Below are 57,118 nucleotides of genomic sequence, written 5' to 3' on the forward strand. Positions count from 1 at the left end.
CGAGGTCGGGAGGACGGCCTGTCAATGCCTCGCGCCGCCTCGTTACCACGCGGCAGGCATCGTAGCTATGCCCTGAAGCGAATACCCGTACAAAAACCGTCGAACACTACGATAAGACTGGCCGTCCGCCGAGGACAGAAAACGCGTTTTTGGTTACTTTTGTCGCTCGGACAAAAGTGACTCGCCCGGCAGGGCGAAACGGGTCCGTCGACCCACGACAGCGGCCAACCCACAGCCCCCAACCTCAGACGCCCCAAGACGCCATCCCCACAATCCCGCGAACGCCCATTAAGAGCCGCTGGGTTCCCGCCTTCACCAGAACGAAGAATCGGCTCCCAGAAGCAATGCCAAGTGCATAGATCTCCCGCCAGCCCGAGCGGGGCGCAGCCAACTGATGCGCAAATGCCGGAAATCGCAAATTCTATTGAAGCCTGTTCCCAGGGGGTTCCCGACCCGACCGCGTTTGAACGAATATGTAGCCCACACCCAGACAACGCCGCTGCGACGGATCGCCAAACCATGCCCCCCAACTTCCTCCGCGTCCGCGACGGGCACGAAGCCCGCGTCACCGAAGGCGAGCTGTTCTTCGACCTGATCTACGCCTTCGCCATCACCCAGCTGTCGCACCTGCTGCTGCACCATGCCACCCTGCATGGCGCGCTGGAAACGCTGGTGCTGTGGTTTGCGGTCTGGCTCGGGTGGCAGTACACCTGCTGGGTCACCAACTGGTTCGATCCCGACGCCCTGCCCATCCGCCTGCTGCTGTTTGCCGCGATGGCGCTGGGCCTGCTGATGGCGGCCAGCCTGCCGGAAGCGTTCGGCACGCGCGGGCTGGTATTCGCCATCTGCTACGTTGCGCTGCAGGTCGGCCGCACGCTGGTGGTGGTGCTGTTGCTCGACCGCGATCATGCGCTGTCCGCCAACTTCCGCCGCATGGCCTGCTGGCTGGTCATCTCCGGCGCGTTCTGGATGGCCGGCGGCCTCGCCCACGGGCAGCTGCGGCTGCTGCTGTGGATCCTGGCGGTGCTGTGCGAGTACGGTGCGCCAATGACCGGCTTCTTCATTCCCGGCCTTGGTCGCTCACATGTCAGCGACTGGCGCAGCGCCGAAGGCGGGCATATCGCCGAACGGTGCCAGCTGTTCGTGATCCTGGCGCTCGGAGAGTCCGTGCTGGTCACAGGCAGCACGCTGGCAGGCGCCGGGCATTGGGATATCCCGGTGGTGATCGCGGTGCTGGTCTGCTTCCTGGGCAGCGTGGCAATGTGGTGGGTCTACTTCGATACCAGCGCCGGCGCCGCGTTGCATGCGCTGACGCATGCGCGCGAGCCGGGGCAGATGGCGGCGTGGATGCACTATGTGCACGTCTTGCTGATCGCCGGCATCATCGTCAGCGCCGCGGCCGATGACCTGGTGATTGCGGAGCCGGACCAGCGCATCGGCGCCGCATCCGGAACACTGCTGCTGGCCGGGCCGGCCATCTATCTGCTGGGCAATGCGCTCTACAAGTGGATCATCTACGGCTGGCTGCCGCTGTCGCACCTTGGCGGGCTGGCGATGCTCGCCGTGCTGGCGCCGATTGCACCGCACACGGATCTGCTGATGGTGGGTGGCCTGACCAGTGCGGTGATGTGCGTGGTGGCGGCATGGGAAAGCATTTCACGCCGGCGCAGCAGGCGCGGGGCGGCACCCGCGTGAAGTGGTGCCGCCCACGGCCGGGCTTCAGCGCTCGAACAGGATCACCGAGCGCGCCAGCTCGCCGCGCCGCAGTTCGTCGAACGCATCATTGATCTGCCCGAGCTGCAGGCGCTGGGAAATCAGCTCGTCCAGCTTCAGCTTGCCCGCCATATAGAAATCCACCATGCGCGGCATATCCACCGGGAAGCGGTTCGAGCCCATCATCGAGCCCTGGATGCGCTTCTCGCCGAGGAAGTCGCTGCCCTTCAGCTCGATCTTCACGCCCGGCGCAATCATGCCGATGACGGTAGCAGTGCCGCCACGGCGCAGCATGGCAAAGGCCTGCTCGGCGGTCTGCTTGAGGCCGATGGCCTCGAAAGCGTGATGGACGCCGCCACCGGTGAGTGCGCGCACAGCGTCCACTGCGTCAGTGCTGCCGGCGTCGACCACATCCGTCGCGCCGAACTGCCGCGCCAGTTCCAGCTTGCCCGGCATGCGGTCAATGGCGATGATGCGCCCTGCTCCCGCGATCGCTGCACCATTGATGGTGGCGAGGCCGATGCCGCCGCAGCCGATCACCGCCACGGTCTCGCCGGGGCGCACGTTGGCGGTATGCATCACGGCGCCCATGCCGGTGGTCACTGCGCAGCCGATCAGCGCGGCGCGGTCGAGCGGCATGTCGCGGCGAATCGCCACCAGCGCATGCTCGTGAATCAGCATCTGTTCGGCAAAGGCGGACAGGTTGACGAACTGGTTCATTGGCCCGCCCTGCCGGCCCATCAGGCGTGGCTCCTCGCCTTCGCGGCGGCGCGTGTCCGGCTCGACGCACAACGAAAGATGCCCCGTCAGGCAGTGCTCGCAATGGCCGCAGTAGGCTGACAGGCAGGTAATCACGTGGTCGCCGGGCTTGACCGTGCGCACGTCCGAGCCGACTTGCTCGACCACGCCCGCGGCCTCGTGGCCCAGCACGACCGGCATGGGGTACGGATAGGCGCCATCGAGGAAATGCAGGTCGGAATGGCAGACCCCGACCGCCGCCGTGCGTACCAGCACTTCACGCGGGCCGGGCTTGCCGATGGCAATGTCTTCGATGACGAGCGGGGTCTTCGGTTGGTGCAGGACGGCGGCTTTCATGGGTCTCCTTGGATGCCGGTGCCATGCGCGTGTCACGAAGGCTGCGCGACTGCCGGCCATGTGCTTCAGTGGATGCAGGTGCTTAACTTACCGTTCAAACGGTTGTTCAGTGAAGGGGCCCCGGGCCCGTTACTCCCCTGGTGGGAGGGAAGTCGATCTTCTAGCATAGATACGCTGGCCAGGCGACCGACAAGGCAGGGAGCGCCTGATATGACGGTTACGAGTCAAGTGACGGTTACGCGGCTTCAGGAGGTAATGGATATGTCTGCCACAAGGATTGAGATGTGCGACCAGGATGGCGACGGGGTATTGACCATTCGAGATGACGGCGCCGCATTTTCAGGGGTCGCGCTTGAGCTTTCGAATCTTTTCGGTGAAGACGTGGTCGCGGATCTTGACAAGCACCAGTTGCTCAATTGGTGCGAGATGGTCGCGGCCCACCTTCGCAACCAAGGCGTTATGCCAAGCGAGTGCGCTCCGGAGGGCTGCGTCAAGAAAACCAGTCAAAGCCGGACGAAAGAGCAGCCTGGCGTCGAGGAGCTCTTGCAGTCGGCGGCATCTTGACGCTGACGAACGCGAGACGCTCTACTGGCAACAGAGCGTCTTTTCGTTGGCGCATTGATTAACAATCCCCACCAGCCAGCGCTTCCCGTCTATCTCCAGGCCGAACCCGAGAGCCCCCCACTCTGTGGCGCCAGTGGCTGGATTGATTGTGGGCGGGCTGACCGCCAGGTGATTGACATATCCACCGCTATCAGTGCGCTGCATGATGGCCAGTCGGCCGACGCATGACCTGAATTTCCGGCCCAGTACGGGATTCGCGGGAACTTGCTACATTGCTGACTGCTGGCGAAAACAGCCCCACGCTGCTGCCCCGCTCACCGCAAACCGACAGACCAAGGAGACATCGAATGCGCACCGCACTTCAACTTCGTTCGCAAATCAAGAGCAGCGGTGAACTCGAGCTGTCGCTAGACAGCATCGACACGCCGCGCCCTGGCTCGGATGAAGTGCTCATCCGCATTGAAGCCTCTCCCCTCAACCCGTCCGATCTCGGCCTGCTGTTCGGTGCGGCCGACATGCGCACGGCCAAGGCCAGCGGCACGGCCGAGCGCCCCATAGTCACCGCGCGCGTTCCGGAAGGCGCGCTGCGCAGCATGGCGGGCCGCCTGGATGCGTCCATGCCGGTTGGCAATGAGGGCGCGGGCGTGGTCGTCGAGGCAGGGTCGTCCCCTGCGGCGCAAGCCTTGATGGGCAAGACCGTGGCTGCCATCGGCGGCGCGATGTACTCGCAGTACCGCTGCATTTCGGCGGACCAGTGCCTGGTCCTGCCCGAAGGCGCCACGCCTGCTGACGGCGCGTCGTCATTCGTCAACCCGCTCACCGCACTGGGCATGGTCGAGACCATGCGGCTCGAAGGACATAGCGCCCTGGTGCATACCGCCGCGGCCTCCAACCTGGGCCAGATGCTCAATCAGATCTGTCTCAAGGATGGCATCAAGCTGGTGAACATCGTGCGCAAGCAAGAGCAGGCGGACCTGCTCAAGGCACAAGGTGCGGTCCACGTCTGCAACGCCGCGTCGCCCACGTTCATGCAGGACCTCACCGAGGCACTCGTCGCCACTGGCGCAACGATCGCGTTCGACGCCACGGGCGGCGGCAAGCTCGCCGGCCAGATCCTCACCTGCATGGAAGCGGCCTTGAACAAGACGGCCCGCGAATACAGCCGCTATGGCTCGACCACCCACAAGCAGGTCTACCTCTACGGCGGCCTGGACACAAGCCCGACCGAGTTCAACCGCAACTTCGGCATGGCGTGGGGCATGGGCGGCTGGCTGGTGTTCCCGTTCCTGCAGAAGATCGGGCGCGAGCGGGCCAACGCGCTGAAGCAACGCGTGGTGGCGGAGCTGAAGACCACCTTTGCCAGCCACTACTCGAAAGAGATCTCGCTGGCCGAGGTGCTGGACCTGGACGTGATCGCCGTCTACAACAAGCGCGCGACGGGGGAGAAGTACCTGATCAACCCGAACAAGGGCCTGGCCGGATAAATCACCCCGGGGCGCCTTGCGCGCCCACCGTGTCAGGAATCAGCCGCTGGGCCACAGCCAGCGGCGCGGCACTGCCGGCCGGCAATGGGTGAGCGCTTTCCAGTTCCGCGGCGTGGAAGCTCACCCGGGCGCAGCCCTGGCAGTCATCGCGCACGAGCACGCGCAACGGCAAGTCCAGCACAGCGCTGGTTGCCGCGAGCATCAACGGCGTTCCCCGCTTGACGTTGCCATAGATCAGCAGCTGCATCGGCGGCATTGCCAGCCCGGCGTTGCGTGCAGCCTCGGCATGGTCGATCCTCGCGAAGAACGTCATGCCCTTGTCCAATTGGCCGGTCACGGCCGGCTGCTGCCGGTGATGCCGCGGCCGTCTCTGACCACAGGGCAGAACAGTCGCTCGAGCGGCCGCCTGACCGCGATGGGAAAGGTCGGCTCATGGCCCAGAGCGGCCAAATAGCGCTCTCGTGCCACGCAGTTGGGGGACTCCAGGTTTCTCAATGAAAAAAATAGGGATGATGGCCAAATGATGGATTGATCACAGATCGACAGGCGCGTAAATCAGAAGACGTCAGATTGGAAGCCGCGATCAATCCGAGTGAGGCAGCCATGACCTTGTCCGATCCCGAAAGGCTTGCTCAGTATGTCCGGGCCCTTCCCGACTTCGTTGTCTATAAGACCGTCGATGGCAACTACAACCATGTCGGTGCGACCGTTGCCGATGCGGTTCTCCAAGCCAATTTGCGATATGCAACGCATGTGAAGCCGCGTGTGAACCGAATTCTGGCGGTTTATCCAGCGGCGCGGACGACCCGTGCTGTTCTTGCCCTGTTGGGGACAATCAGCGCCACGGACTTCCTTCATTGGCGAGGCCAAGATCGCGCCTAACGCTTTTGTCACATTCTTGGCCTGTTCGCCTCGGAAGGCATAGATACCGAGGTGCACCTGCGCGACTGGCTATCCGACAGTGCGAGTCCGCAAAAGCTGCGGTCCATCAAGGGCATTGGCCCGAAGACAGTGGACTACTTCCGAATCCTGGTAGGAGTATCCACCAGTGCAATTGACCGACATCTCCGCAACTTTCTCTGGTTGGCCGGGCTAATCCCGAGTGGTTATGCTGATGACCAAGCCGTGATCAATGTCGCAGCCGACATCCTTGGCATCGACCGCGCCCACTTCGATCACAGCATCTGGCAGTATATGAGCAAGCGTGGGACGACATCTGGCATCGCCGGTTCGAGTCGCGGCAGGGCCTGTGACTTTGGGGCATCGTTGCAATGAAGGCCAATCAGGCGAACAGCGTGCCGAGGGGGGGAAGGGTTGCAGCACGCCTGAGCTACGGCGAGGTAGAGCCGGTCCGCTGAAGGCCCGGGCAAGAGCACGCCTGCCGGCTCTTGGGAGATGCGCTATGGATACTCCATTTGCCCACGGTACCTTCGTCAAGGTGCTAAACGCACGTACACCGCGTACCGAATTTCTCGTCGGCCAGATAGTGCAAATCGTCGCCTACGGCAAGCGGACCGGTGTTTATGCCGTATTCTTCGATGGCGAAATGTTTGCACCATTCCGGCATGAGGACTTTGATGTGGTGCGACATAGCGAGTGAAATTGCCTTGCGCCAACGTATAGACGGTGCCTGAACCGGTCTCCAATCAGCCAGAATGAGACCGTCCCGACTTTGCTACGGGCGACCGTCTCAACGTCAATATTGGACGACAATTCTTACCGTTGCGACTGCTCCAGATCTCGGAGTGCATTCTCGCGATGTCCGAGCTGACGTTAGCGACGGAAACTCTGCCGTTCCGGCCATCCGCTCGCATATAGATCGGTGGCCGAGACACCGGTCGGACCGTGCGTGCAACGCTGAACAGTGTCATGAAAAGTTCTGGGGCAAGCGTCATGCGCGACCAAGTACTATCGGCGCTGAACGCGGTCGCACCGCTGTCTGTTCACTCGGCATCGAGCTGCATCAGAGCGCTGACATGAGCTATTGCACTCGTGGCCAATGCGTCAAGGCTATAGCCCCCTTCCAGGATCGATACGATGCGGCCGTCGCACGTCTCGTCGGCAATTTGCATCAGTTCCTTGGTAATCCAATGGAAGTCACTGTCCTCCAGGTTCATGCCAGCGAGGGGATCCAGGCGGTGCGCGTCGAATCCCGCGGAGACAATGAGGATTTCGGGGGCGAACGCCCTTAGCGAGGGAAGCACGAGGGCGGAAATCGCGGCACGGAACTGCGCCGGCTCACAGCCGCGAGGCAACGGAACGTTGACAATATTGTGGTTCACTCCTGTCTCGGACCGGGCTCCGGTACCGGGATAGAAAGGCGACTGGTGGCTGGATGCATAGAACAGCTCCGGGCGGTCGAAGAATGCTGCCTGGGTTCCATTGCCGTGATGCACATCGAAATCGACCACAGCGACGCGCTCGAGTTTGTGGACCTCATAGGCGTAGGCCGCCGCGATCGCCGCCTGGTTGAAAATGCAAAAGCCCATCGCCTTCGCCGGTTCAGCGTGATGGCCGCACGGCCGCGTTGCGCAGAACACGTTACGCGCCTGGCCGTCCATCACCGCATCGACACCCGCGCAAGCAGCGCCGACGCAGCGCATGACGGCTTCCCGCGAGCCAGGCGACATGACCGTATCGCCCGCGTCCAGCGGCACGTATCCCTGGGTGGGGGCGCTTTGCGCGATCTCGTCGATGTAGTACGAATCGTGGATCAATTGCAACTGCTCGACGGTGCCCATCGGCGCATCGCGCCGTTCCAGCGAAGCGAACTCCGGCGTTCGCAACGCCTGCACGACGGCTCTCAGGCGTTCGGGCGACTCCGGATGGTGCGGCCCGGGGCGGTGTTCGAGACACGCGGAGTGGGTATAAATAATCGTAGTTGTCATGTTCGGCTGTACTCGGTTTCAACCGGCGACGTTGGTGGTCTACGTCAATCGTCACGGCAATCCCATCAGATATGTAATATATCAGGAGAGCGCGAACACCAACTGTCCAGCCGGTTTTGAAGAGTCGCAGCGCCAGCCCGGCACGGTCGTGCGTTTTTTGTGGGGTAGTGATCTTTTTGATGGGTGGCCCCGTTGGGCGGTGGCGCTAGCCGAAAGCGGCAGAGTCCGGCTCAGGGGGGCGGTTGAATCCGCGATGGCCCGCTCCAGGTCCAGCCGCCGAGCCGCCGCCGTTTGTGCCCGGCGCCTTGGCCGGGGCTTGATCTTGTCGCATTCGGTCTTCGGTGGGCTCTTTCCGCCGAACGTTCATGAACCGCCGTTCATCCGCGAAGAGAAGGTCTCTAGCCGACCCATCCCGGTCATCCACCAGATCTGAAATGAATGTCCGATGCGCACCGAGAAGCCGCCAGTCAGCCCTGTTTCAGCGTAACGACGCGGCTCTTTTTTTTGAACAGCACGAAAGACGCCAGTACATGCCGTTTATACGACTTGGCGAATGAGTATGATTATCACGTAGGCTGCGGCAACCACCAGCATGGCCCCAGCAAAGGCCAGGTAGTATCTAGCCCCGTGGTGTGGCGGATGGGAATGAAAGTGATGAACAACAGGCTTCATTTGCTTCCCCTTGACCACGTTGCCCACAATTGGAGCTTAGCCCTGCCATGGCAACGGACCAAGCAAGCCTGCTCGCCCGGCTCAACCGCCGGAGAAGACATGCACTTAGCGCTGGCGTACCAGCCAGAAGCTTTCAATAATCTGGCGCGTCGCGGGGCTGATGACAATCTCCCCCAGCTCCGCTTGCGAGAACCACTGGCAGCGTGCGATTTCCTTGCTAGGCTTTGGCGCGGCAGATTTCCCAATATTGGCGACGAAGACATGGTGCACGGTCGTTGCACCTATGACCTGGAACAGAAAGCCGAGCCCTCGAGCCAGCAAGGTGGTTTCCTCTAGAAGCTCCCGTCCTGCGGCGTCAGCAAATGTCTCGTCCTTGCTCGGACGCCCACCCGGCAGCGCCCACCGGCTGCCGTCCTTGGAAACCAGCAGCACGCGGTCGCCGCGCGCGCAAACCACGGTGGCCCTTATCTTCGTCTTCATCAGTCGAGTGGGGTAAATTCAAAATTTGGCGCCGATCTTACACGCGAGGCCGAGGCGGCGCAGACAGGGCAGAATTCTTCCTTGCTCCACACGGGAACCTCATGCAGGCCTGCCCACGTCAGCCGTTCTATAAGGCGGTTCCTCGACTGGTTTCAGCCGTCAAATCGGCGATGCTCTAGCGGCCGTTTCTGGCCGACAAGCGCCGGTCGTCAGTCCAAGCCCCCGGCGCATGCGCATTTCGGATGGCTGAAAGTCGCATTCCGGTTCGTAGCCCGCCCGACACGTTCGTAGACTCCATGCATTCCAACAAGCGGAGTGCACATGTCCATCCTGTCCATTTCAACGCGCAAGGCCCGCTGCGTCGCGCTGGCGGCCGCGGCCGCAGCAAGTTGCGTCGCCGCCTATGCGGAAACCTGGCCATCAAAGCCGATCACCGTGGTCGTGCCATTTCCGGCTGGCGGCGGTACCGATCTGGTGGTTCGCTCCATCCAGCCGCTGTTGCAGCGTGAGCTCGGCCGCCCCGTCGTGATCGACAATCGCAGCGGCGCGGGCGGCACGCTTGGGTCTGCCTATGTCGCGCGGGCTGCGGCCGATGGATATACGGCCGGCGTGGTCACGACGAGCACGCACGCGGTAAGCGTTGCCCTATATCCAAAGCTGACGTACAACCCGGCGAAGGACTTCGCCTATGCCGGATTCATTGGCACGTCGCCTTATGTGCTGGCCGTCAACAACACCTTGCAGGTGGCGGATGCCAAGGCGCTTGTCAGCAGACTGAAGGCCGACAAGGCGCAGCACAGCTTCGGTTCGGTTGGTGTCGGCACCGTGTCGCACCTGATGGGCGAGCAGTTTCAGAAGCTCGTCGCCGTGCCGATGGTTCACGTCCCGTATCGCGGTGCGGCGCCGGCGTACACTGATCTGATTGGTGGACAGGTGCAAATCATGTTCGACAATCCGGTAGGACTGGCGCCATACATCAAGGCACACAAGATTGCCGCCATTGCCGTGACCGCTCCGACACCGCTGCTCCCCGATGTACCGACGTTCGCCAGCCAGGGCGTGCCAGGCTTCGAGCAGCAACTGTGGTATGGCATCGCCTTTCCCAAGGGAACGCCCGCTGCGATCGTCGATCGCTTCAATGCAGCACTGAACAAGGTGCTCTCTGACAATGCGGTCGTGGCCGATCTCTCGAGCAAAGGTGTGACGGCGCGCCCCGGTACACCCGCCGCACTGCAGGCCGCGGTTCAAGCAGACATCCCGTACTGGGGCAAGATTGCCAGTTCCGTGGGAGCTACAGGTGAGTAATGTCAGTCTGATCCGGGTTTTTGTACGCGATGGGCGAGGCGGCAATCCGGTGCCGCTGGTCTCCGATGCCCGTGGCATGAGCGCGGTGGAAATGCGAAGGGTTGCTGCAGCATATGGGCACGAGTCCGCCTTTGTATTGCCGAGTGATATCGGTTGCGACTGGCGTTTCCGATTCTTCGTTCCGCAGCACGAGATGGAGATGTGCGGCCACGCCACCGTGGGCACGCTGTGGGCGTTGCGCCAATGGGGCCGCTGGACGACCCCGGCGGTGCGCATCGAGACGCTGAGTGGCATCGTGCTGGCGTATTGGGACGATGCGCTGCAATCCGTTTGGATCTCGCAGCCGGCGGTGCGTACCCAGACGCTGGACGCCGGGGCATCGGGCCGAGTGGCGGCGCAACTTGGTTTTTCAGCCGGTACGTATGCGGCCACCAATGCCGCGACGAGTCGCGTCAAGACGCTCATCGCCTTGCCTTCCGTGGCGGTGCTGGACAGCTTGCAACCGGACTTCTCGACCATGGAGTCGCTCTGCGCATCGATCGGCTCAACCGGGCTCTATCCCTATGCATTTGGCGTATCGAAAGCGGACGGCCGACCCGTGATCCATGCGCGGCAATTTCCAAAGTCGTCCGGCTATCCCGAGGATGCCGCCACCGGCATAGCGGCGGCTGCCTTATGGGGCTTTCTGAACCAGGCGGGTGAACTGGCTGGCCCTGATGGAAAGGTGTCTTCCATCGCGGTCTGGCAAGGTGATGCCATGGGCAGCCCCTCGGAAATTCTCGTGGCGCCGCGCCATACGGATGCGGGCGAGCCTGACGGATGCTGGCTCAGCGGCAGCGTGACTTGGAGCGATGCGTGACGGACAGCTCCCCCGAGGCGCGGCTTGCCGCAGCGGGATTCACGTTGCCCGAAGTGTCAAGTCCACGTGGCAGCTATGCGCCGTATTGCGCGATCCAGGTCGGCACATCGCAATGGGTGTCGATTGCCGGTCAGGTATGCCGGCGGAACGGCGTGGCCATGGCGGGCCAATGCCGGAGCGACGATGATCTGGAATTCGCCCGCCATGCCGCCGAAGTATCGGTGCTGAATGCGCTGGCCATACTGCGGCTGGCTTGCGACGGCCAGTTGTCGCGCGTGATCCAGATCGTTCGCCTTCGCGGCTTCATCCGCGCGGCACCGGACTTTACACGACATGCGGCAGTGCTCGATGCGGCCTCGGCGGTTATGCGCTCAGCATTCCCCGGTCAGCCGCTGCCGGCACGCAGCGCGCTTGGCGTGGCCAGCTTACCGGACCGGGCTTGGACGGAGATTGAGGTCGACGCCATTGTGATGACGGCCTGAAGGCGTCGGCCGCTAGGCTACGACGGCGCCGGCACTTCGCGCAGCAACCGGTGCAGATGCCCGCTGGAGGCAAAGCCGAGATCCATGCTGACGCAGGCGGCGGACCGGCCTCCTGCAATCAGCTTGCGTGCGTGCTCGGCCAGGATACGACGCCGTACGGTCACGGGCGTCGTGCCCAACTCGATCTGACAGGCGCGCTGCAAATGTCGGATCGAGATGCCCAGTTCGCCGGCCACGGTATCGATCGATGGCAAGGGCATGTCGCGTTCGAGCGCCGCATGGAAGCGCTGGACCATGCGCAGTGCGACGGACGCCGGCTCTTCGGGCATCGCCAGCGGCCGGCTCGTCATGATCTGCGCCACGATGGCGCGCACGAGCCAGGACGCGCTGGTGAATGAGATCGTAGGCGCGAGCAGCGCCTCAAGCATCGCGATCGTCGCGGCGTCCAGGTGCATGGCGCCGAACCGTAGGCACACGGGCAGGCGATCGGGCGGCAGATAGAGTTCCCCGTGCTGCTGAAGGCCGTGCTCGGATGCCGTCAGGTGCGACGTCGACGCATGCAGCAGTACAGCGGTACCGCGCACCAGCGAAGCGGCATGCAGTGCGTCTGGCTCGCCGGACGAATCGTTCCAAACCGTCCTGAGCCTGCCCATGCGCGGCCACAACAGCATGCCGCAGTCGTGGATGTGCCATGCTCGGCGAAAAGCAGGCTGTCGGCTGTCATGTAGGGCGAATCCATGCTCCGCGGTCAGGTGAAGCTTGGGAGACAGGTGAGGATCGTTGGTCATCGCAGGCGTTCCGGCAGTCACAGGCGGAATGCCACCGATAATACGCCGTTCCGTGGACTGGGGGCAGCGGAGCGCTAAATCGGCGGAGCCGCGCACGCCCTGTTATGGCAACAGTCTGGTTTCCAGTTCCGACTTAGTGCGTGATTCGGCCATCGACCACGTGCCGACCGTCGCTTTGCGACCCACTTCGGCCCGTCAACCTACGGTCACCTCGACGGCGGTCTCCAAGGTACAACGGTCGTTCAGTAATTCGCATCGCAAGGCGGGTGTTCGGCCTTCTCAGCCGTTCGACAATCAACAGTTGAAAGGCCGAGCACGACGGCTTTGCGAAACGGCCGGCGAGATGCCGCGCCCATCAGGAGGGACAAGCCCGTTGCAACTAGCCTCTATCGGCTGATGCCGTCAATGATCGATGCGATCCCTTTTTGTAGCAGAGACCAGTCCAGGCCGGCGGAGTCCACGGTGAGCGGCAGCTTCCGGGAGGATATGAACGTCGGATATGGCCGGAGGCTGTGTGGTGACGTCAGCCCGAGGGGATGTTGGACGCTACTCAGTGCCTGCGCCGATGCGGCAGCAGACGCCGCATCGGCCCTGATTCCTGAGCCCGCGCGCAGCCGCTGCGGCTCACTGGGAGAACATCTTCTTCCCGGGAACGTCGAGCGCTGCTTTCAGTACCGTGCCAGAGCTGGATTCCGTAATGAACAGCGTGCGGTTTCCCTCGCCGCCGTAGGCGATGTTGGTCGTGTGGTCGCCAACCGCCGACATGATGCGGTGCACGGGCTCGCCCCGGGCGTCAACCACCCAGACCGAACCCATGCCGGTATGGGCGATGGCAAGGCGGCCACGTGCGTCCAGCGCAAGGCCGTCAGGTCCTGTCCCGCCTGAGAGCTGCACGAAGGTCCCGACCTTGCTGGCCGTGCCATCGCGCATGAACGGCACCCGCCAGACAGCGTTCGCCCGCGTCACTGCAAGGAAGAGGATCGATTCATCGAGGTTCATCACCAGGCCGTTCGGACTGGGGATGCGATCCAGCACGCAGTCGAGTCGTCCTTGCCGGCTGAACCGGAACAGGCGGCCACTGGGATCCTGGTGGCCTGACAGCCCTTGGTCGGTGAAATAGAGATCGCCGTTGGCCGCGAAGAACAGGTCGTTCACCGCCCTGAACCGCTCGGCGTAGTGTCGCTCCAGCAGCGGGCTCACTTTCCTGGTCTCGAGGTCGAGTACCATGATTCCGTGCTTGTAGTCGGCAATATAGGCACGTCCGTCGCGGCCAAATTTCAGACCATTCGGCCAGCCGTCGTACTCCACAACCACCTCGCACTCTGCCGATGGCGTGAAGCGAACAATCCGCCCGTTCGGTGCATCTACACAGTACAGATGGCCGTCATTGCCGAAGCTAGGCCCTTCCAGCAGCGACCGGGTCGGAATGCCGTGGGGTTGGCTGTTTTCCCAGGCAGTGGCCATGTCGGGGCGCGGAGCCGCCTCGGGCAGGCGCGCGAACACCGTGGCCTGGGTAACGGGGGGTGGCGCAAAGAACATCCGGGATCTCCTACAGACTATCCATGGAAACGCCCGAGCTGGTGGGGCGCCTCGGGCGTGCATCCACGAGCGGGTTGTCGCCGATGCGTTTGCGCGTTGCGACCTGGGAAATAGCCGCGCCGGCGAGGAGCAGCACGCCGGCCGCAGCGAAAGCATAATTGTATGAGCTGGTCGCGGCAACCAGATAGCCGGTCACAATGGGGGCCAGGATGCCGAACACGTTCCCGCCGACGATGGCGATGCTGTTCGCCTTGCCGGCATCCGATGCATGGACAAGCAGGTCGTTGGCAAGCGCCATGTTCAGCGAGATCGCCGTAGCGATGCCCGTGAGCGAGACAGCCAGCAGCAGCACGATGACCCAGATGTTGTCCACGACCGGTGCAGCAAGAATCACGGACGAGCAGAGAAGCATCGCGCCGATCATTGGCCTGCGCTTCCCGGCTTCGGCGTCTCCGGGCCGAAGGACTCTGTCGCTGAACTTGCCCAGGAGCATGCCGAACAGCACTGCGCAGCCATACGGCAACGCCGTGTAGATGGCGGCCTCCTTGATGTCCATGCCTTTGGTTGCCTGCAAATAGCTGGGCAGCCAGGTCAGGAAAAGGTATTGGGTGTACACGGCACACCCCTGTGTGAGGGCAATCCCCCACATGCTCCCGGACTTCAGCAAGCCAGCCAGGCCGACACCACCGCTCATTGCCGCCGTCGCTTCAGACCCCGCGGCAACGTCGGAAGCCTCCGGTCGAGAATTGCGGAACCAGATCATCCATGGAGCGAGCCATAGGAGGCCGACGGCCCCCGCAAGCATGAATGCGGCGCGCCAGCCGAAGACAGATACCAGCCATCCAATGACCAGTGCGCCAAGCGCCGGGCCGGCGTATGCGCCACTGTTGAAGATGGTGGTGGCGAACCCTCGGTTCTTCGCGGGCACCTGGTCACGGATGAACTTGTTGGCGCACGGGTAGCTGGTTGCCTCGCCGGCGCCCATGACCAGGCGCGTGGCGAAGAGCGCCGGGAAACTGCCGACCAGTCCCGTGAACACGGTGGCAATCGACCACACGCCCATGCCGCCTGCGCTGACCCCTCTTGCGCCGTACTTGTCGGCGAGGATGCCCGACGGGATCAGGCAGAGCAGGTAAGTCCAGAGGAATGACGAGAAGAGATAGCCCATTTCCACCGGGCCCAAATGGAACTCGGCGGCGATAGGCTTGGCGGCAACCGAGAGCGCCACGCGGTCAAGGTAGTTGATTAAAGCCATGGTGAAGAGCAGCAGGTACACCGCCACCATGCTTCGGGGGGTTGAGGATTTCACAATGTCTCCTGTTCTTGTCCGCCGCCGTGATCCTGGCGGGGTGCGGCCTCCCATGGGACGCTTGCTTGAATTGCCCGAGGGGCGGCCTTCCCTGCCTGGCGCGTGCCAGCAGGGAAGGCCCCGAACTTACGTGTTGTGTTCGGCAGCGATGGGACGGGTTTCGCCGGTCTCCACCAGGGTTCGGCTCGCGTTCATCGACCCGTAGATCCAGAGAATCTTCATGGGCGCAGTTGCCGAAGCATTACGGAAACGGTGCGGAACATTCGGGGGAATGAACGTAGCATCGCCCCGCTTGACGGGAATGGATTGCCCATCGATGTCAAAAATGGCGTCCCCCTCGATCAGCACCACGCTCTCTTCGGTATTGTGATGATGGAACGGGATCTCCGCGCCGCCGGCAAACTCGGTATAGCCCGTGATGAAGGCCGTGGCCCCCACCGCCTTGCCGACCAGGGGGGTCGTGCGGGCGCCGCCGCCCCGGTCATGGGTCTGGATGGTGTCAGGCTTCAGCAGCACGGAGTTGGATGCGGTCTTGATCATGGCGTTGACTGGAAAATGAGGAGGAAGGATCAGTGGGTGGGGCCGACCCACACCGTCTTGATGTTGGTGAATTCGCGGATGCCAAACTCGCCGAGTTCGCGGCCGTAGCCGGATTGCTTCACACCGCCAAAAGGAAGGCGCGGATCGGAGGCGACCAGCCCGTTGACAAACACGGCACCGGCTTCGATTTGCCTGCTGAGGATATGGGCGCGCGCGAGGTCGTTGGTCCAGAGTGCGGCGCCCAGCCCAAATTCCGTGGCGTTCGCAACTTCGATCGCCTGCTCGGCGCTGCTGACCCGGATCACTGCGGCGACAGGCCCGAACGTCTCCTCCACGGCCGCAGCCATGCGCGGCGTGACCCGGTCCAGAATGGTCGGGGCGTAGTAGAAGCCCGGCCCGTCGAGCGGGTGCCCGCCCAGCGCAATCACGGCGCCGGCATCGACAGAGCGCTCCACCTGCGAGTGCAGATCGCTGCGCAAGTTGGCGCGCGCCAGCGGCCCTATGGTGGTGTGGCGATCCATGGGGTCGCCGACTTTCAGCATGCGCGTCCCGGCGCAGAACGCGGCAACAAACTGATCGGCGATCGCCTCTTCGACAATGAATCGCTTGGCGGAAATACAGCTCTGGCCCGTGTTCGAGAACCGGGCTTTCACTGCCATCCTGGCCGCGGCTTCGACGTCCGCATCGGCCAGCACGATAAACGGGTCGGAGCCGCCAAGTTCCAGGACCTGCTTCTTCATGAGGCTTCCGGCCTGGGCGGCGATCAGTTTCCCGACGGCCGTGGAGCCGGTCAGCGTCACGGCGGCGACGCGCGCATCGGCCAGCACGCCCGCGACGTCCGATGCTTCGATCATCAGGGTGGTGACCAGGCCCTCGGGCGCACCCGCTTCGCGGAAGACGTCCGCCAGCGCGAGCGCGCACTGCGGCACGTTATTGGCATGCTTGAGCAATGCTGCATTGCCCGCGGCCAGGGCGGGGGCCGCAAAGCGGATGAACTGCCAGAAGGGGTAGTTCCACGGCATCACCGCCAGGACGACGCCCAGCGGATCGAACACCACCCGGCTGTCCGCCGCACTGCTGGGAACATGGAGGTCAGCCAGAAAGGCCGGCGCTGACTCGGCGTAAAACTCGCAGGTCCACGCCGATTTCTCGATCTCGGCTGCCGCCTCCGCGATCGGCTTGCCCATCTCGGCAGTGATCATGGCAGCAAACCGCGCCTGATGGCGGCGAAGCACCGCGGCCACTGCCTTCAGGAGTGCACAGCGTTCGTGAATCGGTTGCATGCGCCATGCTTGCTGGGCAAGCACGGCCGAACGCAGCTTGCGCTCGGTGTCGTCGGGACGGTCGAACGGATAGCGCCCGATCTCTGCGCCGGTCGAAGGGTTGACTGAGACAATCATGGGTAAGTAGGTAGCAGGTTGTTTAGCGTTTGCGGCGATGGCAAGGTGACGCCTGCGGCAACGTCAGAGTTGTTCACTGACGAGGACCTTGCGTCGAATCAGGTCTTCCAGGATGCCGGAGTCCTTTGCCAGCCTTGCCTTGAATTCCTCAGGCGTGCTGCTCACGACGTCAAACCCGTTCTGGGCGAACCGCTTCGCGATCTCCGGGTTGCGCATCACCTCCGCAGTGGCCGAAACGATCTTTCGCCGGACGTCTGCCGGCAGGCCACTGGGGGCTGCCAGGCCAACCCAGGTGGGGTACTCCAGGCCGGGAATGGACTCACTCATGGTCGGAACACCCGGCAGCAGTGCTGACCGCTTCGATGATCCGACGGCAATGGCCCTGACCTTGCCGGCCTGGATATGCGGAAGCAGCACGGATACCCCCGCGAACGCGAAATCGATGTGCCCGCCGAGCAGGTCCGTAATCATCGGCGCCGCTCCCTTGTAGGGAACGTGAGTCGTTTTCAATTGGCGCGCCAAGGCCATCTGGGCACTGTTGACGTGCCCGGCCGACGCCACGCCCGACGTGCCATACGTGGTGCCTGGATGGGCTTTGAGGTAGGCGATCAGCTCTTCCAGGTTCTTGACGGGCAGATCGCCGCGGGTGACCAGAACTTGCGGCGTCGTCACCAGGAGGTTCAGGTAGTCGAACGACTTGAAGGTGTCGTAGCGCAACGCCTTCATGATCTGGTAGTTGGCCGCTTGCGTATCCAGCGCAAGCATCAGCGTGTAGCCGTCGGGCTTCGAACGGGCGACCTCTGCAGCGCCGATGGATCCGCCGGCGCCAGGCTTGTTTTCGATCACGACAGGTTGTCCCAGCTTCTCGCCGAGGGCCACGCTGATGATGCGAGCCGTCTGATCGACGGCGCCGCCGGCCGCGAACGGGACGATCAGGCGGATCGGTTGATGGGGATACCCCTCTGCCGAAACCAATGCGCTGGCACTGGCACAGATAGCGAATACGGTGGCGTTGAAAAGGCGTCGATAGATGGATGCCATGGTTGTCTCCGATCTTGTTTTTATCCGGCCGGTTCCAGCGATCGCATGAACCTGGCCGGGCACAGGTGCGGGGCGTTAAGGTGTTTGGGCGTTAAGGTGTGCTGGCGATCAGGCCGCCGTCGACGACGATCTCGGTGCCGGTGACGTAACGGCTCTCGTCGGCGGCCAGGAACAGCGCGGCATGGGCCGTGTCCCAGGCGTCACCCATGTATTTCATGGGAATCTGGTTGTTCCGGCGCGCCAGGAAACCTTCCGGGTCACCCTGCGCATATTTCTGGACCAGGTTATCGAGAAGCGGCGTATGCATGAGGCCTGGCACCACGCAGTTCAGCCGGATACCTTCTGCGGCGTGGATCACGGCTGTCGTTTTCGTGAACTGGATCAGCGCCGCCTTGGCCGCTGCATAGGCAACCTGGGGCTTGCCAACGTAGCGCAGGCCAGCGACCGAAGATACGTTGATGACAGAACCGGCGCCCTGCTTGCGCATGATCGGCAGCACATGCTTGCAGGCGAGATACGCGCCTTTCAGGTTCACCTGGATCTGAGCGTCCCAGACTTCTTCCGTCATATCAACGGGTCCGCCGGGCTGCGACAGGCCAACATTGTTGACCAGGATGTCGATGCGCCCATACCGCTCGAAGCACTCGTTGACCACGCGCTCGACGTCATGGGCTTTGGTGGAGTCGCACTGCACCACATGGGCGTGGCTGCCTTCTTCCTGGATCAGCTTGCGCGTTTCTTCGGCGTTCGCCAGATTGAGGTCGGTGCCGAAAATCCTGGCACCCTGCCGGGCCATCAGGACCGCCATGGCTCTTCCATTGCCCCATCCCTGGGCCACTGCGCCACATCCCATGATGAGGGCAACCTTGTCGGTCAGTTTCAGCATTCGATTGATCTCCTTTATGGCATCGCGACCTGTCATGCCGGTCAGCGTCGGGAGAAATCGTAAGCAGGACCGATTGATAAGTGAAATTCTTTGTACCTATTTAATGATAGAGTTTAGGAATAAATAGGCCGCCGCCACGGCAGCCTGGATCTGCTCGATCCGCCAGCTGGATCGGGTCTCTTGTGATGAGGAATGCGCGTGAATGTGACGCCACGTCAACTCAGAATCTTCCTGGCCCTTGCCGAGTCGCTCAATTTCAGTCGTACGGCGGAGAAGTTCTTCGTGACACAGCCGTCCCTCAGCAAGGCTGTGAAGGACCTGGAGGACGCGTTGGGCGTCGTATTGTTCGAGCGCTCCACGCGCTCGGTGCGGCTGACAGCGGCCGGTGAGCGCATGACCTCACTGGCGCGGCGCGTGGTCGGGGAATTCGATACCGGTCTGCAGCGTCTGCAGGGCCTGGCGGATCATGAAGCCCACCACGTCGCCATCGCGGCGATCCCGTCGCTGGCAAATGCCGTGCTCCCGGGGGTCTGCGCGAATCTGGATAATCACTTTCCCGGGCCGCGCTTCACGATCTACGACGGCACCAACGCGTCCACGATTCTGCGCCTGGTCAACTATCAGGTGGATTTCGCCCTGGCCTCCGCAGCGCCGTCGCACCCCGAGCTGGAGTACGAGGAGGTCATGCGCGACCGCTTTGCGCTGCTCGCGCCGGAGGGGTGGGAGACGGCGGTGCGACCGGTCATGCGAATGGAAGAACTGCTCGATCTGCCACTGATCAGCGGAACCGACGCGAGTACCGCCAAGGAGTACGTCAGCGCGGCGTTCCTGCAGCGGGGCATTGTCTTCCGTCCGAAGCTCTCGTTTGACCAGGTGGCCACCGCGGCGGGATTTGTACGCCAGGGGTTGGGGATAGCGATACAACCCTACCTGGGCATCATGCCGCTGCTGGATCTGCGGGGGATGCGTCTCTGCCAGATCGAGGATGGTCCAATCCGGTCAGTTGGAATCGTACGGCGCAAAGGCTCGCCCCTGTCGCCGATCGCCGAAAAAGCACTGGAGGAGGTGCGTGCCGCCGCCGGGAAGCTGGTGCAGCATCTGCCGGCATGGATTCACCCGCCTGCGACCTCGCCTTGATCGCCGGGTGATGCGTATTGGCGGGCGCTTGACGGGCGCCGGAAACGGGCGACCTCGATCAGGACGGTGGAGGTGGTAATCGGCTACGCCGTTGGCGGATGAAAAGGCCGATTATGCGAAAACAGCGGCAACGGTCGCCCCTTACGGCAAGATCGAACGCACAACAATGTCAACGCATCGAACCGGATAGCAGGACCGTTTTGCCTTTGGCGGACGGAACCGCATACAGCAAGGCCTTTGCGACAGCAGTTGCCTCGATTGGCTTGTAGTTTGAGGGGATGAGGAAGCCGAGCGCCTTGCCGAGCGCAAATCCCAGCTTCTCACCCTGCCGCACCGGCTGCCCTACAGCTTCCCGGTCTCCAACAAGAAGAGAAGGACGTGCGATGACCAATCCTTCGAACGGCATTTGCGCCAACGCGCTCTCGAGATCTCCCTTTACACGGCTATAGAAGACCTTCGAGTTTGGGTCAGCCCCCATCGCGCTCACCAGGCCCGCCTTCTTGACGCCAGCGACCAGTGCCGACGTGGCGACCGCCAGATTGGCGTCGTAGTCGATAGCGCGAAATGCGGCTTGGTTGCCGGCGACCTTTATCGTGGTTCCAAGCGCCAAATACACCTCATCCGCAGGCGGCAGGGAAGACAGAGCAGCGAAGTCAACGACATGGGTTGTCAGTTTGGGATGCCGGATTGCCGGCGCCCTGCGGCCTAGGCTGTGCACCTCGACCACGGATTCATCGGCCAATAAACCATTGAGTATCTCTCTCCCCACCAGGCCGGTGGCTCCTGCGATGATGACGGTTCGGTTTGCCATTGGCAGATACTCCGTAATAAGCAGATTCTCTTACAAGCCGTTGCTTGGCAGGCGAGGCCGAAGGCTTATTGGACCAACTGCAGATCGCCTTCGCCGTCGAAATTGGCGCATCCCGTCGCGGCGACACGCCATCTCGGCACGTCGAAGAGCAAGTCGTCGCGCTGCGCGTGGCGTCCTCGTGACGACCGACATACTCGCCTACTTCTTGCGCAACATCAGTTTGGACCAGGCGAAGGGCATTGTCTGTCCGTCGTTCCCGGGGCGCATCATACCCAGGCGCAGTCAATCCGACACGGTCGAGGCTTGCAACTCCCAGCGCTGCTTGCCCTTCCTCATGCCCGTGTCGTTGTCGAATACGCATTAACGACGAATCCGTGTCAGATTTTTCCCTATTTCTCCCGACATCGCTCTTCCAGATAGCTCCTCGCTATAGTGAAGACCAGTAAGCGCCTTGGCGGTGCCTGCAACAGTGCTAGGAGGGAGAAATGGATTGCACGTCGTCCGGTCCACGAGCGTCTAGGGAAACTTCGCGAATCGCACAACGAGGGCAGGCGCCACGCGCGACCCTCGGACAGCCGGGTGTGGCGGAATTACTGCTAAGGTCTGTGATGGCGTCGACGTGCGGTGCACTCAGCCCAGTCACGCTGGCGGCTCACGTTGGCAGGCCATTGCATAAGGGCAGATGCGACGTCGACGCATGTCTGAAGCACGGGGACCGTCGGCAGCAGCGATGGTTGGCCGAGCTCAGGCAGGCGGGGGCTATCGTTGGCAGCGCGCATGTTGTCCTGGATGGCGAGCTACCGTCAAGCAGCTACATGCCATGGCGTAACGGAATGCTGCCGTTTGGGACAGGGCAAGACGACAACTTTGCGCAGTGCCTGGCGGTGGCCCGGCTATGCGACCAGTACTCTCAGCGAGAAGCGGCATTCGGTCCGGCATGGCTCACCATCCGCTATTTCCTGGACTTTGGGCCGAGTACCGGGGTGCGGGAAGCCCTGACGGTTTCGCCGGTGCGGCATCAACAGCTTGGCCCCTTGTGCCAGCAGAACCTCGAAGTACTCGAGGCAGGAGCCAGGGTCGCTACGCTAACCATTGTCCATGAGCACGCGGTTGAATCCGCCGCCGGGAGGGGACGGTGGTCAGCTCGTAGCCAGGCGACCGCTGCCGATCGACCCGTTTTAGCCGAGCCTCCGCCGTAGGCCCCCGGCGTCAGATAAAGTGAATCTGAGGTGCGGCTGCAGAATCTCGCGACATTAGACTTTAAGGCTCTGGCCTTGCCGACGCTTTGGAGTCCCGATCATGCGATGCAGGGGCAGCGTCACGATCTGCGATCCACGCATGCCGAGAGACTGGCTACTCGCAAGCCGAACTTGCGCCGCAATCGATGGCCGCGGCATTTCCTTGCCCGGATGCCCTTTCGCGAGGGGCGAGTATGATTAATTCTGCGGGGACTTCCATTGCAGGAACAGATTGTGAAATCCAAAACCAGGGCCACAGTTGTTTGCGTACGCGGCGACCGTGTGCTGCTAGTTTCCAGGGACGGGAGCAGGTGGGCTCTGCCTGGCGGGCGCCCGAGCAAAGAGGAGACATTTGCTGATGCAGCGGGCCGAGAGCTGGAGGAAGAGACGGCCTTGACCGCCAAGGGGCTGGTGTTCTTGTTTCAGGTAATCGGCACGACGACAGTGCATCAGGTTTTCGGAGCAAACATTAGCAAAACCGCTGCGCCGAGGCCTAACAAAGAAATTGCGTATTGTCAGTGGTTCTCGCTTTTGGAGATAGCTGAGATCGTCGTCAGTCCTACAACGCGCCAAATCGTTGAGTCGATTTTTCAGCTACACCGATGCTAGATGAGTGAGGGTGGCTGTTCGATAATGCGACACCGGAGATATCGGCGCGGCCGGACAACGCTATTTTGGTAATTGCGCTGCAATCACCACATCCGGGAGGTAAGGCGAGCGAGCCAACCGCGACTAGCGTGCGAGCGAATTCTATGTTCAGGCCCGCCTATAACTCCTCCCTGATCGGCAACACCCTCAACACCCCGATCCCGATATGCTGCAACGGATCCATCCCCGGCTCGCTGTCGTAGGTCTTCAACTGCCCCTTCTCACGCGTGGTCCACGTCAGATGACGATGATTGCCATCGGCATCGGTCCGTAGCTCCACCCGATATGCCATATCGAGCAAGCCATCCTCCATGCTCTTGATCATCCGTTCGCACAGCGCCGGGCTGTCCAGCACGACGCCCATCTCGGTATTCAGCTTCGCCGAGCGCGGATCCATATTGAGCGAGCCGATGAATACCAGGTGCCGGTCCACGATGTAGTTCTTGGCGTGCAGGCTGGCCCGGCTGGACGCCATCCAGGTGCGCGAGCGCTTGTTGCGCTTCGAGATTTCCTCGTAGGCGCTTGGCTTGAGTTCGTACAACTCGATGCCGGCGGCCACCAGCGCCTCGCGGTGCGGTGCGTAGCCGGCGTGCACGGCGCTGACATCCGTCGCGGCAAAGGAATTGGTCAGGATCCGCACCTTGACCCCGCGCCTGGCCATGGCGACCAGCCATGCCTCGCCGTCGTCGTCCGGCACGAAGTAAGGCGACACCAGCACCACCTCGTTCTTCGCGCTGTTGATCAGCTTCTCCAGACGCGTGGTGGCATCGCCGTCCTCCTCGAGCTTGTGCGTGATCTTTGCCGCCTTGTCCGCCACGACTACGGCCTTGCCGGTGTAGCCGGGCATGTGGCCGCGTTCAATCCCCTTTGCCAGGCCCGAATCGAGCAGCTCCTGCACGTAGGGGCTGGCGCGTGCCTGGTCGCCCTTGACTTCGAGCTGCTTGCGCAGCGCGCGCGCCTCGAGAGGGGTCTTCTCGCCGCCGGTAATCAGCGCGGCAACGGGATAGGCCGACTCGTCATTCCAGTACTCGTCGAAGACCGCCGAAACCTGCGGCACGGCGGGGCCTGCAATCAGCACGTCGAGGTCGCTGAAGTCGATGTCCGGCCGCGCCCCGAAATAGGCATCGCCGATATTGCGCCCGCCTACCACCGAAATCTGGTTGTCGACCGTCATCGACTTGTTGTGCATGCGGCGGTCGAGCCGGCTGAAGCCCAGCAGCAGCTCCAGCCAGCGCATGCTGCGGTTGGCAAACGGGTTGAAAAGCCGGACCTCGATGTTCGGATGGGAATCGATGGCCGACAGCGTCTTGTCCATGCCTTCGGTACGCAGGTCGTCCAGCAGCACGCGCACGTGCACGCCGCGGTCGGCGGCGTCGATGATGTCGCCCAGCACCGCGGCGCCGGTGCCCTTGGTCACGAATTCATAGGTCTGCAGGTCCAGGCTGCGCGTGGCCGCTCGCGCCATGGCCAGCCGTGCGGCCAGGGCGTCGGGTCCGGATTGCAGCGGATAGAACAGCGACTCGCCAGGATGCTGGGCCAGCCGCGACGCCAGCACCTTGCCCAGCGGCGTGTCGCTGGTGTTGGCGGGCGCCACCGAAGGCGTGCGTTGCGCCGAGGCTGGCAGGCTGGCGCAGCCGGCCATGATGCCCGCGCAGCAACACAGGACGACCACCGTCATCAGGCGCCGCGCCCGCACCAGCCAGTCGAGCAGGTCCATCCGCGAAGCCGCGTCGCTTCGCCTGCTGGTCCGGGAATGGCGGATCGTCTGGATCATCGGGTTCTCTCCCTGCGCCGGGAACACGAGAGCCGACGTGCCCGGCGCCCGCTACTTCCAAACATAGCCTGCCGCGCTGCCCGCCGGCAGTGGAAAGTTTCCTTTCCGCTACGGGCGTTTGTCCTACAAATCCGCCCCTGATGCACCGCTGCAGCGCAACAACGTTGCGCCAGACGCACACACCGGAGCGATTCGCAGAGCCGGCGGCGCGGCATTCTCTGTTCACAATGTGCACACCTGGAGCCCGAGCCCTTGTCCGTTCGGCTCCCGATAGGCTTGAATCGGGCCACCTTCCGACACAGGAAGGATGGAGATGACGATGACCCTGTCCGCTACGGCGAGCGCTTCGGCGCGCGCCGCCCTCTCGCAACTGCTCGAGCCTGCCTCGATTGCCATTGTCGGCGCCTCGCGCGATACCAGCCGGATCGGCGGCGTGGCGCTGGACCACCTGCAGCGCCTTGGTTACCAGGGCACGATCTGTCCGGTCAATCCGCGCTATGCGGAGATCGCCGGCCTGGCGTGCTATCCCGATGTGGAATCCCTGCCGTACGTGCCCGACGTGGCGGTGCTGGCGCTGGGCGCCGACGAGGTGCTGCCGCAGCTGCAGCGCTGCCACGCGCGCGGCATCCGCGCTGCGATCGTCTACGCCTCGGGCTTTGCCGAAGCCGGGGAAGCGGGCATCGCGCGCCAGGCCGCCCTGACCGCCTTCGCGCGAGAAAGCGGCATGGCCATCGCCGGCCCCAACTGCATGGGGCTGGCCAACCTGACCACGCGCGCCATCACCGCCTTCGCCACCACCTTCCGCGCCTTTCCGCCGCAGGACGGCCCGGGCACCGTCAGCCTGCTGACGCAGAGCGGCAACGTCTGCGCCATCGTCTACGCGACCGGCCGGCAGATGGACGTGGGTTTTCACCAGTTCATCAACACCGGCAACGAGGCCTGCCTGGATTACGCGGACTACCTCGACTTCCTTGCCGACGACCCGCAGACCGGTTCGGTGGTGGGCTATGTGGAAGGCCTGCGCAACGGCAGCCGCTTCATCGATGCCGCGGCGCAGCTGCGTGCGGCGGACAAGCCGCTGATCCTGCTGAAAGCGGGCGAGAGCGAGGCCGGCTCGGCAGCCACCCAATCGCATACCGCCGTGCTGGCCGGCAACCAGGCCATCTACCGCGCCGCGTTCGCACAGCTCGGCGCGATGCAGGCGAGCGACCCGACGCACCTGACCGACCTGGCCTACCTGGCAGGCTTCCGCCATCGCAGCGCCGGGCGCCGCGTGGTAGTGGCCTCGGTGTCGGGCGCAATGGGAGCGCTGTCCGCCGACCTGCTCAGCGCGGCCGGGCTGGAAGTGCCGCAGCTTTCCGCAGCGGTGCAGCAGCGCCTGCTGGCGGCGGTGCCGGAGATCGGCGGTGTGGCCAACCCCGTGGACATGACCGGCCAGCTGTTCAACCGCGATGGCCTGGCCTACGCCGTGCTCGACAACCTGGCCGCCGATGACGGCATCGACGTCATCTACCTCTACGCCACCGCCTACCTGCTCGACCGCGTGGCCGGCGAGCTGATCGAAGTGGCCGGCAAGACCAACCGCCTGATCGTGGTCGCCACCACGGGCGAGCCCGCCAGCCGGGCCAGGCTGGCCGACGCCGGCATCGCGCTGTTCCCGGATTGCGCGCGCGCGGCAAAGGCCCTCGGCACCTACGTGGGCTGGCTCGGCACGGCCGCGCCGACCGCGCGCTGGATGGCGTTGCGCGCGCAGGTGGGCGGCGGCGCGGCCGGCTACATCCCTTCCGGGCCCATGGACGAATACCAGGCCAAGCAATGGCTGGCGGGCTTCGGCGTGCCGGTCAGCACGGAGGTGGTCGCCACCAGCCCCGAAGATGCCGCCAGGGCTGCCACGGGCATCGGTTACCCGGTCGCGGTAAAGGTGCTGAGCCCGGATATCGCCCACAAGACGGAAGTGGGCGGCGTGCGGCTGGGACTGGCCGATGCCGCCCAGGTAGAGGCGGCGGCGGTCGAGGTGGTGGACGCTGCCAGGCGGGCCATGCCGCAAGCCCGCCAGCGTGGCGTGCTGGTACAGCAGATGGCTCGCGGCGTGTGCGAGCTGATCGTGGGCGTGACGCGCGATCCGGTCTTCGGTCCGGCCATGACGGTGGGCCTGGGCGGGATCTTCACCGAGATATTCCACGACGTCGCGCACCGCCTGCTGCCGGTGGACCGGGCCATGGCGCACGAAATGCTTGCCAGCCTGCGCGGCTACCGCCTGATGACCGACTTCCGCGGCAAGCCCGCGGCCGACATCGACGCCGCGGCCGACGCGATTGCCGCGCTGTCCGACGCCGCCATGGCGCTCGGCGACAGACTCACCGAGATGGAGGTGAATCCCTTGCTGGTGCGCGAGGCCGGGCGCGGTGCCGTCGCCCTCGATGCGCTGGTCCTGACAGCGCAAGCGGGCCACGGCGGAGGGTTGCAATGACGCAGGACACGACGGAGTCAGCCGACCGGATCGACTGCCGGCGCCGCAACACGCTCGCGCTGCTGGCCATGGCGCCGCTGGGCACCCTGATATCGCGCCACGTACTGGCCAACAGCTTTCCCACCCAGCCGGTCACGCTGATCGTGCCCTTCGCGGCCGGCGGCGCCACCGATACGCTGGTGCGCACGCTGGCCGAAGGCGCCAGCAAGACGCTCGGCCAGCGCGTCATCGTCGAGAACCGGCCCGGCGCGGCGGGCGGGCTCGGCGCCAACGTCGTGGCGCGCGCAAAGCCCGACGGCTACACGCTGACGGTGATGCCGGAACCGGTGTTCCGCCTCCCTCACCTGCAGAAGACACAGTTCGACCCGATGCAGGACTTCACCTACGTCATCCACCTGACCGGCTACACACTGGGCGTGGCGGTGCGCGCCGACGCGCCGTGGAAGTCCTGGCAGGAGATGGTCGAAGATGCCCGCCGCCGCCCTGGCAGGATCAGCTACGGCAGCACGGGCACCAACAGCACCATGCACGTGACGATGGAAGAGATCAGCCAAAAGCTCGGCATCCAGCTCAACCATGTGCCGTACAAGGGCGAGTCCGAGATCATCACCGCGATGATGGGTGAACATATCGACCTGGCGGTCACCGCCGGCGGCATCGGCCCCTACGTGGACAGCGGCAAGGCACGCTGGCTGGTGCTGTGGACCGCTGCGCATTCGCACCGCTGGCCCAGTGCGCCGACGCTGCGCGACGTCGGCATCGACATGGAGTCGACCTCGCCGTTCGGCATTGCGGGCCCGCGCAATATGGATCCGCGGGCGGTACAGGTGCTGCACGACGCGTTCCGCAAGGCACTGAACGATCCGGCGATGCGGAAGATGCTGGTGCGCTTTGACCAGGAGACCGCCTACCTGAACAGCGCCGGCTACACGGCCTTCGCGCGCCAGCGCTACGACAGCCAGGGCAAGCTCGTGAAGCGGCTCGGCCTGACCGCCAATCCATGATCCAGGAGACCGGCATGCAATACCGTTCCATCTTTCATCGCGAGCTGTTCGCGGGCCGCGCCATCCTGGTCACCGGCGGCGGCAGCGGCATCGGCCGCTGCACCGCGCATGAGCTGGCCAGCCTCGGAGCAAGCCTCGCGCTGGCCGGCCGCAAGCTGGAGAAGCTCGAGCAGGTGAAAGCGGAAATCGTCGCAGCCAAGCCAGAGGCTGCCAATCGCATCTCGCTGCATGTCTGCGATATCCGCGACGAGGCGCAGGTGCGCGACACCATCGCCGCTGTACTGAAGACGCACGGCCGCATCGACGGCCTGTTCAACAACGCGGGCGGCCAGTTCCCGTCGCCGCTGCGGGACATCAGCCTGAAGGGCTGGGAAGCCGTGGTGCGCAACAACCTGACCGGCGGCTTCCTGGTGGCGCGCGAGTGCTTCACGCAATGGATGGAAGCCAACGGGGGCGCCATCGTCAACATCATCGCCGACATGTGGAACGGCATGCCGGGCATGGGGCATTCCGGCGCGGCGCGTGCCGGCATGCTGTCGTTCACCGAAACCGCGGCATGCGAATGGGCCGCTGCCGGCGTGCGCGTCAACGCGGTGGCGCCGGGCTGGATTGCTTCCAGCGGCTTCGATACCTATCCGCCCGAGTTCCAGGCGAAGATCCGCCAGCTCGCGCGCAAGGTGCCGCTGCAACGGCTGGGAACCGAGGCAGAGGTCTCCGCCGCAGTTGCCTTCCTGCTGTCGCCAGCGGCGGCCTTCATCACCGGCTCGACCATCCGCATCGACGGCGGTGTGCCAAACGCCAAACACACGTGGCCGCAGCCGGAACACCGGCGCTCCGAGCCGTTCAATGGCTTTCCGCTCTACACGCTGCCGCAGTGCCTGACGCCCTCCGCCGAATGAACGACACCATGATCCTGCAGCCGCCAAACCCGCGCTACTACAGCGCCGATCACGAATCGTTCCGCGCCTCCGTGCGCCGCTTCTTCGAGAAAGAGGTGGCGCCCAATGCCGAGGCCTGGGACGAAGCCGGCAGCTTTCCGCGCGAGCTGTACCGCAAGGCGTCCGAGGCCGGGTTGCTGCAGCCAGGCTTTCCGGAGGAATACGGCGGCGCGCCATGCGATGCGTTCTATCGCATGATCCTGTTCGAGGAGCGCGCCTGGGGTGGCTCCGGCGGGATTGCGTCGGGGCTGTTCTCGCACACCATCGGCGCGCCGCCGATTGCGGCGGCGGGCAGCGAGGCACTGAGGGCACGCGTGCTGCCGCAGATCCTGTCCGGCGAAAGGATCTCCGCGCTGGCCATCACCGAGCCCGACGCCGGTTCCGACGTCGCGCAGCTTTCGACCAGTGCGCGGCGCGAGGGCGGCCATTACGTGGTCAACGGCACCAAGCTTTACATCACCTCCGGCATGCGCGCCGACTACTTCACTGTGGCCGTGCGCACCGGCGGCCCCGGCGCGGGCGGCGTATCGCTGCTGCTGATCGAGGGCGACACCCCCGGCCTCGCGCGCATGCCGCTGAAGAAGATGGGCTGGTGGGCATCTGACACTGCGCAGCTGTTCTTCGAGGACTGCCGCGTTCCTGTGGAAAACCTGATCGGCGAGGAAGGGAGGGGCTTCGCTGCCATCACGAAGAACTTCAACCACGAGCGGCTGGCGCTGGCTGCTGCCGCCTGCGGCTACGCGCAGGTTTGCTTCCACGATGCGCTGGCCTGGACCCGCGAGCGCCACACCTTCGGCAAGCGGCTGGCCGACCACCAGGTGGTGCGCCACCAGCTGGTGGACATGGCCACGCGGATCGAATCCACACGCGCCCTGCTGGACGACCTGGCCGCGCGCCTCGACGACGGCGCCGCGCCGGTGGCGCAGATCGCCATGGCCAAGAACATGGCCACGCGCACCTTCCAGTTCTGCGCCGACCGCGCCGTGCAGCTGCTGGGCGGCATGGGCTATATGCGCGGCAGCCGGGTCGAGCGGCTCTATCGCGAGGTCAAGGTGATGATGATCGGCGGCGGGGCCGAGGAGATCATGAAGGACCTGGCGGCAAAGCAGCTGGGGTTGTAGCGGCAGGTATTGCGGACAGGGTGGCGCCTTTCGCTGTGCCCGTTTTCTCTTATGATGCCGCCCAACATACCGGCCGGTAGATCCGGGGGGAGGCAGAGGGCGGATACCGGCGCGACCGGCGTAGCTGGCGGACGAGCCGGCGCCCGCGGCCTTTCAGCCCGGCACCGGCTTATTGCGCAGCCAATGCGCCCTGTCGCTTACGCCTGATGACCACCCAACCTTCCCCCGCGGGCGCGCATGCGCCCGCGCTGCGCCGCACCCTGCGCGCACGGCACCTCACCATGATCGCCATCGGCGGCTCGATCGGCACGGGGCTCTTCGTGGCGTCGGGTGCCACCATCGCGCAGGCCGGCCCCGGCGGCGCACTGGCCGCCTATGTGCTGATCGGCGCGATGGTGTACTTCCTGATGACCAGCCTTGGCGAGCTCGCCGCCTATATGCCGGTGTCGGGCTCCTTTGCCACCTATGGCGCGCTCTATGTGGACGAGGGCTTCGGCTTCGCGCTCGGCTGGAACTACTGGTACAACTGGGCCGTGACCATCGCTGTGGAGCTCGCGGCGGCACAGCTGGTCATGCAGTACTGGTTCCCCGATACGCCGGGCGTGCTGTGGAGCGCGCTGTTTCTCGGGCTGATGTTCGCGCTCAACGCGATCTCGGTGCGCGGCTTCGGCGAAGCCGAGTACTGGTGCGCGCTGGTGAAGGTGGTCACCGTGATCGCCTTCATCATCATCGGCACGCTGATGATCTTCGGCATCCTGCGCGGCGACCTCTCTGCGTCGCACGGCCTGGCCAACCTCACCATGGGCGACGCGCCCTTCGTCGGTGGCCTGCCGGCGCTGATCGGCGTGGCGATGATCGCGGGCTTTTCGTTCCAGGGCACGGAGCTGATCGGCGTGGCCGCCGGTGAATCGGCCGACCCGGCGAAGAATATTCCGAGCGCCGTGCGGCAGGTGTTCTGGCGCATCCTGCTGTTCTACGTGCTGGCAATCCTGATCATCGGCATCCTGATTCCCTACACCGATCCCAGCCTGCTCAAGAGCGACGTGCAGACCGTGGGCGTAAGCCCGTTCACGCTGGTGTTCCGCCATGCGGGCCTCGCCTTTGCCGCGGGCGTGATGAACGCGGTGATCCTGACCGCGGTGCTGTCGGCCGGCAACTCCGGCATGTATGCCTCCACCCGCATGCTCTACAACCTGGCTACCGAAGGCCGCGCCCCGCGCATGTTCGCGCAGCTCACGCGCAACGGCGTGCCGCTGGTGGCGCTGCTGGCCACCACGGCCGTGGGCGCGCTGTGCTTCCTGACCTCGCTGTTCGAGAGCAAGTCGGTCTACCTGTGGCTGCTCAACCTGTCTGGCATGACCGGCTTTATTGCCTGGCTCGGCATTGCCGTGAGCCACTACCGCTTCCGCAAGGGCTTCGTGGCGCAGGGGCTGGACCTGGACCGCCTGCCCTACCGCTCGCCGTTCTTTCCGTACGGGCCGATCTTTGCGTTCGCGCTGTGCATGATCGTCACGCTGGGCCAGAACTACCAGGCATTCGCCGACGGCAAGATCGACTGGGTGGCCGTGACCGCCACCTATATCGGCATCCCGATCTTCCTGCTGATCTGGCTGGGCTACCGCATGGTGCGCAAGACGCGCTTCGTGCCCTATGCCGAGATGAGATTCCCCGCCCTTCCGGTGGCTTGCGACGACGCACCCATGCGCGGCGCGGTGCCGGTGGCGGCTGAATTGGGGCCATTCCCGGGCGCCTGATAACAAATGGAATGAACAGCACAACGCCGGCGCATTGCACTCACGGCATGGCCGACTAGACTGCATGGATGCATCTGCGCGATCATCGCGCCGGCCGGAGGGGTCTGTCATGGCAACCGCAGCGGGCTGCACCACGGGGAATCGTTCTTCGCGCATTCAGCCGACTCTGCGCCGACACCCCGCTTGCGGGCGCGCACCTTCCGGATCATCCGGCCTGAACGGGAGAGCCACGTGACCGACGCCAGCGACAAGCCATCCACACCGCCAGCGCCTTCGCCGCCAAAGCCGCAACTGGTGCCCACCGGCTATCGGCAGGGGATCATCACCGCCATCACCGTATTGCTGGGCTTCTCGCTGGCGTTCTGGCGCTTCTGGGGATTCGAGAGCCCCGGCCATTGGAACGCACGCGCCCTGTTCGCCGCCGTATCGCTGGTGGCCGCTGTCACGCTGCAGATCATCTCGCTCTTCCGTGCGCTGCGCATCGAGGATGACGAAGTGGGCGAGTACCGCCGGACCGTCCGCTGGTTCATCGCCTCCGCCATCGCCCTGCTGGTGGGCCTGTTCGCCGCAATGCTGGATGCGGCGCTCGGCAGTTGATCAGCGCGCTTCCGGCCGAGCGGGACGCCACATGCGGGAGATGCCGGTTCGAGCGCGGGCTTGCGGGCGGATGGTACGCAGCGCCAGCAGTCCTGTAGCGATGCTTTCGATCGCGAAGCAGATCAAGAAGTAGAGCACCGCCACCGCCGCAAAGACCTCCGCGGCATAGCCCATGCTGCGGCCATTGACCTGCGTGGCGACGGTGGACAACTCCGTCACGCCGACGATATAGGCCAGCGACGTGTCCTTGGTCAGCGACACCCACGTGTTCGCCAGCGACGGCAGCATCGCGCGCAGCGTCTGCGGCAGGACGATATGCCATAGCGCCCGCACCGGTGCCAGCCCCAGCGCAAGTGCCGCTTGTTGCTGCCCACGGCCGATGGCGGCAAACCCCGCACCCAGCGTTTGCGCGATATAGGCCGCACCGATCAGCGCGAGCGCGAGGATCACCGTCAGCACCTCTCCGACCTGCACGCCGGCCAGCATCGGCAACAGGAAGTAGGTCCAGAAAATCAGCATCAGCACCGGGATCGCGCGCAGCACTGCCAGCAGCGCGCGCAATGGCCTTGTCACGGCAGGCGGGGCGAGTTCCAGCATGATCGCCAGCACAATGCCGAGAACCGTGGCGCCGGCGCACGCGAGCACGGCCATCAGCAGTGTGAGCACGGCACCAGCCAGCGGGCCATCGGGGAATGTGCCCTTCAGCAGGTAGGGAAGCTGGCCGAGCACCAGTGCGAGGCCCGCCGGCAGGCCGGTGGTGTCAGGCATGGCGCGCTCCGGCCCAGCCCAGGCGGTGCAGCGCGAGCGGGGCGAGCGCCTGCAGCAACAGGATCAGCGCCAAGTACAGGAGCGTGGCGATGCCGAAGGCCTGGAACGCCATCAACGTATCGGTCTCGACCTGGCGTGCGGTGTATGACAGTTCGGCAAAGCCGGTCGCCATCGCCAGCGAGGTGTTCTTGATGGTCTGGCAGAACTGTCCCACCATCGGGCGCGCAGCGATGTGCAGCGCCTGCGGCAATACGATGCGCCACCACGCCGCGCGCGGTGCGAACCCCAAAGCCAACGCCGCAGCGTACTGCCCGCGCGGGACGGCAGCGAGTCCCGCCTCCAGCTCCTGCGCATAGAAGGCACTGGCATAGAGGCCAATGCCGAAGACGCTCGCCAGCGCTTCCAGCGAAGGCGCCGGCAGCGTCAGGCCGCCGAGCGTGACCCCGCGCCAGTCCAAGAGCGCGCCAATGGCGGCATCGCCGAGCAGTTGCGCGGCGCCGAAGTACCAGAAGAACAGTTGCACCAGCAGCGGTGTCTTGCGCAGAAACCCGATCGCTGTGGTGGCGGCAATGCGCACCGGCCGCAGCGGCGCACGCCGCAGCAACAGCCAGCCCGCGGCCAGCGCACAGCCGAGGACGAAGACTGCCAGCGACAATGCCACGGTCATGGCAAAGCCGCCGAGCAGCCAGTGCAGGTATTTGGCGGGCAGGGGTTGCCAGAGAATGGAATGCATTAGAGGCAGTGGATTCGGTAACTCCCCTCTCCCGCAGGGCGGGAGAGGGGAGAAAACCCTCTCACTTCACAGAGCTCCCGATCGTGAAATCACGTGCCAGCGGCGCAGCGCTCTTCGGCCCGAACCATTTGTCGTAGATGCGCGCGGCCACGCCGGTCTTCTCCAGATCCAGCAGGATCTGGTCGATCGAGGCCTGCAGGCGGTCCTCGCCCTTGGCAATGCCCACGCCCATGTACTCGCGCGTCAGCGTGAAGGCAGAGATCTCGAACTGGTCCTTGTTTGGCAGCGTGGCCAGCAGCGCACCGAGCTTGGCGCCGTCCTGGGCAAAGGCCTGGATCGCGCCGCTGCGCAGGGCCGACAGCGCCAGCGGGGAATCGTCATAGGCGATCACGCGCGCTTCCGGGTACTTCTGGCGCAGCGTGGTCTCCTGCGTTGTGCCCTTGTCAACGCCGAGGCGCCAGGTCTTCAGGTCATCCGGCTGGTGCAGCGCGCCCTTCTTCGAGATGAACTGCAGGCCGCTGGCGAAGTACGGCGTGGAGAAACTGATCTGCTGGCGGCGCTCATCCGTGATGGTGAAATTGGCGGCAACGATATCGACCTTCTGCGAAGCGAGCAGAGGAATCCGGTTGGCCGGGTTGGTGGCACGGAACTCGGCCTTCACGCCAAGGCGCCTGGCGATCTCCTGCGCGTAATCGACGTCGAGGCCCGCCGGCGCACTGGTCTTCGCATCGACAAAGCCGAACGGCGGATTGGCATCGAACACGCCCACGCGCAGCACGCCGGCCTTGCGGATATCGTCCAGGCGATCGGCCATGGCCATGCCCGGGGCCAGTACGGTGAGGCCGGCAATCAGCGTCAGGGCGGCGCGGATCAGAGGGGAACGGGAACGCATCGGTGTCTTCTCGCTAAGGTTGGATGGCCAGACGATAGCGGTGCGCAGGCACACAGGGAACGAATGGATTTGCAGATACATATGCCCGGCATCGCGTTGCCACCAGGCAACGCGCCCTTGCGGCAATCAGGGCTTTCCCGCGGATTCCCCGCCAACTCATGCGAAAATGGCCGCTCACGCATCCGCCTGCGACCAGCCGGATGCGCGCCACCTGATCTTTCCCGGAGACCGACGCATGTACCGCGGAGAACGTTTCAATGGCTACAGTCACCTCGCGGGGGCCGTCCTCGCTGCTGCCGGCATGGCAGTACTGGTGACGTCCTCGGCGCTGTACCACGACACGTGGAAGGTCGTCAGTTCGGTGGTGTACGGCACCACGCTGGTCCTGCTCTACACCATCTCCACGCTGTATCACAGCCTGCGCGGGCCGGCCAAGGACTTCTTCCAGCGGCTCGACTACTGCGCCATCTACCTGCTGATCGCGGGCAGCTATACGCCCTTCGCACTGGTCACGCTGCGCGGCCCGTGGGGCTGGGCCCTGTTCGGCGTCAACTGGGCGCTGGCGGCCATCGGCATCGCGCAGGAGTTGTGGATCGGCCGGCGCACGCGCGTGTTCTCGCTACTGATCTACGTGGTGATGGGCTGGCTGGTGCTGATTGCCTTCGGGCCGCTCGCCGCGGCCTTGCCCAAGGCCGGGCTGTGGTGGCTGGTCGCGGGGGGTGCGCTTTATACGGCGGGGATCGGGTTCTTCCTCTTCGACGAGAAGGTGCGGCATTTCCATGGGATCTGGCACCTGTTCGTGCTGGCGGGCAGTGCCTGCCAGTTTGTCAGCATCCTCTGGTACGTCGGCTAGCCGACGGTATCGCTCGCGCCGGGACGGCTCCCGGCGCGCTTCCTCTCAGTTACTGCGGCACCAGCTCCAGCCGCTCACGGCTCTCCTTCTCCACCGCCTTGCGCGTATAGACCAGCGGGAAATACTCCCCCTTGGCCCACAGCGGCGCCAGATCCCGGTAATGCGGACTGGCTGGGTTGCCCGACTGCCCCGGCGTGTTGACCACGCGCGATGCGTCCCAGTTGCCCACATCCAGCACCATGCGGAACGACGCGCCGCCAGTCAGCCGGAAGTCGCTGTTGCGGTAGCTGGTATTCATCGGCGTGAACGCCGAGCCGCCGATTGGGCCGGCGTTGACGTCGTATTGCCGGCGCTCGGCTTCCGTGAGGATCGGCTCCATCGGATGTGCGAAGACAGCCGTGTGCAGCTTGCCCCATTGCCAGGTGCGCATGTCACCGCCGAGCTTCGCTTCCACTTCGGCCATGGCGCTCTTGAGCGAGGCCAGCATGACCTCGTTGCGTTGTGCCACCGGCATCCATGACGCCGGCTGTTCCAGGACCTCGATCATGCGTGCGGCATCGCCGGCGCCGATCAGCTTCGCCGCTTCTGGCGAGGGGATTGCGCGCACCACGGCCGGGCGCAGGTGCTTGCTGAACCAGACCTCGAACAATGCCGCCGGAGCGCTGTCGGCACGCTCGTTGCCGTCCCAGCCGCGCAGCAGGTCCAGCCCGCGCGCGAGTTGCGGATCGTCGGAGCGTACGTCCCCGAGCACCGCCACCACGCGCTGCGCGGGCAGCGAAACGGTGTCGTTCTGCCACGCCATCGAGTCCTTCACCGAGCTGCGCGGATTGGCCGCCACCAGGCTCTTGAGCCGGCGCGCGCGCGAGCTGTCGCTCCACTCGTAGCCAACGCCCAGTTTGGCCGCCGGATGATCGGGCGGAATGTTGTTCTCATTGGCCGTGACGATGTAGCCGGCCGCCGGATTGTAGGCCCACGGCAGTTCGTCCATGTTGCGATAGCCGGCCCATTCGTAGCGGCCGTCGCCCGGCACCGGCGTCAGGCCGTCCCAGTTGGGGCGGTTCACGGTCAGCCCGCCGGGCACCCAGCCGATATTGCCGCCGGTGTCGGCATAGACCTGGTTCTCGCCGGGTGCGCCCCAGCGGTTCATGGCGGCGCGGAACTGATCCCAGTTGCGCGCGCGCATATAGTCCATCGAGCCGAAGTACGGCGCCATGCCGTAGTCCAGCCACGCGGCGCGCAGCGCCCAGGCCTGTGCGCGCTTGGCGTCGGCATACAGCACCGGGCCGTGGCGGGTGAAGTCGATGGTGACCTTGCGCGGTGCAGGTTCGCCCTTCACCGCGATTTCCTCGGTGAGGGTCTCCATCGGCTCCCAGCGGCCCTTGTACTTGTACTCGTGCGGATTGGCCGGGTTGGTCTCGTAGGTATAGAGATCCTCCTGGTCCATGTAGAACCGCGTCAGCCCGAATGCGATGGTGCCGTTATGGCCGATCGAGATGCCTGGCAGGAACGGCTCGCCCGCGCCGATGACCGACAGTCCCGGCGCATTGAGATGGCTGATGTAGCGCAGGCTCGGCGCACCGTGCGAGCGGTGCGGATCGTTGGCCAGGATGGGCCGGCCAGTGGTGGTGCGCTTGCCGCCGATGACCCAGTTGTTGGAGCCCAGGCTGCGCCCGGTGTCGCTGTTGGGGTCCACCAGCGCGTAGAGCTGGTCGAGCGGTATGGCGTCGGCCTTCGCGCTGGTCCAGGCTTCCCTGGGGAAGCGCGCCGAGGCCGTCGCCAGGTCGTAGGCGCGGCGCAGTTCGGCAGCAGGCACCGAGCAGGTCTCGAGCCCCGCCGGCAGCTTCGGTTCGACCGGCGGATCGAGCTCGCGGCGCAGCCAGTCGGCGCGCGCGGCTGTGTCCCTGGCTTCGCAGTAGACACGCGCCCGGTCGATTTCGCCGGTGAAATTGAGCGTCAGGCCATGGTGGCGGATGCGCACGATGTCTTCCGCACGCCAGCGCGCAGGCTTGTAATTCAGCTTGCGGAATTCCGGGGGCAACAGCTCCGGCTTGCTCTCGGTCAGCGCCACATAGGCATTCACGCCGGCAACGAACGCCTCGGCCACGCGCTTGGCGTCGGAGCCGTAGGCCAGCCATTCGCGGTACATGTCGCCGCGGAACAGCACGGCGCGCGCCATGCGGTCACCTTCGACATAGGCCGGGCCGAAATCCTTCGCCATCTCGCCCAGCCCGCGCTTGCGCCACAGGTCGATCTGCCAGAGCCGGTCGCGCGCGGCCATGAAGCCCTGCACGTAGAAAGCGTCATAGAGCGTGTTGGCGTAGATGTGCGGCACGCCCCAGCGATCCACCAGGATGCTGGCGGGCTTCTCAAGCCCGGAAACGGCGAAGCGCTCGGCGTGCGCGGGGCCTTCGGCCAGTGCGGCGGAGGTGGTGGCGAGCAATGCCAGCACGGCGGCCAGCCTGCGGGGGGTGCGTAACATCAGGTCTCCTCGGTTTTTATGATGGGCTGCGCGATATGCCGCACAGTTCACACCGAGGATAGAGGAAGCTTGCCGCGCGGGCGAGCCGCGCGGCTGATCTCCGCACGCTGGATTGCGTGCGGTGCAGCAAGTCAGTAGACGTCCCGGCGATAGCGGCCCGCGTCGGCCAGGCGGCGCAGGCCGTCCTCGCCCAGGATCTCTGTCAGCGCGTCGTCGACCCCGGCAGCCATACCTTGCAGGCTGCCGCAGACGTAGATGGCCGCGCCGGCCTCGATCCATTCGCGCAGGGCATCGGCATGCCGCCACACGGCGTCCTGCACGTAGCGCAGTGCGCCGCCGTCGCGGGACCAGACCAGGTCGAGGCGTTCGAGTACGCCTTCGGCCTGCCATGCCGCGAGTTCATCGCTGAAGAAGCCGTCGTGCCGCGCCGAACGTTCGCCGAACAGCAGCCAGTTGCGGTGACGGCCCGCCACAGCGCGCGCCTTCAGATGTGCGCGCAATCCGGCCAGGCCGGTCCCGTTGCCGATCTGGATCATCGGGCGATCACCGGCAGGCGGATGGAAGCTGCGGTTGGGGCGGATGCGCAGCGCAATGCGCGCGCCGGCGGGCGCATGCTGCGTCAGCCAGCCGGAGGCCAGTCCGAGCCGGCCGTCCTCATAGCGGGTCTGCCGCACCAGCAGGTCAAGCTGGCCGTCCTGGGGCAGCGAGGCGATCGAATATTCGCGGTGCGGCAGTGCCGGCAGGGTGTCGATCAGCCGTTGCGGCGGCAAACCCTGCATCGCCGCGAAGGCCGGTTCGGGCAGCGGCATCCGCGTGGCGAGTGCCTCGGCCAGCGTCATCGCATGGCCGTCGCAGCGCACGCGCGTGGCGCCATCCAGCGTGAGGCGCTCCAGCAACCGGTCGACTTCGGCGGGCGCGTGGCACGGGCCGATCTCGGCGATATCGCCGGGCTGCCAGTCCAGCGCCGCTGCATCGGCAGGTGTCAGCGAGAGGTGAAACGCCGGCGCGCCCTGGCTGCCGGGATTGACGTGATGGCGCGCCGCCAACCGCCAGTTGCCGTAGCGCGGACGCTCCCAGTCGGCAATCTCGGCACCGCCGCTGAGCGCCGACAGGTGGTTCTGCCAGTGGCGTAGCGCACCGGCATCGCCGTTGTCGACTTCGATCAGGTCGAACAGCGGCTGCGCGTGGTGGCGTTGCAGCCAGTCGGACAAGGCGTGGCCGAAGGCGCAGAAGCGCGCGTAGCTGCTGTCGCCGAGCGCAAGAACGCCATAGCGCAGCTGGCGCAGGCCGTCGTGCCCGGACAGCAGGCGGCGCGTGAAGCCCGAAGCGCTGTCAGGCGCATCGCCTTCGCCCGTGGTGCTGACGACGAACAGGGCCTGCCGGCAGGCTGCGAGACGGCCCGCATCGAGATCGGCCAGCGACAGCAACTGCACGGGCATGCCTGCGCCCTGCAGGGCCGTTGCGGTCTGCAAGGCGAGCTGTTCGGCAAAGCCGGTCTGGCTGGCGTAGGCGACCAGCGTCGCGCCCTCCTTGTCCGCACTGCCCGACAGCGCCGACACGCGCGCGCGACGGCGACGATGGTGCGCAAGCACCGCGCCGCAGAAGCCTGCGTAGGCAAGCACCACGCCCGCGGCCATGCCCGCGCGCGACGGGCTCGACATGGCCAGCGCCACGCCGGCGACGGCTGTCAGCCAGCTCGCGCTGCCGGCCAAATCCGTCAGCATCGGGCTGCCGTCGCTCATGCCAGCATCGCGGCAAACGCCGGGGAGAGATGCTCATCAAAGCCATCGGGGTGCCGCACCAGAAAGCACGCGGCAATGCCGTGGCGGCGCGCGTGTTCCATGCCGGCTTGCGGGCCCAGCACGGTCAGCGCAGTGGACAGCGCATCGGCCATCATGCACTGCGCATGCAGCACGGTGACCGATGCCAGCGCGTGACTGGCAGGATAGCCGGTACGCGGATCGATGGTGTGGGCATAGCGGCGGCCACCGCTGTCGAAAAAGCGCCGGTAGTCGCCCGAGGTCGCCACCGACAGGCCGTGCAGCGCGACCAGCGTCTGTTCGTCGGACTCGCGCTGCACGCCCGGCGGCGCTTCCAGCGCCACCCACCACGGCATGCCGTCCGGCTTGACGCCGTGGCCACGCAGTTCGCCGCCGATCTCGGTGAGGTGATGGGACAGGCCCTGTGCATCGAGATAGCGAGCCACGGCGTCCACGGCAAAGCCCTTGGCAATGGCGCAGAAGTCCAGCGAAACGCCCCCAGGCTGCTGGGCGCGCCTTGCGCCGATATCCAGTTCGATACGTGCCCAGCCACATTGCTGCCGCGCCTGCGCGACCTGATCGGCGGACGGCGGCGTGTCGCGCCGCGGCGCCGGGCCGAAGCCCCACAGGTCCACCAGCGGCCCGGCACTCGGGTCATAGGCGCCGCCGCTGTCGCGCGCCACCTGCAACGCGGTTTGCAGCACGTGAAAGCAATCGTCCGGCAGCGCGTGCCAACTGCCCGGCGCAGCGCGGTTGAAGCGGCTGAGATCCGAATCCGGCACCCAGTTGCTCATCTGCGCGATCACGCCATCGAGCACGGCCTGGATGCCTTGCAGGATCCCACCCCCATTCGCCGAAGGCGGCAGCACGGCCACCACCGACCAGGTGGTGCCCATGGTCTCGCCGCCCCAGCGATGCACCCGCGCATCAGCGGCGAGCGGCACCGGGGGCGCGGACAAGGAAACGGGGATCAGGACGCGATTCAAACCGGGACTGGCGGGTTTATTGCGGCAGCACTTCCATCGTCACCGCATAGGTGGCGCGGCGGGACTTGGCGGGCTTGACCGACGCCTTGTCGTCGCGCACCTCCGCTTCGAGCCAGTACATGCCCGGCGCCGGCCACTTGACGCTGAACTTGCCGTCAGCGTCGGTGGTAGCGCTGAACTCCTGCAACTGGTCGCGGTAGCGGATGCCGCCCGGCACCACCGAGACCTTCAGGTTGCCGGCAGGCTTGCCGTCCAGCAGCAGGCGGAAGCTGGCCGTGTCGCCGGCGACGAGATCGTTCGGGTGCGTGATCGGCGCCAGTTCCAGGCCACGGCCGGTGGTACGCAGGCCCTTGTCGCTCGGCTTGCCGGCGGTGACGAAGGACTCGACGCGGCCTTCGGCCTGCGTGACCTGCAGGTCCTGCGCGTTGGCGGGCACTTCCTTCGCGAACGACTCGGCCGTGCCGCGCCAGCGCCTGGTCTGGCCATCTACCTTGTAGCTGGCGAACAGGCCCTGGTTGACCACGGAAACCTTGTACGTGCCGGGCTGGCTCAGGTGCAGGTCGAAGGTGCTGCGATAGCGGCTGGTGGAGGTGTTCTCGGCCTTCACCGCGCTGCCGTCGGGCGCCGTCACTTGCAGGTTGTCCAGGCGCAGCGGCACGTGTTCGAAGTAGAACAGGTCGTTGGACACGGCGGCATCCACCGTGACCCACGGATCGCTGCCGGACAGCACTGTGGCCGAAGGCAACAGCCATTGGCGGTGGGCATGCGCGGCCAGCGGCGCCAGTGCGGCAAGGGCCAGCACGGCAATACGGCTGGCGAAACTGCGGGTCGGGCGTGCGGCGGACAGGATGGCGGAAATGTTCATCGTCGAGGCTCCGGAGAGATTACGGCTTCAGGTCGACGGTCACGCCGCCGAGTTCGTGTTCGCCCTTGGCGCGGGCGGTCTGCGCGGATTGCGGCGGCCACGTGAATGGCACGCGCAGCAGCTCGCGGCCGCCCACTTCACGCGCGGCTTCGACCACGAGCTGGTAGTTGCCGGCCGGCAGCTTGCCCAGCGGGGCCTTGCCGTCGGTGAAGCTCACCGTTTGCTCGCCGGCCGCGCGGGTCGCGCCGGAAACGCCGTCGGCCGGCATCTGCATGTCGCGGCCGGCCTTGCGCCACCACTGGCGCATGTCCTTGAGCCACTTGGTGCCCTCGCCGTCCTTGTGCTTCACGTCGTACCAGACGGCCAGCGTCGATACCGGGCTCTGGTCGGCACGCTCGACCCACATCGCCACATAGGGACGGTGGTATTCCGCGACGTTCAGGCGCGGGATTTCCACCTTGACGTTCATTTCGGCCGCCATGGCCGGGCCGGCCAGGGGAACCGCGGCCATGCCGGTCAGGGTGACGGTGAGCAGTCGGCGCATATCGAAGAAACCTCGTCAGAGAAATGCAGAGAAAAACCGTTCAGTGGATGTAAAGAATGGCCAGCAGCAGCGGCACCACCAGCCCCAGCCCCACCAGCGGCCACGTACCCACGCGGCCGGCCGCGTGCAGCTTGAGCAGGAACAGGCCGGTCACGCTGAAGACCAGGCACGCCAGCGCGAACACATCGAGGAACAGGCTCCAGGCACCGCCCGTGTTGCGGCCCTTGTGCAGGTCGTTCAGGTAGGAGATCGCGCCGCGCGTGGTCTTTTCGTACTGGGCCTCGCCGCTGTCGAGCTCGAGGCTGACCCAGGCATCGCCGCCGGGACGCGGGAGCGACACGTAGATTCCACCGCCCGACCATTCCGCTTCGCGCCCACGCGCATCGATGTCCAGCGCCTGCGACAGCCACTCGGCCAGCGCCGTGGGCACCGGCCCCTTGTGATCCTTGCCCTTCCCCTCGCCGGCGGGCATCTGCGTCCTGAGCGCATCCAGCAGGCCGGCTGGCGCGGTCGCATTGCGCGTTACCACAAGCGGCTTCGCCTCGATCTGCGAGGCATGGTTGAGCGTGAAGCCGGTAGCGGCGAACAGCAGCATCCCGATCAGGCAGATTGCGGAACTGATCCAGTGCCACTGGTGAAGATGTTTCAGCCAGAAGGCGCGGCGCTGCTGGCCGGAAGCCGGCTGGGTTTCGGTCATTGCGATTGGTCGGCGGGCGCAGCCTTGCCTGGCCCGCTGCCCTTGTCTTGCCCTGGTGTTCTGGAGATGGATGCGCCCGGCGCGGCGCCATCGCATGGAGGCGCAGTGGCATTGTCATCACACTGCCCGATGCGAGAGAGAAGGATAATCGTTCGCATTTGAAACTGCAACGATTCGGTAACGCGACAGGATTACGGAGCGTTACAGCGCACTATCCTTCTACGGTGACCAGATCGCCCGGCGCGCCGGCAGCGGGCGCGGAGCCTGCGCCGGGCGCGCCCAACCACAGCGGAGACGACCATGGAGTTCCTGAATTCCAACAAGGTGCTGCCGGCAGGCCTGCCATTTTCCGAAGCCGTTCGCGTCGGCAACCTGCTCTACCTGTCCGGACAGATGGGCATCGTGCCCGGCTCGACCCGCCTGGTTCCGGGCGGCATTCGCGAAGAGGCCAGGCAGGCGCTGATGAACATCCGCATCTCGCTGGAAGCGCATGGCTTGTCGCTGGAGCGGGTGGCCAAGTGCACCATCATGCTGGCCGATATCGGCGAGTGGCAGGTCTTTAACGAGGTCTACAAGGATTTCTTCAAGCCACCGTATCCGGCACGCAGCGCGCTCGGCGCGAACGGGCTGGCGCTGGGGGCGCGGGTGGAGGTGGAGTGCGTGGCGGTGTTTGCCGAGTAAGCCTGCCAGCCGCCGGCAGCAATTTCTCTTCGCTTGTATGATTTCCGCCGTCACATAAAAACGGGAGGAGACATGCAAGGGACGACAATCCGGAAGGCTCGCCATGGACTGATGGCGCTGGCCCTGGCGACGGCGATGGGATGGAGCCATGCACAGGCCCAAACCGCGCCGGCGCTTCAGCCGCAGGAAGGCGACGTGGTCGTGCGCGACTTCCGCTTCCAGGACGGCCAGGTGCTGCCGAGCGTGAAGCTGCATTACGCGACGCTGGGCACGCCCAGGCGCGGCGCGGATGGCAAGGTAAGCAACGCCGTCTTGCTGCTGCACGGCACCACCGGCACCGGCCGCGCCTTCCTGGCGCCGGCCATGCAGCAGGAACTGTTCGCGCCGGACCAGCCGCTGGATGCGTCGCGCTACTTCATCATCATGCCGGACGGCATCGGCCGCGGCGGCTCCAGCAAACCGAGCGACGGCCTGCGCGCCGCCTTCCCGCGCTATGGCTACAGCGATGTGGTGGAAGGGCACTACCGCCTGCTGACCGAAGGCCTGCACGTCGATCACCTGCGGCTGGTGCTCGGCACCTCGATGGGCGGCATGCAGACCTGGATCTGGGGCGCGAAGCACCCCGACATGATGGACGCGCTGATGCCGATCGCCAGCCAGCCGGTGGCAATGGCGGGCCGTAACTGGCTGTGGCGGCGCACGCTGATCGAGGCCATCCGCAGCGATCCTGACTGGAAGAACGGCAACTACAGCATGCAACCGGTGCGCTGGACGGACACCGTGCCGCTGTTTGCTTTGATGACACAGAGCGCCGTCACCCTGCAGGCATCGGCACCGGGGCGCGAACCGGTCAACCAGTATTTCGACAAGGCCGTGGCCGACGCCCGCAAGAGCTATGACGCCAACGATTACCTGTACTGGTTCGAATCGTCATGGGACTACAACCCCGAGCCGGACCTGGGCAAGATCCGCGCGCCGCTCTACGCCGTAAATTTCGCCGACGACCTGATCAACGCCGTCGACCTCGGCGTCATGCAACGCACCGTCCCGCGCGTGCCGAACGGCCGCTTCGTCGAAGTGCCGCAGAGCAGCCGCACCTACGGCCACCAGACGCTGGCGCATCCGGAGGTGTGGAAGGGGTATCTTGCGCAGTTGCTGCAGGACTTGCCGAAGAAGGATTGATGCGGGCGGCACTGGTCATGGTAGGCACCGCAGGTGCTGCCACGTGGTGCCGCCCAGAGGGACCGCGAACCGCTATCCGACCGCCGCCGCCTCAATGCCCTCAGCGACCTCTTCAACCCGACCAGCCAGCAAGCTTAGTGAGGACTGACAGAGTCCTCGCAATGCATCCACCGTGGTCGCTCGCAGGGCTACTGTTCCCTCCTCCTGGGCGTCACACTCGCCCTGTGCGAGCAGAGTCAGGACGCAGGCAGTGCCTTGTGCAACGGCAGATGCCAGCGGCGACCGGGTCACGGAAGCACTTTTGTCCGGCGTCGAACCCGATTTCTTTATCCTCCCTCGCCTCAGAACATCGCCCCCGCCGCCCATCCCACCACGCCACTGGCAATCACAACCAGCCACGGCGGCAGCTTCCAGACCATCAGCGCAACCAGCGCCAGCACGACCGCGCCGATATCTAGCGGACCATGGACCGCGCTGGCCCAAACCGGCTGCCAGAGCGCGGCCAGCAGCAGGCCGACCACGCCCGCATTCACGCCCGCCAGCGCGGCCTGCGCGCGCCGGTTGCGGCGCAGCGTTTCCCAGAATGGCAGTGCGCCGACCACCAGCAGGAAGGCCGGCAGGAAAATCGCGAGCAGGCATAGCGCGCCGCCGGCCCAGCCCGACGGTTCGATCTGCATCGACGCGCCGAGGAACGCGGCGAACGTGAACAACGGGCCCGGCACAGCCTGGGCGGCGCCGTAGCCGGCGAGAAAGGTCTCCTTGCTGACCCAGCCGGTGGGCACTACCGCGGCATCCAGCAATGGCAATACGACATGGCCGCCGCCGAACACCAGCGCGCCGGCGCGATAGAACGCATCCACCATCTTCAGTGCATTCGCGGGATACAGCTGCGCGAGCAAGGGAAGGCCGGCCATCAGCAAAACGAAGAGCGTCAGCGCAATGGCTCCCGCACGATGGCTCACCGGCATCGGCAGCGGATCGTGCGCAACAGCCTCGGCTGGACGAATGAGCAGCACCCCCGCCACTGCCGCGGCGGCGATGACGCCAACCTGCACCCAGGGGCCGGGCACTGCCAGCACGATGCACGCGGCGGCCACCATGATGGCAATGCGCAAGGCGTCCGTGCACAGGCTTCTTCCCATGCCCCACACGGCCTGCGCCACCACCGCTACGGCCACCAGCTTCAGGCCGTGCAGTACGCCCGGTGCCGCGGCCATGCCATAGCGCGCGACGCCGGCCGCGAACAGGATCATGAGCACGGCGGATGGCAGCGTGAACCCGACCCACGCGGCGATCGCGCCGGCATATCCGGCGCGCGACAGCCCCAGTGCGATACCGGTCTGGCTGCTGGCCGGGCCGGGCAGGAACTGGCACAGCGCGACGAGATCGGCGTAGGTGCGCTCGCTCATCCATTGCCGGCGCCTGACGAATTCCTCGCGAAAGTACGCGAGGTGCGCGACCGGCCCGCCAAAGGAGGTCAGGCCGAGGCGCAGGAAGATCAGGAAGACGCCAAGCGGGCCGCTGTGGTGGTGGTCGGCTTCGCCGCCGGCGGCTTCGGTTTCATTGCGTTGCAGGCTTGCCATGTCGTTGTCGCTTCCGGTGCGCAAAGCGGGGATTCTGAGGCTGAATGTGCAATTCGCTCAATCCGGGCGTTGCGGCGCGCGTGGATTGTGGCGCCTCAGTCACGCCTCCTGACGTCAGGAATCCGCGCTGCCTGCGTGGGTGGTATTACCCAATCAAGTTAGTTGGCTCCCCTGCCGTTATGCGCTGACGCACACCAAAGTGCCACCGATGACAAAAAGCAGAGAACGGAGGAAGGAAAACAAATGCTGCAAAACCTGAGCCTGAGGAAAAAGCTGTTATTGCCCCTGGTATTGAGCTGGATATGTTTGCTCGGCATCACATTGTGGAACGCCTGGGAAATGCGCCAGTTGCGCATGGATGAACGGCGGCTGGACCTGGCTCACGTGACCGACACCGCGGTGTCGGTGGTGGCCGAATACGAGGCGCTGGTCAAGGCGGGCAAGCTGTCGGAGGAAGAGGCGAAGCAGCAGGCAGTGGAGCGTGTGCGTGCTATGCGTTTCGGCAGCGACGGCTATTTCACGCTGATGCGCTCCGATATGGTGGTGATCATGCATCCGATCAAGTCGGAGATGAACGGCAAGAACATGGATTCGATGCAGGATCCCAACGGCACCTTCCTGTTCCGCGAGATTGCCGCCATCGGCAAGGGCCCCGGCAAGGGCTTCGTCGAATACCTGTGGGCCAAGCCGGGTGCCGAGGCGCCGCAGCCCAAGCTGAGCTATGTCGCCAACTTCCGTCCGTGGGACTGGAATTTCATCGCCGGCTTTTACCTGGACGATATCGACGCCGAGTTCCGTGCCTCGCTGCTGAAGGCGTTCGGGCTCCTGCTGGGCGTGGGCGCGCTGATGACGCTGGTGATGCTGCGCATCGCCACCAGCCTGCAGAAACAGCTGGGCGGTGAGCCGGCGCTCACCTCGCAGATCGCCGCGCGGATTGCCGAGGGCGATCTTGGCAGCCAGGTGGCACTGCGCCCGGGCGACGACCACAGCGTGCTGTTCGCCATGCAGCGCATGCAGTCGCGCCTGACCGGCGCGATCGGCAGCATCCGCGGCTCGGCGGATTCGATCGCCGGCGCGGCCAAGCAGATCGCCGCGGGCAATGCCGACCTCTCGCGCCGCAGCGAAGAGCAGGCGGCCTCGCTGCAGGAAACCGCGGCCAGCATGGAGCAGCTCACCAGCACCGTGCGCCAGAGCGCCGAGAATGCACGCCAGGCCAGCCGGCTGGCCGAGGGCGCGTCCGACATCGCCGTGCGCGGCGGCGGCATCGTCAACCAGGTGGTCGACACCATGGGCGAGATCCGGCAGGCCTCGGGCAAGGTGGTGGACATCATCGGCGTGATCGAAGGCATTGCCTTCCAGACCAACATCCTGGCGCTGAACGCCGCGGTGGAAGCCGCACGTGCCGGCGACCAGGGCCGCGGCTTTGCCGTGGTGGCCGGGGAAGTACGCACGCTGGCGCAGCGCAGCGCCACCGCCGCCAAGGAAATCAAGGCGCTGATCGGCAATTCGGCCCAGCGCGTGGAAGACGGCGCGGTGCTGGTGGAAAACGCCGGCAAGGCGATGGACGAGATCGTCGAAGCGGTCAAGCGCGTGACCGACCTGATGGGCGAGATGCGCGCCGCCACCGAAGAGCAGACCGGCGGGATCGAGCAGGTCAACCAGGCGGTGTCGCAGATGGACCAGATGGCACAGCAGAACGCCGCGCTGGTGGAAGAGGCCGCGGCAGCGGCCGCCTCGCTGGAGGATCAGGCCGAGGCCTTGCATCACGCCGTCGGGCAGTTCAGGCTCGCCGCCTGACGCAAGCTCCCGTCATACCGCCGCCCCAGGGCTGCGTGTATGATGGATCGCAGCCGGCACGCCGCGCATGGCGCACCTGCCGGCTGCGATCCAGACCACTACCGGGAGCAAACCATGATGGCATTCATTGGCACCGTGTTCGTTGGCCTTATCGTCGGACTGATCGCAAGGGCCATCAAGCCCGGCGACGACAAGATGGGCTGGATCATGACCATCATCCTCGGCATTTTGGGCTCGATCGTGGCGGGCTACGTGGGACGCGCCGCCGGCTGGTACCAGCCCGGGCAGCCGGCCGGCTGGATTGCCTCGGTGATCGGCGCGATCGTGCTGCTGGTGATCTACGGGATGGTTCGCCGCAAGCCCTGATCGACCTTCACGACGTCGGCGCCATCCGGAGGCACCGCGGACGCCGTCTCGCGCGGACGTTTGAACTCCGGCATGGAATCGCGGCAACGCAGCAGTGCACGGTCGCTGTTCGGCGTAGCCATGGCCGCTACTTGCGGCGCCATATAGCGCAGCAGCCGTACCGCCAGTGCACTGGTGAAGCTGTAGCGCGCCGCATAGGGCTCGCGGACACTGATGGTGACGGTGCCGAAGAAGCGTTCGCCGAGGACAAAGACGAACGTCGCCGAGCGGGTGACCGAGCGCGACGAGATCAGGCGCCCGCCCGGGCCGTAGACCTGGAAGCGCTGGTCTCCCGTACCGGTCTTGCCGGCCACCGGCAACGGCGCCCCCCCCTTCCCCTGCATGACAAAGGCACCCTGGATCGAGCGGGCCGTGCCGCGCTCTACCACGTCCAGCATCGAGCGCCGCACCAGCGTCGTGATCTCCGGCGTCAGCAGGCGCTTGCCCTGCTGCGGCTGCAGGACAAAGCTGGAAGCATAAGGCGTATTGGCAGCGAATTCGAGGCTGCGCACGGTTGCCGTCTGGCTCGCGACGCCACCGCTCAGGATGATGCCTGCCAGCTCAGCCAGCGCAGCCGGCCGATCGCCGGAGGCACCGATCGCGGTGGCGTAGGACGGGGTCAGCGAGTCGAACGGATAGCCCAGCCGCTGCCAGCGCCGCGCAATGCGCACGAACGCGTCCTTCTCCAGCAAGGTGCGGATGCGGTTGTCCTGCCCGGCCTTGCTGTGGGAGCGGAACAGCCAGCGATAGACCAGCTGGCGTTCGTCCTTGCTCTCGCGCAGCAGCTCCGCGAATGTTGCGTCGGGATGATTGCCCAGGTACTCGACCATCCATAGTTCCAGCGGATGCACGCGCGAGACATAGCCGCGATCGTTCAGCGAGAACTTGTCGTGGCCGTACTTGCGATAGAGCAACGCCAGGTCCTCGCCCGCCAGCTGCTTGTCGGTCATGCGCGATCGCATGATGCGCACGTAGCTACCCTCGTCCAGGTCGGGCCGTGCGCTCAGCAGCGCCACCGAGAGCCGCACGGCGGTCAGGTGCGGCGTGCTCACGCGCACGCGGCCCAGCAGCGTGGCCAGCCGCTGCTCCGAATCCTTGCCGCGGTAGCGCTGGTAGAAGCCGAGCATGTAAGCACTGCCTTCCTGGTCGGCAAAGCGCTCCAGATAGGCGCGCCGTTCGGGCGAGCCGCGGTCTTCGAAGATGGTGGCCATGTCCGGCGTGGCGTGGAACATCTCATAGCGCACGATGTCACGCATCATCCGGATAAAGACCAGGTTGACCGAATGCTGGAAGCCGACGCGCACGGTCATGATGCGCTCGCCTTCCCATTTCTCGAAATTGGTGAAGCTCTGCAGGCCGCCGCCGGTGTAGAAGCCTTCGCCCGCGCTGCCGGAATACTTGCGCTCCATCGCGGCATCGAGCATCGGCATCAGCTCACGCTCTTCGGGATTGCGGGCCTTGCTCAGGTAGTCGATCGCCCAGTGGCTGAGGACGTCCTGCCGCGCCAGGTTCACGCTGGCAAGCTCCGCACGGCTCATGCCGGCGTAGCGCGCATGCAGCTCGCTGATGATTTCCAGGTATGTCACCAGGGTGCGCAACTTGGCGGTTGACCCCAGGTTGAGACGGGCACCGCTGTTGATGTCGAAAGGCTGGTCGACGTTGTCGGCCTGCACCCGCACCACGCTGGCATTGCCCACGCGCTCGAACAGCGTGAAGCTGGCCATGAGCCTGGACGGATCGTCCTGGTCGCGCAGCATGTTGTGGCCATAGAGCCCCATCGTGCGCGCCTCGCCCTTGTCGTGCATGCGCACCAGCACATCGGTGACGATGCGCTGGGCTTCGCGGTTGATGGTGCTGTCCGCTGTCAGGTCCAGCCGGTCCATGTCATAGCGGCTTTCCACACCGGTCAGCCGGCCGATATCCGCACGCACGCGGTTGACGGCCTTGCGCGTGATGAACGGCTCCTGCTCCGGCTTCTGGGGCGGCGCTGCCTTTTCCAGCCGCTGTGCCACGGCGGCATCGCGCAGTTCCGGCGTGATGATGCCGTTGGCGGCCAGCAGGCGCAGGTAGCTGCCGGTCAGGGCATCCAGGTTGGTGTCATCGCGCCGCAGGTGATAGGACGGGCGGCGCTGCGAAATGATCAGCGACAGCGCGCGCTTGAATGCCTGCGCCTGGCGGCCGGTGGGCGCGCGCGGATCCATTTCCTTGAGCAGGCGGTTGATCTCGCTGAAGTCCTCGCCGTACCAGACCCACAGGGCGTCGCCGATGCCGTTGATCTCGCCAAAGCCCTCGCGGGCGGACAGCGGCACGGTGTTGAGGTAGTCGACCACGATGCGCTCGCGCGCCCGCTGCGTATCGGGGCCGTCCATATAGGCGCGCAGCGATGCCGAGGCCATCTGGCGGAACTTCTCCGAGATCGACGCGGTGCGGCCCTGCGGCGAGTGGCGGTACTTCTCGATCTGCGTGGCGAGCGTGCTGCCGCCCGGCGATTCGTGCGACTTGTCGGCCAGCCTGATGGCCTGGTCGAGCACGGCGCGCGACAGGCGCTTCCAGTCGAGCGCCGGATTCAAGTTCGGATACTCGGGATTGAGCAGGCCCTGGTTCTCGACATACAGCAACGAACTCACCAGCACCGTCGGGACCGAAGCGAAATCGTCGTACTGGCGTTCCGGGTAGCGCTGGAAGACCAGCGTGAGTGCGTTGCAGTCACGCAGCATCAGGCCTGCCTGGTTCTTCTCGCGGTATGGAGGAAAGATGCCCTGGTCCATCAGACGGACCATCTCGGGCGACATGCGGGCCTGTTCCGCCGGTACGTAGCCGTGCCGTTCCAGACGCTCGGCAAACAGCGGCAGCCGGCCGTAGCCGAGACGCGCGTCGTAGGGACCGGAATGGGGAAAACGGATGCTGTCGCTCGCACCCGGCTGCACTTCGAAGGTCAGCTGCTTGCCGAAGCGGCCGAGGTAAAGCGCCTGCCACTGCGAATTGTGCACTTCATTGGAAGCGAGACTGTAAATGACATAGACGCCCCCGCAGAGGGCGACCGTCACACCAGCGAAAATCCAGCCACGACGTGACACGTTTCGGCTTCCCCGTAATGCCGGAGCCCACCGGCGAAAATGGTCCGGAGACCAACCCGGATGCGCCAACAAAATGAGACCAGCCGTGCCGATACGCCGTGGCACGACGCCGGCATCATATTGTTAGCGCCTCATGAAGCGCAGGCGAGGCGGTGTCGTCTACACGCGCCGCCTGTCTTGATATTAGTAGGATCAGAGGCGGAGCGCTGCAAGCATGTGTCACCTCCCACAATCGTTGCAGACGCGCGTCAGTAGCATAGTCAGCTTTCGTCACATGCCAGGCGAGCCTGCACCGGCATGTGGCGAAGCGTCCCGATCAGGCTGCCGCGGCAACCGGGCGGCCGATCAGCGGGTAGCCGGGATCGTTGTAGCCAGGGGTGGAGGCGTGGCCGGGCGTGACCAGCTGGTCGACCATGGCCTCCTCCTCGGGCGAGATCGCCGCGCCCAGCGCGCCGAAGTAGTCCTCGAACTGCGCCAGCGTGCGTGGCCCGGCGATCACCGAACTGATGATGGGGTTGGCCAGCACCCAGGCGGTGGCAAACTGGCCCGGCGTCAGGCCGCGCGCTTCGGCATGCGTCTTGAGCTGCTGCGCGATCACCAGCGATGCCTCGCGGAACTCGGTCTCCATGATGCGGCGGTCGGCCCGCCCTGCCCGCGAGCCTTGCTCCGGCGCCTGCCCCGGCAGGTACTTGCCGGTCAGCACGCCGCGCGCCACCGGGCTGTAGGGAACCACGCCCAGGCCATAGTGCTGGCAGGCGGGCAGGATCTCGACCTCCGGCATGCGGTTCAGCAGGTTGTAATACGGCTGACATGCGACCGGCCGCGGCACGCCGAGCTGGTCGCACAGCCGCGCGATCTCGGCAATGCGCCAGCCGCGGAAGTTCGACACGGCCCAGTAGCGGATCTTGCCGGCACGCACCAGGTCGCCCATGGCGCGCACGGCCTCCTCCAGGTTCTCGCCAGGAAAATCGCGATGCAGGTAGAGGATGTCGAGGTAGTCCGTCGCGAGCCGGTGCAGGCTGGCCTCGACCTCGCGCAGGATCCACACGCGCGAATAGTGCGAGTGGTTCGGCGCAGCCTGCATCGGGTTGCCGAGCTTGGTGGCCAGCACCCAGTCGTGGCGGTCGCTGGTCAGCAGCCGGCCCACCATCTGCTCGGACGCGCCCTTGCTGTAGACGTCGGCCGTGTCGATGAAATTGACGCCATGGTCGCGCGCGCTGGCGACGATGCGCGCGGCCTCGGCCTCGTCGGTCTGGTCGGCAAACATCATGGTGCCAAGGCACAGCGCGGAAACCTTCAGGTTGCTGGCGCCGAGGCGGCGGTAGGGCATGGTGATATCGGGCATGGCGGATTCCTGGAAAGCCTGGGGATGAGCGAAGGATGACGGAGTGAATGCGGATGACTGCCGTTCCGCATTTTGCCGTGCCTTGCGCCGGCTTGCAGGCGATGGCCGGGGCCAAATGTCTGCCATTTCAATTAGCGGAGCGAATTGGCCGATATTTCCGCGAATGAATAAACGCATTCCGAAGCAAAATCCCTGTAAAACCACCCGCGCCGGCGGATTCCCGGATTCGATTTACCCCTTTCGGGGGATGCTCTCCGGACTCGACGCGATCGAAGTGATTGCATTGTGATATCCGCATTTTCGCCACACCATGAACATTTCTGACATTCTGCCAGCGGCGATTTGGGTAAAATGGCGCCCGCATTAATTCCAGTCCCTCTGCCAAAATCATGAATCGCCACGCCCGTCTTCTCGCCTTCCACTGCCCGCGCGGCATGTCGACGGCTATCGGGCATTTCGCACGGAGCGCGGCCGGATGCATGTAACCGGCGGCAGTGCAGTGCCTGTCCGCGAGCGCGGGCAAGACGTGGCGGCAACCTTCGGCATTCGCGCATGGTCGGCCTGGGGCGGCGACCTGCACGACCCGGACGCCTGGCGCGCGTGGGGCACCGCGCCCGGGCTGCTGACGCAGGCCGAAGCGCCGGCCCTGCCCGAAATGGCGCCGATGCTGCGCCGGCGCGTGCCCTTGCTGGGGCGCGTGGCGCTGGCCTCGGCCTATGGCTGTCCGCCGGGATGTGAAGGGATTCCGGTCGTGTTCGCCTCCCGCCATGGCGATACCGGCCGTCTGCTGGAGATGCTGAAGGATCTCGCCGCCGGCGAAGCACTGTCACCCACCGCCTTCGGGCTGTCCGTGCACAACGCCACCGGCGCGCTTCGCTCGATCGACCGTGCCGACCCGGCCAACCTGCAGGCCCTGTCCGCGGGGCGCGATACGGTGGAAATGGCCGTGCTGGAAGCCTGCAGCCTGCTGGCCGACGGCGCGCCGGAAGTGCTGCTGGTCTATTACGAAGCCCCGCTCGCCCAGCCCTACCAGCCGTTTGCCGACGAGCCGGGCTGCCTGCACAGCTGGTGCTGGCGGATCGGCCAGCCGCGCGAGGGCGAGCCGGCATTCAGCCTTGCCCTTGCCGGCAGCGCTGCAGAGGCCGGGGTTGCCCCGCAGCTTCCGCACGGGCTCGATGTCCTGCGGTTCGTGCTGGCGGGCGATGCCGAGCTGACCCATGCCGGCGAAAACGCAACCTGGCGCTGGCGGCGCCATGGTTGAGCGGCTCGATCGCGCCTGGCGGGTGTGTGCAACGGGGCTCTGTTTTTCCGGGTTCGGCCTGGGCGGACTGGTGCTCCGGGTGCTGGTATTCCCGGTGCTTGCCTTGTTGCCATGGAGCAATGCACGGCGCCAGCGGATCTGCAAGGATCTGATCCACCACGCGTTCCGGCTGTTCCTCTGGCTGATGCGCAGTGTCGGGGTGATCCGCTACGAGGTGCGCAACGGCGACCGGCTGCGCCGCGAGGGGCAGCTGATCGTCGCCAACCATCCGTCGCTGATCGACGTGGTGTTCCTGATTGCGCTGGCGCGCCGGGCGGACTGCGTGGTCAAGGCGGGACTGGCGCGCAACCCGTTCACGCGCGGGCCGGTGCTGGCGACCGGCTATGTGCAGAACGATTCCGGCGCGGCCATGGTGGAGGGATGCATTGCCTCCCTGCGCGCCGGCAACAACCTCGTGATTTTTCCCGAGGGCACGCGCACGGCGCCTGACGGGCAGCTGCGGCTGCAGCGGGGCGCCGCCAACATCGCCGTGCGCGGCGGCTTTGCGCTGACGCCGGTGGTGATCTGCTGCGAGCCGCCCACGCTGCGCAAGGGCGACAAGTGGTACCGCGTGCCGGTTCGCCGGCCGCGCTATGTCATCGATGTGCGGGAAGACATCGACGTCGGTCAGCTGGTTAGCCCCGGCGTCGACGACGCCATGGCGGTGCGCCAGGTCACGCAGGCACTGACCGAGTTTTTTACCAGGGAGATAGGCCGTGAAGGCGCTTGAGCAAGAAATCAAAGAACTGATCATCTCGTCGCTGTCGCTGGAGGATGTGGCGACGGGCGATATCGATACCAACGCGCCACTGTTCGTCGAAGGGCTGGGCCTCGATTCGATCGACGCCCTCGAGCTCGGCCTGGCACTGCAAAAGCGCTACGGCGTATCCATGAGCGGGGACAAGGAAGAGATCCGCGCTCGCTTCGCGAGCGTCAGCACGCTGGCGGCCTTCGTGGCCTCGCAGCGTTCCGAGCAGGCGCCGGCCTGATTTGCTGTCTCTCGCTGTCTCTTTATCCTCTTCCAACCACCCTGATCCCCTTCAAGCTGGTAGGCATGGTCATGACCCAAGACGAAATCTTTGCGCGCGTGTCGGCAGTCCTGCAAGACTCCTTTGAAATCGACGCCGAACGTATCCGGCCCGAAGCACGCCTCTACGAGGACCTCGACATCGACAGCATCGATGCCGTGGACCTGCTCGTGAAGCTCAAGCCGATGCTCGACAAGCCGCTCAGGCCCGAGCAGTTCAAGTCCGTACGCACGATCCAAGACGTGGTGCAGGCGCTGGCCCTGCTGATCGACTCCGATTCGCCCGCCACGGCCTGAGCGCATGGCCTGGCGTAAATGGAGCCTGGGCGTACTGACCCTGTGCTACCCGGTGGCAGTCTATGTCGGGCTGCAATACTGGCCGCCGCGCGTGATAGCGCTGCTGCTGGTGGCGCTCACGGCGCTGCGCCTGGGCGCCAGTCGCCATCCCGGCCAGCCGGGCTGGCGCGCGCTGGCGCTGGTGGCCGGGCTGGTGGCGCTGGCGGGGCTGGTCTCGGACCAGGCCATGCCGCTCAAGCTCTATCCCGCGCTGGTCAACGGCGCCCTGCTCGCCGTGTTCGGCTGGAGCCTGTGGCATCCGCCCAGCGTGGTCGAGCGCCTGGCGCGGCTGCGCGAGCCCGACCTGCCCGCCTCCGGCGTGGCCTACACGCGCAAGGTCACCGCAGCCTGGTGCGTCTTCTTCTGCTTCAACGGCGCCATGGCCATTCTCACCGCCTGCTTTGCCAGCGATCAGGTCTGGGCGCTCTATAACGGCGCCATTGCCTACGTGCTGATCGGCTCGATGTTCGCGGGCGAATGGCTCGTACGCCGGCGCGTCATGACTCAGAAGGCAGGGAGCCGCCATGAGTGAGTGGCTTGGTGTCAGTGGCGCGATGGCGGCGCTGTCGCAGTCGCGCGCTCCGGAAGCGGCGCGGTTCCTGGCACGCGCCACGGCGTGGCGGCGGGCGTTCGCCGCGGCCGAGGGCCGGCGCTGGGCCATCCAGATCGCTTCCACCGCCGAGTTTGCCGCGGCGATCTTCGGCGCCTGGCACGCGGGCAAGCACGTCGTGCTGCCTGCCGACACCCGGCCGGAGACGCTGCTGGCACTGCGCGAGCACGCCGATGGCTGGGCCGGTGAACTGCCGCAGGGGCTGCAGGCACCGGACTGCGCGGACGCCGCGGCCGACTGGCCTGCACTGTCGCCGGACGCGGCAACGCTCACCCTGTTCACCTCCGGCTCGACCGGAGCGCCCGAAGCCATCGACAAGCGCCTGGCGCAGCTGGAAGCCGAAGTCGGCGCGCTGGAAGCGGCCTTCGGCCCGCGCCTGCCGCGATCCGCACGGCTGCTGACCACCGTTTCGCACCAGCACATCTACGGCCTGCTGTTCTGCGTGCTGTGGCCGCTTGCGGCCGGGCGCGCGATGCCGGGCGCGCGGCTGGAATTCCATGAGGAAGTGGTTGCCGCCTGCGGGGATACGCCGGTGGTGCTGGTCAGCAGCCCGGCGCACCTGCGCCGCATGCCGGAAGCGCTGGACTGGGCCGCGGCGCGAGCTGTCGTTTGCGCGGTGTTTTCTTCGGGCGGCCCGCTGCCGCCGGCAGCAGCGGATGAC

54 protein-coding genes (1 of these 54 cut by a window edge) are annotated in these 57,118 nt (G+C 65.4%); 29 read left to right on the forward strand and 25 right to left on the reverse strand.

The features are described from left to right. Positions 1-519: 519 nt before the first annotated feature. A complete protein-coding gene (locus tag RM96_RS35450; RefSeq protein WP_039016440.1) occupies positions 520-1,695 on the forward strand; it encodes a low temperature requirement protein A in 1,176 nt (391 codons plus the stop codon). Between the two features lie 24 nt (positions 1,696-1,719). Here the strand turns inward: RM96_RS35450 and RM96_RS35455 are convergent, their stop codons facing one another. Then, positions 1,720-2,808: a Zn-dependent alcohol dehydrogenase gene (locus RM96_RS35455; protein WP_039016441.1), complete on the reverse strand. Its 1,089-nt coding sequence runs from the start codon at positions 2,806-2,808 to the stop codon at positions 1,720-1,722. A gap of 261 nt (positions 2,809-3,069) precedes the next feature. Here RM96_RS35455 and RM96_RS35460 point away from each other — a divergent pair, with 261 nt between their 5' ends. Then, the gene (locus tag RM96_RS35460) at positions 3,070-3,372 is read left to right on the forward strand and encodes a hypothetical protein (protein ID WP_152624276.1); all 303 of its coding nucleotides are present in this window, start codon (positions 3,070-3,072) and stop codon (positions 3,370-3,372) included. 347 nt (positions 3,373-3,719) lie between these two features. After that, positions 3,720-4,856 carry a zinc-binding dehydrogenase gene (locus RM96_RS35465; protein WP_039016443.1) on the forward strand — a complete coding sequence of 379 codons (1,137 nt, stop codon included), beginning with the start codon at positions 3,720-3,722 and terminating at the stop codon, positions 4,854-4,856. Between the two features lies 1 nt (position 4,857). On the opposite strand, the gene RM96_RS35470 is transcribed toward RM96_RS35465, so the two are convergent. Beyond that, on the reverse strand, positions 4,858-5,193 hold the full coding sequence (locus RM96_RS35470; RefSeq protein WP_052279930.1) for a DUF302 domain-containing protein: 336 nt from the start codon (positions 5,191-5,193) through the stop codon (positions 4,858-4,860). A 233-nt stretch (positions 5,194-5,426) separates the two neighbouring features. On the opposite strand from RM96_RS35470, the gene RM96_RS39165 reads away from it, so the two are divergent. The 3 genes from RM96_RS39165 to RM96_RS35480 all read left to right on the forward strand — a co-directional run bounded on the left by RM96_RS39165 (position 5,427) and on the right by RM96_RS35480 (position 6,456). After that, positions 5,427-5,738: a hypothetical protein gene (locus RM96_RS39165; protein ID WP_152624277.1), complete on the forward strand. Its 312-nt coding sequence runs from the start codon at positions 5,427-5,429 to the stop codon at positions 5,736-5,738. A 51-nt stretch (positions 5,739-5,789) separates the two neighbouring features. After that, positions 5,790-6,131: a hypothetical protein gene (locus tag RM96_RS35475; RefSeq protein WP_039016444.1), complete on the forward strand. Its 342-nt coding sequence runs from the start codon at positions 5,790-5,792 to the stop codon at positions 6,129-6,131. A gap of 127 nt (positions 6,132-6,258) precedes the next feature. Further along, a complete protein-coding gene (locus RM96_RS35480) occupies positions 6,259-6,456 on the forward strand; it encodes a hypothetical protein (RefSeq protein ID WP_039016445.1) in 198 nt (65 codons plus the stop codon). A gap of 343 nt (positions 6,457-6,799) precedes the next feature. On the opposite strand, the gene RM96_RS35485 is transcribed toward RM96_RS35480, so the two are convergent. Both RM96_RS35485 and RM96_RS35495 read right to left on the reverse strand, forming a co-directional pair. Then, positions 6,800-7,744 carry a histone deacetylase family protein gene (locus RM96_RS35485; RefSeq protein WP_039016446.1) on the reverse strand — a complete coding sequence of 315 codons (945 nt, stop codon included), beginning with the start codon at positions 7,742-7,744 and terminating at the stop codon, positions 6,800-6,802. Between the two features lie 777 nt (positions 7,745-8,521). Beyond that, positions 8,522-8,896 carry an NUDIX hydrolase gene (locus RM96_RS35495; protein ID WP_039016448.1) on the reverse strand — a complete coding sequence of 125 codons (375 nt, stop codon included), beginning with the start codon at positions 8,894-8,896 and terminating at the stop codon, positions 8,522-8,524. A 321-nt stretch (positions 8,897-9,217) separates the two neighbouring features. Here RM96_RS35495 and RM96_RS35500 point away from each other — a divergent pair, with 321 nt between their 5' ends. From RM96_RS35500 to RM96_RS35510, 3 genes are read left to right on the forward strand one after another with little or no spacing between them, the layout of a single operon-like run. Next, entirely contained in the window at positions 9,218-10,201 is a 984-nt protein-coding gene (locus RM96_RS35500) for a Bug family tripartite tricarboxylate transporter substrate binding protein (RefSeq protein ID WP_039016449.1), read from the forward strand. Beyond that, positions 10,194-11,060, forward strand: coding sequence for a PhzF family phenazine biosynthesis protein (locus RM96_RS35505; RefSeq protein ID WP_039016450.1), 867 nt, complete (start codon positions 10,194-10,196; stop codon positions 11,058-11,060). The genes RM96_RS35500 and RM96_RS35505 overlap by 8 nt, the downstream gene beginning before the upstream one ends. Then, complete coding sequence (locus RM96_RS35510; protein WP_039016451.1) at positions 11,057-11,542, forward strand: RidA family protein; 486 nt, start codon at positions 11,057-11,059, stop codon at positions 11,540-11,542. The genes RM96_RS35505 and RM96_RS35510 overlap by 4 nt, the downstream gene beginning before the upstream one ends. A 17-nt stretch (positions 11,543-11,559) precedes the next feature. Here RM96_RS35510 and RM96_RS35515 read toward each other — a convergent pair whose 3' ends face one another. The 7 genes from RM96_RS35515 to RM96_RS35545 all read right to left on the reverse strand — a co-directional run bounded on the left by RM96_RS35515 (position 11,560) and on the right by RM96_RS35545 (position 19,045). After that, on the reverse strand, positions 11,560-12,330 hold the full coding sequence (locus RM96_RS35515; RefSeq protein ID WP_039016452.1) for a helix-turn-helix transcriptional regulator: 771 nt from the start codon (positions 12,328-12,330) through the stop codon (positions 11,560-11,562). Positions 12,331-12,954: 624 nt separating this feature from the next. Next, positions 12,955-13,869 (reverse strand): SMP-30/gluconolactonase/LRE family protein, encoded by a 915-nt coding sequence (locus RM96_RS35520; RefSeq protein ID WP_039016453.1) that lies wholly within the window; start codon positions 13,867-13,869, stop codon positions 12,955-12,957. Positions 13,870-13,879: 10 nt separating this feature from the next. Then, positions 13,880-15,232 carry an MFS transporter gene (locus RM96_RS35525; RefSeq protein ID WP_082016860.1) on the reverse strand — a complete coding sequence of 451 codons (1,353 nt, stop codon included), beginning with the start codon at positions 15,230-15,232 and terminating at the stop codon, positions 13,880-13,882. Positions 15,233-15,304: 72 nt separating this feature from the next. Beyond that, positions 15,305-15,718, reverse strand: a complete 414-nt coding sequence (locus RM96_RS35530; protein WP_039016455.1) for a cupin domain-containing protein — start codon at positions 15,716-15,718, stop codon at positions 15,305-15,307. A gap of 29 nt (positions 15,719-15,747) precedes the next feature. Further along, positions 15,748-17,118 carry an NAD-dependent succinate-semialdehyde dehydrogenase gene (locus tag RM96_RS35535; protein ID WP_039016456.1) on the reverse strand — a complete coding sequence of 457 codons (1,371 nt, stop codon included), beginning with the start codon at positions 17,116-17,118 and terminating at the stop codon, positions 15,748-15,750. Between the two features lie 63 nt (positions 17,119-17,181). Then, the gene (locus tag RM96_RS35540; protein WP_039016457.1) at positions 17,182-18,159 is read right to left on the reverse strand and encodes a Bug family tripartite tricarboxylate transporter substrate binding protein; all 978 of its coding nucleotides are present in this window, start codon (positions 18,157-18,159) and stop codon (positions 17,182-17,184) included. Positions 18,160-18,250: 91 nt separating this feature from the next. Beyond that, positions 18,251-19,045 (reverse strand): SDR family NAD(P)-dependent oxidoreductase, encoded by a 795-nt coding sequence (locus tag RM96_RS35545; RefSeq protein ID WP_152624278.1) that lies wholly within the window; start codon positions 19,043-19,045, stop codon positions 18,251-18,253. Between the two features lie 198 nt (positions 19,046-19,243). Here RM96_RS35545 and RM96_RS35550 point away from each other — a divergent pair, with 198 nt between their 5' ends. Beyond that, positions 19,244-20,182, forward strand: a complete 939-nt coding sequence (locus RM96_RS35550) for a LysR family transcriptional regulator (protein WP_039016533.1) — start codon at positions 19,244-19,246, stop codon at positions 20,180-20,182. A gap of 169 nt (positions 20,183-20,351) precedes the next feature. Here the strand turns inward: RM96_RS35550 and RM96_RS35555 are convergent, their stop codons facing one another. Continuing rightward, entirely contained in the window at positions 20,352-20,993 is a 642-nt protein-coding gene (locus RM96_RS35555; RefSeq protein WP_039016459.1) for a nucleoside-diphosphate sugar epimerase, read from the reverse strand. 1,472 nt (positions 20,994-22,465) lie between these two features. Here RM96_RS35555 and RM96_RS35570 point away from each other — a divergent pair. Then, a complete protein-coding gene (locus RM96_RS35570; protein ID WP_039016462.1) occupies positions 22,466-22,840 on the forward strand; it encodes an NUDIX hydrolase in 375 nt (124 codons plus the stop codon). Between the two features lie 157 nt (positions 22,841-22,997). On the opposite strand, the gene RM96_RS35575 is transcribed toward RM96_RS35570, so the two are convergent. After that, entirely contained in the window at positions 22,998-24,653 is a 1,656-nt protein-coding gene (locus RM96_RS35575) for a phospholipase D family protein (protein ID WP_082016861.1), read from the reverse strand. 319 nt (positions 24,654-24,972) lie between these two features. On the opposite strand from RM96_RS35575, the gene RM96_RS35580 reads away from it, so the two are divergent. From RM96_RS35580 to RM96_RS35605, 6 genes are all read left to right on the forward strand, one after another. Further along, the gene (locus tag RM96_RS35580; RefSeq protein ID WP_052279931.1) at positions 24,973-27,123 is read left to right on the forward strand and encodes an acetate--CoA ligase family protein; all 2,151 of its coding nucleotides are present in this window, start codon (positions 24,973-24,975) and stop codon (positions 27,121-27,123) included. Continuing rightward, a complete protein-coding gene (locus RM96_RS35585) occupies positions 27,120-28,127 on the forward strand; it encodes a tripartite tricarboxylate transporter substrate binding protein (RefSeq protein WP_039016463.1) in 1,008 nt (335 codons plus the stop codon). Before RM96_RS35580 ends, RM96_RS35585 begins: the two co-directional genes overlap by 4 nt. A gap of 14 nt (positions 28,128-28,141) precedes the next feature. Continuing rightward, on the forward strand, positions 28,142-29,026 hold the full coding sequence (locus tag RM96_RS35590) for an SDR family oxidoreductase (protein WP_039016464.1): 885 nt from the start codon (positions 28,142-28,144) through the stop codon (positions 29,024-29,026). Then, the gene (locus RM96_RS35595) at positions 29,023-30,186 is read left to right on the forward strand and encodes an acyl-CoA dehydrogenase family protein (protein ID WP_039016465.1); all 1,164 of its coding nucleotides are present in this window, start codon (positions 29,023-29,025) and stop codon (positions 30,184-30,186) included. Before RM96_RS35590 ends, RM96_RS35595 begins: the two co-directional genes overlap by 4 nt. Positions 30,187-30,392: 206 nt before the next feature. After that, on the forward strand, positions 30,393-31,940 hold the full coding sequence (locus RM96_RS35600; protein ID WP_039016466.1) for an amino acid permease: 1,548 nt from the start codon (positions 30,393-30,395) through the stop codon (positions 31,938-31,940). A 231-nt stretch (positions 31,941-32,171) separates the two neighbouring features. Continuing rightward, a complete protein-coding gene (locus RM96_RS35605) occupies positions 32,172-32,537 on the forward strand; it encodes a hypothetical protein (RefSeq protein WP_039016467.1) in 366 nt (121 codons plus the stop codon). Here RM96_RS35605 and RM96_RS35610 read toward each other — a convergent pair whose 3' ends face one another. The 3 genes from RM96_RS35610 to RM96_RS35620 all read right to left on the reverse strand — a co-directional run bounded on the left by RM96_RS35610 (position 32,538) and on the right by RM96_RS35620 (position 34,930). Continuing rightward, positions 32,538-33,305: an amino acid ABC transporter permease gene (locus tag RM96_RS35610; protein ID WP_052279932.1), complete on the reverse strand. Its 768-nt coding sequence runs from the start codon at positions 33,303-33,305 to the stop codon at positions 32,538-32,540. After that, positions 33,298-34,038 carry an amino acid ABC transporter permease gene (locus tag RM96_RS35615; protein WP_039016468.1) on the reverse strand — a complete coding sequence of 247 codons (741 nt, stop codon included), beginning with the start codon at positions 34,036-34,038 and terminating at the stop codon, positions 33,298-33,300. The genes RM96_RS35610 and RM96_RS35615 overlap by 8 nt, the downstream gene beginning before the upstream one ends. Positions 34,039-34,099: 61 nt before the next feature. Beyond that, positions 34,100-34,930 (reverse strand): ABC transporter substrate-binding protein, encoded by an 831-nt coding sequence (locus tag RM96_RS35620; protein WP_039016537.1) that lies wholly within the window; start codon positions 34,928-34,930, stop codon positions 34,100-34,102. 235 nt (positions 34,931-35,165) lie between these two features. Between RM96_RS35620 and trhA the strand changes: the two genes are divergently transcribed. Beyond that, a complete protein-coding gene (trhA, locus tag RM96_RS35625) occupies positions 35,166-35,783 on the forward strand; it encodes a PAQR family membrane homeostasis protein TrhA (protein ID WP_039016469.1) in 618 nt (205 codons plus the stop codon). Between the two features lie 49 nt (positions 35,784-35,832). Here the strand turns inward: trhA and RM96_RS35630 are convergent, their stop codons facing one another. The 6 genes from RM96_RS35630 to RM96_RS35655 all read right to left on the reverse strand — a co-directional run bounded on the left by RM96_RS35630 (position 35,833) and on the right by RM96_RS35655 (position 43,114). Continuing rightward, the gene (locus RM96_RS35630) at positions 35,833-38,262 is read right to left on the reverse strand and encodes a penicillin acylase family protein (protein WP_039016470.1); all 2,430 of its coding nucleotides are present in this window, start codon (positions 38,260-38,262) and stop codon (positions 35,833-35,835) included. 131 nt (positions 38,263-38,393) lie between these two features. Further along, complete coding sequence (locus tag RM96_RS35635; protein WP_443112298.1) at positions 38,394-40,004, reverse strand: sulfite reductase subunit alpha; 1,611 nt, start codon at positions 40,002-40,004, stop codon at positions 38,394-38,396. Continuing rightward, complete coding sequence (locus tag RM96_RS35640; protein ID WP_039016471.1) at positions 40,001-41,008, reverse strand: FAD:protein FMN transferase; 1,008 nt, start codon at positions 41,006-41,008, stop codon at positions 40,001-40,003. Before RM96_RS35640 ends, RM96_RS35635 begins: the two co-directional genes overlap by 4 nt. A gap of 16 nt (positions 41,009-41,024) precedes the next feature. Beyond that, positions 41,025-41,873, reverse strand: coding sequence for a DUF4198 domain-containing protein (locus RM96_RS35645; protein WP_039016472.1), 849 nt, complete (start codon positions 41,871-41,873; stop codon positions 41,025-41,027). Between the two features lie 19 nt (positions 41,874-41,892). Further along, positions 41,893-42,417, reverse strand: a complete 525-nt coding sequence (locus RM96_RS35650) for a DUF2271 domain-containing protein (RefSeq protein ID WP_039016473.1) — start codon at positions 42,415-42,417, stop codon at positions 41,893-41,895. 40 nt (positions 42,418-42,457) lie between these two features. Continuing rightward, positions 42,458-43,114 carry a PepSY-associated TM helix domain-containing protein gene (locus tag RM96_RS35655; protein WP_039016474.1) on the reverse strand — a complete coding sequence of 219 codons (657 nt, stop codon included), beginning with the start codon at positions 43,112-43,114 and terminating at the stop codon, positions 42,458-42,460. Positions 43,115-43,414: 300 nt separating this feature from the next. Here RM96_RS35655 and RM96_RS35660 point away from each other — a divergent pair, with 300 nt between their 5' ends. Next, positions 43,415-43,795 carry a RidA family protein gene (locus RM96_RS35660; RefSeq protein ID WP_039016475.1) on the forward strand — a complete coding sequence of 127 codons (381 nt, stop codon included), beginning with the start codon at positions 43,415-43,417 and terminating at the stop codon, positions 43,793-43,795. Positions 43,796-43,867: 72 nt separating this feature from the next. Beyond that, entirely contained in the window at positions 43,868-44,977 is a 1,110-nt protein-coding gene (locus tag RM96_RS35665) for an alpha/beta fold hydrolase (protein ID WP_082016862.1), read from the forward strand. Positions 44,978-45,318: 341 nt separating this feature from the next. On the opposite strand, the gene chrA is transcribed toward RM96_RS35665, so the two are convergent. Continuing rightward, positions 45,319-46,560 carry a chromate efflux transporter gene (gene chrA, locus RM96_RS35670; RefSeq protein ID WP_039016539.1) on the reverse strand — a complete coding sequence of 414 codons (1,242 nt, stop codon included), beginning with the start codon at positions 46,558-46,560 and terminating at the stop codon, positions 45,319-45,321. A gap of 243 nt (positions 46,561-46,803) precedes the next feature. Here chrA and RM96_RS35675 point away from each other — a divergent pair, with 243 nt between their 5' ends. Together RM96_RS35675 and RM96_RS35680 are read left to right on the forward strand one after the other, a co-directional pair. Next, positions 46,804-48,357, forward strand: coding sequence for a methyl-accepting chemotaxis protein (locus RM96_RS35675; RefSeq protein WP_039016477.1), 1,554 nt, complete (start codon positions 46,804-46,806; stop codon positions 48,355-48,357). Positions 48,358-48,471: 114 nt separating this feature from the next. Further along, on the forward strand, positions 48,472-48,723 hold the full coding sequence (locus RM96_RS35680) for a GlsB/YeaQ/YmgE family stress response membrane protein (RefSeq protein ID WP_039016540.1): 252 nt from the start codon (positions 48,472-48,474) through the stop codon (positions 48,721-48,723). Here RM96_RS35680 and RM96_RS35685 read toward each other — a convergent pair. After that, the gene (locus RM96_RS35685) at positions 48,696-51,839 is read right to left on the reverse strand and encodes a transglycosylase domain-containing protein (RefSeq protein ID WP_052279934.1); all 3,144 of its coding nucleotides are present in this window, start codon (positions 51,837-51,839) and stop codon (positions 48,696-48,698) included. The genes RM96_RS35680 and RM96_RS35685 overlap by 28 nt on opposite strands. Before the next feature lie 316 nt (positions 51,840-52,155). Next, entirely contained in the window at positions 52,156-53,184 is a 1,029-nt protein-coding gene (locus RM96_RS35690) for an aldo/keto reductase (protein WP_039016478.1), read from the reverse strand. Between the two features lie 163 nt (positions 53,185-53,347). Here RM96_RS35690 and RM96_RS40660 point away from each other — a divergent pair, with 163 nt between their 5' ends. The 7 genes from RM96_RS40660 to RM96_RS35720 all read left to right on the forward strand — a co-directional run. Continuing rightward, positions 53,348-53,473, forward strand: coding sequence for a hypothetical protein (locus tag RM96_RS40660; protein ID WP_274520271.1), 126 nt, complete (start codon positions 53,348-53,350; stop codon positions 53,471-53,473). Positions 53,474-53,659: 186 nt separating this feature from the next. Next, positions 53,660-54,445, forward strand: coding sequence for a beta-ketoacyl synthase chain length factor (locus RM96_RS35695; RefSeq protein WP_082016863.1), 786 nt, complete (start codon positions 53,660-53,662; stop codon positions 54,443-54,445). After that, on the forward strand, positions 54,438-55,214 hold the full coding sequence (locus tag RM96_RS35700) for a lysophospholipid acyltransferase family protein (RefSeq protein ID WP_039016479.1): 777 nt from the start codon (positions 54,438-54,440) through the stop codon (positions 55,212-55,214). Before RM96_RS35695 ends, RM96_RS35700 begins: the two co-directional genes overlap by 8 nt. Beyond that, a complete protein-coding gene (locus RM96_RS35705; protein WP_039016480.1) occupies positions 55,201-55,473 on the forward strand; it encodes a phosphopantetheine-binding protein in 273 nt (90 codons plus the stop codon). Before RM96_RS35700 ends, RM96_RS35705 begins: the two co-directional genes overlap by 14 nt. Before the next feature lie 71 nt (positions 55,474-55,544). Then, on the forward strand, positions 55,545-55,808 hold the full coding sequence (locus RM96_RS35710; protein WP_039016481.1) for an acyl carrier protein: 264 nt from the start codon (positions 55,545-55,547) through the stop codon (positions 55,806-55,808). Positions 55,809-55,812: 4 nt separating this feature from the next. Then, entirely contained in the window at positions 55,813-56,379 is a 567-nt protein-coding gene (locus RM96_RS35715) for a membrane protein (protein WP_039016482.1), read from the forward strand. Next, positions 56,372-57,118, forward strand: partial view of an AMP-binding protein gene (locus RM96_RS35720; RefSeq protein WP_039016483.1) — the start only. It continues 927 nt past the right edge of the window; 747 of the gene's 1,674 nt are visible here — the first part of the coding sequence; its start codon is at positions 56,372-56,374; the stop codon falls past the right edge of the window. The genes RM96_RS35715 and RM96_RS35720 overlap by 8 nt, the downstream gene beginning before the upstream one ends.

This window comes from Cupriavidus sp. IDO (assembly GCF_000812465.1).
Taxonomy (GTDB): Bacteria; Pseudomonadota; Gammaproteobacteria; order Burkholderiales; family Burkholderiaceae; genus Cupriavidus.

Coding starts and splice junctions, on each gene's coding strand:
- RM96_RS35450 (WP_039016440.1), top strand. CDS start 520: ATGCCCCCCAACTTCCTCCGCGTCCGCGACGGGCACGAAGCCCGCGTC.
- RM96_RS35455 (WP_039016441.1), bottom strand. CDS start 2,808: ATGAAAGCCGCCGTCCTGCACCAACCGAAGACCCCGCTCGTCATCGAA.
- RM96_RS35460 (WP_152624276.1), top strand. CDS start 3,070: ATGTCTGCCACAAGGATTGAGATGTGCGACCAGGATGGCGACGGGGTA.
- RM96_RS35465 (WP_039016443.1), top strand. CDS start 3,720: ATGCGCACCGCACTTCAACTTCGTTCGCAAATCAAGAGCAGCGGTGAA.
- RM96_RS35480 (WP_039016445.1), top strand. CDS start 6,259: ATGGATACTCCATTTGCCCACGGTACCTTCGTCAAGGTGCTAAACGCA.
- RM96_RS35485 (WP_039016446.1), bottom strand. CDS start 7,744: ATGACAACTACGATTATTTATACCCACTCCGCGTGTCTCGAACACCGC.
- RM96_RS35495 (WP_039016448.1), bottom strand. CDS start 8,896: ATGAAGACGAAGATAAGGGCCACCGTGGTTTGCGCGCGCGGCGACCGC.
- RM96_RS35500 (WP_039016449.1), top strand. CDS start 9,218: ATGTCCATCCTGTCCATTTCAACGCGCAAGGCCCGCTGCGTCGCGCTG.
- RM96_RS35515 (WP_039016452.1), bottom strand. CDS start 12,330: ATGACCAACGATCCTCACCTGTCTCCCAAGCTTCACCTGACCGCGGAG.
- RM96_RS35520 (WP_039016453.1), bottom strand. CDS start 13,869: ATGTTCTTTGCGCCACCCCCCGTTACCCAGGCCACGGTGTTCGCGCGC.
- RM96_RS35525 (WP_082016860.1), bottom strand. CDS start 15,232: ATGGGAGGCCGCACCCCGCCAGGATCACGGCGGCGGACAAGAACAGGA.
- RM96_RS35530 (WP_039016455.1), bottom strand. CDS start 15,718: ATGATCAAGACCGCATCCAACTCCGTGCTGCTGAAGCCTGACACCATC.
- RM96_RS35535 (WP_039016456.1), bottom strand. CDS start 17,118: ATGATTGTCTCAGTCAACCCTTCGACCGGCGCAGAGATCGGGCGCTAT.
- RM96_RS35540 (WP_039016457.1), bottom strand. CDS start 18,159: ATGGCATCCATCTATCGACGCCTTTTCAACGCCACCGTATTCGCTATC.
- RM96_RS35545 (WP_152624278.1), bottom strand. CDS start 19,045: ATGCTGAAACTGACCGACAAGGTTGCCCTCATCATGGGATGTGGCGCA.
- RM96_RS35555 (WP_039016459.1), bottom strand. CDS start 20,993: ATGGCAAACCGAACCGTCATCATCGCAGGAGCCACCGGCCTGGTGGGG.
- RM96_RS35575 (WP_082016861.1), bottom strand. CDS start 24,653: ATGATCCAGACGATCCGCCATTCCCGGACCAGCAGGCGAAGCGACGCG.
- RM96_RS35580 (WP_052279931.1), top strand. CDS start 24,973: ATGACCCTGTCCGCTACGGCGAGCGCTTCGGCGCGCGCCGCCCTCTCG.
- RM96_RS35585 (WP_039016463.1), top strand. CDS start 27,120: ATGACGCAGGACACGACGGAGTCAGCCGACCGGATCGACTGCCGGCGC.
- RM96_RS35590 (WP_039016464.1), top strand. CDS start 28,142: ATGCAATACCGTTCCATCTTTCATCGCGAGCTGTTCGCGGGCCGCGCC.
- RM96_RS35595 (WP_039016465.1), top strand. CDS start 29,023: ATGAACGACACCATGATCCTGCAGCCGCCAAACCCGCGCTACTACAGC.
- RM96_RS35600 (WP_039016466.1), top strand. CDS start 30,393: ATGACCACCCAACCTTCCCCCGCGGGCGCGCATGCGCCCGCGCTGCGC.
- RM96_RS35610 (WP_052279932.1), bottom strand. CDS start 33,305: ATGCCTGACACCACCGGCCTGCCGGCGGGCCTCGCACTGGTGCTCGGC.
- RM96_RS35615 (WP_039016468.1), bottom strand. CDS start 34,038: ATGCATTCCATTCTCTGGCAACCCCTGCCCGCCAAATACCTGCACTGG.
- RM96_RS35620 (WP_039016537.1), bottom strand. CDS start 34,930: ATGCGTTCCCGTTCCCCTCTGATCCGCGCCGCCCTGACGCTGATTGCC.
- trhA (WP_039016469.1), top strand. CDS start 35,166: ATGTACCGCGGAGAACGTTTCAATGGCTACAGTCACCTCGCGGGGGCC.
- RM96_RS35630 (WP_039016470.1), bottom strand. CDS start 38,262: ATGTTACGCACCCCCCGCAGGCTGGCCGCCGTGCTGGCATTGCTCGCC.
- RM96_RS35635 (WP_443112298.1), bottom strand. CDS start 40,004: ATGAGCGACGGCAGCCCGATGCTGACGGATTTGGCCGGCAGCGCGAGC.
- RM96_RS35645 (WP_039016472.1), bottom strand. CDS start 41,873: ATGAACATTTCCGCCATCCTGTCCGCCGCACGCCCGACCCGCAGTTTC.
- RM96_RS35650 (WP_039016473.1), bottom strand. CDS start 42,417: ATGCGCCGACTGCTCACCGTCACCCTGACCGGCATGGCCGCGGTTCCC.
- RM96_RS35655 (WP_039016474.1), bottom strand. CDS start 43,114: ATGACCGAAACCCAGCCGGCTTCCGGCCAGCAGCGCCGCGCCTTCTGG.
- RM96_RS35660 (WP_039016475.1), top strand. CDS start 43,415: ATGGAGTTCCTGAATTCCAACAAGGTGCTGCCGGCAGGCCTGCCATTT.
- RM96_RS35665 (WP_082016862.1), top strand. CDS start 43,868: ATGCAAGGGACGACAATCCGGAAGGCTCGCCATGGACTGATGGCGCTG.
- chrA (WP_039016539.1), bottom strand. CDS start 46,560: ATGGCAAGCCTGCAACGCAATGAAACCGAAGCCGCCGGCGGCGAAGCC.
- RM96_RS35675 (WP_039016477.1), top strand. CDS start 46,804: ATGCTGCAAAACCTGAGCCTGAGGAAAAAGCTGTTATTGCCCCTGGTA.
- RM96_RS35680 (WP_039016540.1), top strand. CDS start 48,472: ATGATGGCATTCATTGGCACCGTGTTCGTTGGCCTTATCGTCGGACTG.
- RM96_RS35690 (WP_039016478.1), bottom strand. CDS start 53,184: ATGCCCGATATCACCATGCCCTACCGCCGCCTCGGCGCCAGCAACCTG.
- RM96_RS40660 (WP_274520271.1), top strand. CDS start 53,348: ATGAATAAACGCATTCCGAAGCAAAATCCCTGTAAAACCACCCGCGCC.
- RM96_RS35695 (WP_082016863.1), top strand. CDS start 53,660: ATGCATGTAACCGGCGGCAGTGCAGTGCCTGTCCGCGAGCGCGGGCAA.
- RM96_RS35700 (WP_039016479.1), top strand. CDS start 54,438: ATGGTTGAGCGGCTCGATCGCGCCTGGCGGGTGTGTGCAACGGGGCTC.
- RM96_RS35710 (WP_039016481.1), top strand. CDS start 55,545: ATGACCCAAGACGAAATCTTTGCGCGCGTGTCGGCAGTCCTGCAAGAC.
- RM96_RS35715 (WP_039016482.1), top strand. CDS start 55,813: ATGGCCTGGCGTAAATGGAGCCTGGGCGTACTGACCCTGTGCTACCCG.